At 52.4% G+C, this 57,671-nt stretch carries 51 protein-coding genes (2 of these 51 running past the window's edge); 30 read left to right on the top strand and 21 right to left on the bottom strand.

Annotated elements, in window-relative coordinates; genetic code table 11:
* Positions 1-955: the 3' portion of a hypothetical protein gene (locus tag COO92_RS18655; protein ID WP_240626516.1), read on the top strand. The gene continues 203 nt to the left of window position 1, outside the view; the window shows 955 of its 1,158 coding nt (coding positions 204-1,158); its start codon lies off the left edge, out of view; its stop codon occupies positions 953-955.
* A 118-nt stretch (positions 956-1,073) separates the two neighbouring features.
* Positions 1,074-1,664, top strand: a complete 591-nt coding sequence (locus COO92_RS18650; RefSeq protein WP_101304529.1) for a 2-hydroxychromene-2-carboxylate isomerase — start codon at positions 1,074-1,076, stop codon at positions 1,662-1,664.
* A gap of 106 nt (positions 1,665-1,770) precedes the next feature.
* Here the strand turns inward: COO92_RS18650 and COO92_RS18645 are convergent, their stop codons facing one another.
* Positions 1,771-2,004, bottom strand: coding sequence for a hypothetical protein (locus COO92_RS18645; RefSeq protein WP_022730303.1), 234 nt, complete (start codon positions 2,002-2,004; stop codon positions 1,771-1,773).
* 585 nt (positions 2,005-2,589) lie between these two features.
* Here COO92_RS18645 and COO92_RS18635 point away from each other — a divergent pair.
* Positions 2,590-3,648 carry a Glu/Leu/Phe/Val dehydrogenase dimerization domain-containing protein gene (locus tag COO92_RS18635; RefSeq protein ID WP_101304491.1) on the top strand — a complete coding sequence of 353 codons (1,059 nt, stop codon included), beginning with the start codon at positions 2,590-2,592 and terminating at the stop codon, positions 3,646-3,648.
* Positions 3,649-3,756: 108 nt separating this feature from the next.
* Here COO92_RS18635 and COO92_RS18630 read toward each other — a convergent pair whose 3' ends face one another.
* From COO92_RS18630 to putA, 3 genes are all read right to left on the bottom strand, one after another.
* Positions 3,757-3,990 carry a (2Fe-2S)-binding protein gene (locus COO92_RS18630; RefSeq protein WP_081649435.1) on the bottom strand — a complete coding sequence of 78 codons (234 nt, stop codon included), beginning with the start codon at positions 3,988-3,990 and terminating at the stop codon, positions 3,757-3,759.
* Between the two features lie 155 nt (positions 3,991-4,145).
* Positions 4,146-4,775, bottom strand: coding sequence for a BON domain-containing protein (locus COO92_RS18625; protein WP_101304490.1), 630 nt, complete (start codon positions 4,773-4,775; stop codon positions 4,146-4,148).
* 300 nt (positions 4,776-5,075) lie between these two features.
* Positions 5,076-8,879, bottom strand: coding sequence for a bifunctional proline dehydrogenase/L-glutamate gamma-semialdehyde dehydrogenase PutA (gene putA, locus COO92_RS18620; protein WP_101304489.1), 3,804 nt, complete (start codon positions 8,877-8,879; stop codon positions 5,076-5,078).
* A gap of 204 nt (positions 8,880-9,083) precedes the next feature.
* Here putA and COO92_RS18615 point away from each other — a divergent pair, with 204 nt between their 5' ends.
* The 7 genes from COO92_RS18615 to COO92_RS18585 all read left to right on the top strand — a co-directional run bounded on the left by COO92_RS18615 (position 9,084) and on the right by COO92_RS18585 (position 16,456).
* Positions 9,084-9,557: an Lrp/AsnC ligand binding domain-containing protein gene (locus COO92_RS18615; protein WP_022730298.1), complete on the top strand. Its 474-nt coding sequence runs from the start codon at positions 9,084-9,086 to the stop codon at positions 9,555-9,557.
* A gap of 127 nt (positions 9,558-9,684) precedes the next feature.
* Positions 9,685-10,296, top strand: coding sequence for a 2-hydroxychromene-2-carboxylate isomerase (locus tag COO92_RS18610; RefSeq protein WP_101304488.1), 612 nt, complete (start codon positions 9,685-9,687; stop codon positions 10,294-10,296).
* 285 nt (positions 10,297-10,581) lie between these two features.
* A complete protein-coding gene (locus tag COO92_RS18605; RefSeq protein ID WP_101304487.1) occupies positions 10,582-12,192 on the top strand; it encodes a carboxyl transferase domain-containing protein in 1,611 nt (536 codons plus the stop codon).
* A gap of 7 nt (positions 12,193-12,199) precedes the next feature.
* Entirely contained in the window at positions 12,200-13,012 is an 813-nt protein-coding gene (locus tag COO92_RS18600) for an enoyl-CoA hydratase/isomerase family protein (protein ID WP_101304486.1), read from the top strand.
* Position 13,013: 1 nt separating this feature from the next.
* Positions 13,014-15,017, top strand: a complete 2,004-nt coding sequence (locus COO92_RS18595; RefSeq protein ID WP_101304485.1) for an acetyl/propionyl/methylcrotonyl-CoA carboxylase subunit alpha — start codon at positions 13,014-13,016, stop codon at positions 15,015-15,017.
* On the top strand, positions 15,017-15,946 hold the full coding sequence (locus COO92_RS18590) for a hydroxymethylglutaryl-CoA lyase (RefSeq protein ID WP_101304484.1): 930 nt from the start codon (positions 15,017-15,019) through the stop codon (positions 15,944-15,946). The genes COO92_RS18595 and COO92_RS18590 overlap by 1 nt, the downstream gene beginning before the upstream one ends.
* 3 nt (positions 15,947-15,949) lie before the next feature.
* Complete coding sequence (locus COO92_RS18585; protein ID WP_101304483.1) at positions 15,950-16,456, top strand: GNAT family N-acetyltransferase; 507 nt, start codon at positions 15,950-15,952, stop codon at positions 16,454-16,456.
* A gap of 11 nt (positions 16,457-16,467) precedes the next feature.
* Here COO92_RS18585 and COO92_RS18580 read toward each other — a convergent pair whose 3' ends face one another.
* The 7 genes from COO92_RS18580 to COO92_RS18550 all read right to left on the bottom strand — a co-directional run bounded on the left by COO92_RS18580 (position 16,468) and on the right by COO92_RS18550 (position 26,403).
* Positions 16,468-18,138 carry a methyl-accepting chemotaxis protein gene (locus tag COO92_RS18580; protein WP_101304482.1) on the bottom strand — a complete coding sequence of 557 codons (1,671 nt, stop codon included), beginning with the start codon at positions 18,136-18,138 and terminating at the stop codon, positions 16,468-16,470.
* Between the two features lie 108 nt (positions 18,139-18,246).
* A complete protein-coding gene (locus COO92_RS18575; protein WP_101304481.1) occupies positions 18,247-19,620 on the bottom strand; it encodes an MATE family efflux transporter in 1,374 nt (457 codons plus the stop codon).
* Between the two features lie 74 nt (positions 19,621-19,694).
* On the bottom strand, positions 19,695-21,047 hold the full coding sequence (locus COO92_RS18570; protein WP_101304480.1) for a hypothetical protein: 1,353 nt from the start codon (positions 21,045-21,047) through the stop codon (positions 19,695-19,697).
* Between the two features lie 407 nt (positions 21,048-21,454).
* Positions 21,455-23,584: a methyl-accepting chemotaxis protein gene (locus COO92_RS18565; protein WP_101304479.1), complete on the bottom strand. Its 2,130-nt coding sequence runs from the start codon at positions 23,582-23,584 to the stop codon at positions 21,455-21,457.
* A 347-nt stretch (positions 23,585-23,931) separates the two neighbouring features.
* The gene (locus tag COO92_RS18560; protein WP_101304478.1) at positions 23,932-24,456 is read right to left on the bottom strand and encodes a DUF934 domain-containing protein; all 525 of its coding nucleotides are present in this window, start codon (positions 24,454-24,456) and stop codon (positions 23,932-23,934) included.
* Positions 24,443-26,098: a nitrite/sulfite reductase gene (locus COO92_RS18555; protein WP_101304477.1), complete on the bottom strand. Its 1,656-nt coding sequence runs from the start codon at positions 26,096-26,098 to the stop codon at positions 24,443-24,445. Before COO92_RS18555 ends, COO92_RS18560 begins: the two co-directional genes overlap by 14 nt.
* Before the next feature lie 11 nt (positions 26,099-26,109).
* Positions 26,110-26,403 (bottom strand): DUF2849 domain-containing protein, encoded by a 294-nt coding sequence (locus COO92_RS18550; protein ID WP_101304476.1) that lies wholly within the window; start codon positions 26,401-26,403, stop codon positions 26,110-26,112.
* A 219-nt stretch (positions 26,404-26,622) separates the two neighbouring features.
* Between COO92_RS18550 and COO92_RS18545 the strand changes: the two genes are divergently transcribed.
* Positions 26,623-27,039, top strand: coding sequence for a DUF1489 family protein (locus COO92_RS18545; RefSeq protein WP_101304475.1), 417 nt, complete (start codon positions 26,623-26,625; stop codon positions 27,037-27,039).
* Positions 27,040-27,059: 20 nt separating this feature from the next.
* Here COO92_RS18545 and gcvA read toward each other — a convergent pair whose 3' ends face one another.
* The gene (gene gcvA, locus COO92_RS18540; protein WP_101304474.1) at positions 27,060-28,001 is read right to left on the bottom strand and encodes a transcriptional regulator GcvA; all 942 of its coding nucleotides are present in this window, start codon (positions 27,999-28,001) and stop codon (positions 27,060-27,062) included.
* A 139-nt stretch (positions 28,002-28,140) separates the two neighbouring features.
* Between gcvA and COO92_RS22200 the strand changes: the two genes are divergently transcribed.
* The 3 genes from COO92_RS22200 (at position 28,141) to COO92_RS18525 (ending at position 30,468) form a co-directional block, all read left to right on the top strand.
* Entirely contained in the window at positions 28,141-28,398 is a 258-nt protein-coding gene (locus COO92_RS22200) for a DUF1127 domain-containing protein (protein ID WP_206186435.1), read from the top strand.
* Positions 28,399-28,543: 145 nt separating this feature from the next.
* A complete protein-coding gene (gene ppk2 / locus COO92_RS18530; protein ID WP_240626515.1) occupies positions 28,544-29,464 on the top strand; it encodes a polyphosphate kinase 2 in 921 nt (306 codons plus the stop codon).
* A gap of 104 nt (positions 29,465-29,568) precedes the next feature.
* Positions 29,569-30,468: an NAD(P)-dependent oxidoreductase gene (locus COO92_RS18525; protein WP_276307573.1), complete on the top strand. Its 900-nt coding sequence runs from the start codon at positions 29,569-29,571 to the stop codon at positions 30,466-30,468.
* Between the two features lie 79 nt (positions 30,469-30,547).
* Here the strand turns inward: COO92_RS18525 and COO92_RS18520 are convergent, their stop codons facing one another.
* Positions 30,548-31,948, bottom strand: coding sequence for a S41 family peptidase (locus COO92_RS18520; protein ID WP_240626514.1), 1,401 nt, complete (start codon positions 31,946-31,948; stop codon positions 30,548-30,550).
* 443 nt (positions 31,949-32,391) lie between these two features.
* On the opposite strand from COO92_RS18520, the gene COO92_RS18515 reads away from it, so the two are divergent.
* From COO92_RS18515 to rsmA, 7 genes are all read left to right on the top strand, one after another.
* Positions 32,392-34,173 (top strand): acyl-CoA dehydrogenase, encoded by a 1,782-nt coding sequence (locus COO92_RS18515; protein ID WP_101304471.1) that lies wholly within the window; start codon positions 32,392-32,394, stop codon positions 34,171-34,173.
* Positions 34,174-34,370: 197 nt separating this feature from the next.
* The gene (gene lptF / locus COO92_RS18510) at positions 34,371-35,489 is read left to right on the top strand and encodes an LPS export ABC transporter permease LptF (protein ID WP_338063622.1); all 1,119 of its coding nucleotides are present in this window, start codon (positions 34,371-34,373) and stop codon (positions 35,487-35,489) included.
* Positions 35,486-36,589, top strand: coding sequence for an LPS export ABC transporter permease LptG (gene lptG, locus COO92_RS18505; RefSeq protein ID WP_022730278.1), 1,104 nt, complete (start codon positions 35,486-35,488; stop codon positions 36,587-36,589). The genes lptF and lptG overlap by 4 nt, the downstream gene beginning before the upstream one ends.
* A gap of 22 nt (positions 36,590-36,611) precedes the next feature.
* Positions 36,612-38,771: an LPS-assembly protein LptD gene (locus tag COO92_RS18500; protein WP_240626512.1), complete on the top strand. Its 2,160-nt coding sequence runs from the start codon at positions 36,612-36,614 to the stop codon at positions 38,769-38,771.
* A 6-nt stretch (positions 38,772-38,777) separates the two neighbouring features.
* On the top strand, positions 38,778-40,058 hold the full coding sequence (locus COO92_RS18495; protein WP_101304468.1) for a peptidylprolyl isomerase: 1,281 nt from the start codon (positions 38,778-38,780) through the stop codon (positions 40,056-40,058).
* A gap of 23 nt (positions 40,059-40,081) precedes the next feature.
* Positions 40,082-41,098 (top strand): 4-hydroxythreonine-4-phosphate dehydrogenase PdxA, encoded by a 1,017-nt coding sequence (gene pdxA, locus COO92_RS18490; protein ID WP_101304467.1) that lies wholly within the window; start codon positions 40,082-40,084, stop codon positions 41,096-41,098.
* Between the two features lie 6 nt (positions 41,099-41,104).
* A complete protein-coding gene (rsmA, locus tag COO92_RS18485; protein WP_101304466.1) occupies positions 41,105-41,974 on the top strand; it encodes a 16S rRNA (adenine(1518)-N(6)/adenine(1519)-N(6))-dimethyltransferase RsmA in 870 nt (289 codons plus the stop codon).
* Between the two features lie 24 nt (positions 41,975-41,998).
* Here the strand turns inward: rsmA and gmk are convergent, their stop codons facing one another.
* Positions 41,999-42,631, bottom strand: coding sequence for a guanylate kinase (gmk, locus tag COO92_RS18480; RefSeq protein ID WP_022730273.1), 633 nt, complete (start codon positions 42,629-42,631; stop codon positions 41,999-42,001).
* A 23-nt stretch (positions 42,632-42,654) separates the two neighbouring features.
* Entirely contained in the window at positions 42,655-43,539 is an 885-nt protein-coding gene (locus COO92_RS18475) for a YicC/YloC family endoribonuclease (RefSeq protein WP_101304465.1), read from the bottom strand.
* 207 nt (positions 43,540-43,746) lie between these two features.
* Between COO92_RS18475 and COO92_RS18465 the strand changes: the two genes are divergently transcribed.
* Complete coding sequence (locus COO92_RS18465) at positions 43,747-44,535, top strand: SDR family NAD(P)-dependent oxidoreductase (RefSeq protein WP_101304463.1); 789 nt, start codon at positions 43,747-43,749, stop codon at positions 44,533-44,535.
* A 120-nt stretch (positions 44,536-44,655) separates the two neighbouring features.
* Here COO92_RS18465 and mltG read toward each other — a convergent pair whose 3' ends face one another.
* The 6 genes from mltG to COO92_RS18435 all read right to left on the bottom strand — a co-directional run bounded on the left by mltG (position 44,656) and on the right by COO92_RS18435 (position 51,158).
* Positions 44,656-45,630 (bottom strand): endolytic transglycosylase MltG, encoded by a 975-nt coding sequence (gene mltG, locus COO92_RS18460; protein ID WP_101304462.1) that lies wholly within the window; start codon positions 45,628-45,630, stop codon positions 44,656-44,658.
* Between the two features lie 33 nt (positions 45,631-45,663).
* The gene (gene fabF / locus COO92_RS18455; RefSeq protein WP_101304461.1) at positions 45,664-46,923 is read right to left on the bottom strand and encodes a beta-ketoacyl-ACP synthase II; all 1,260 of its coding nucleotides are present in this window, start codon (positions 46,921-46,923) and stop codon (positions 45,664-45,666) included.
* An 87-nt stretch (positions 46,924-47,010) separates the two neighbouring features.
* Positions 47,011-47,247: an acyl carrier protein gene (locus tag COO92_RS18450; protein ID WP_022730267.1), complete on the bottom strand. Its 237-nt coding sequence runs from the start codon at positions 47,245-47,247 to the stop codon at positions 47,011-47,013.
* Positions 47,248-47,416: 169 nt separating this feature from the next.
* On the bottom strand, positions 47,417-48,157 hold the full coding sequence (gene fabG / locus COO92_RS18445; protein ID WP_101304460.1) for a 3-oxoacyl-[acyl-carrier-protein] reductase: 741 nt from the start codon (positions 48,155-48,157) through the stop codon (positions 47,417-47,419).
* Between the two features lie 43 nt (positions 48,158-48,200).
* Complete coding sequence (gene fabD, locus COO92_RS18440; RefSeq protein WP_101304459.1) at positions 48,201-49,142, bottom strand: ACP S-malonyltransferase; 942 nt, start codon at positions 49,140-49,142, stop codon at positions 48,201-48,203.
* 267 nt (positions 49,143-49,409) lie between these two features.
* The gene (locus COO92_RS18435; protein WP_206186434.1) at positions 49,410-51,158 is read right to left on the bottom strand and encodes a chloride channel protein; all 1,749 of its coding nucleotides are present in this window, start codon (positions 51,156-51,158) and stop codon (positions 49,410-49,412) included.
* Between the two features lie 491 nt (positions 51,159-51,649).
* Between COO92_RS18435 and rpsF the strand changes: the two genes are divergently transcribed.
* From rpsF to COO92_RS18395, 8 genes are all read left to right on the top strand, one after another.
* Positions 51,650-52,027, top strand: coding sequence for a 30S ribosomal protein S6 (gene rpsF / locus COO92_RS18430; protein ID WP_022730262.1), 378 nt, complete (start codon positions 51,650-51,652; stop codon positions 52,025-52,027).
* 22 nt (positions 52,028-52,049) lie between these two features.
* Entirely contained in the window at positions 52,050-52,283 is a 234-nt protein-coding gene (rpsR, locus tag COO92_RS18425) for a 30S ribosomal protein S18 (protein WP_007090355.1), read from the top strand.
* Positions 52,284-52,330: 47 nt separating this feature from the next.
* Positions 52,331-53,269, top strand: coding sequence for a DUF2232 domain-containing protein (locus tag COO92_RS18420; RefSeq protein WP_101304457.1), 939 nt, complete (start codon positions 52,331-52,333; stop codon positions 53,267-53,269).
* A complete protein-coding gene (rplI, locus tag COO92_RS18415) occupies positions 53,269-53,880 on the top strand; it encodes a 50S ribosomal protein L9 (protein ID WP_101304456.1) in 612 nt (203 codons plus the stop codon). Before COO92_RS18420 ends, rplI begins: the two co-directional genes overlap by 1 nt.
* A gap of 196 nt (positions 53,881-54,076) precedes the next feature.
* Positions 54,077-55,615, top strand: coding sequence for a replicative DNA helicase (locus COO92_RS18410; RefSeq protein ID WP_101304455.1), 1,539 nt, complete (start codon positions 54,077-54,079; stop codon positions 55,613-55,615).
* Between the two features lie 42 nt (positions 55,616-55,657).
* Entirely contained in the window at positions 55,658-56,779 is a 1,122-nt protein-coding gene (alr, locus tag COO92_RS18405) for an alanine racemase (protein ID WP_101304454.1), read from the top strand.
* 59 nt (positions 56,780-56,838) lie between these two features.
* Positions 56,839-57,612, top strand: a complete 774-nt coding sequence (locus COO92_RS18400; RefSeq protein ID WP_022730257.1) for an MlaE family ABC transporter permease — start codon at positions 56,839-56,841, stop codon at positions 57,610-57,612.
* A gap of 16 nt (positions 57,613-57,628) precedes the next feature.
* A protein-coding gene (locus COO92_RS18395) for an ABC transporter ATP-binding protein (RefSeq protein ID WP_101304453.1) crosses the window boundary here: on the top strand, positions 57,629-57,671 show its beginning. 734 nt of this gene lie beyond the right edge of the window; only the first 43 of its 777 coding nucleotides appear in the window; the start codon lies at positions 57,629-57,631; its stop codon lies beyond the right edge, outside the window.

The following is a 57,671-nucleotide window of genomic DNA, read 5'->3' as shown; positions in this document are numbered from 1 at the left end:
AGGCGCGCAGAACAACAAGCCGAAAATTGATTTCACGGAAAGCATGCGCGATTACGTGGTCGATATCAGTCGCTGGGCCAAGGGATATCGCAGTGACTTTTCGATCATCGCGATGAACGCACTTGAACTGACCGAGTTTCTTGAAACAACGCTATTTGCCACGCGCGGCACCGCTGAACCAGCAAGAGATTATCTGCGCGCGCTTGATGGCATCCTTATCGAAGCCCCGTTTTACGGCTATGACAAATATGGCGAGCCGACCAATACCGAGGAAACCAAATATATTCTTGGTTATCTCGAACGCTTGAAGCTTGAAGGCCTGCAATACCTGTTGGTTGATTACACCAATAAGGTCGACGACATGCAAAAGGCACGTCAACAAGTAAGCGGCCTTGATGCCCTGTATTACGCGGCTCCACCGCCGGGCATGCAACTGTCATCTCTGGCATCGGTACCGCGCACACCAATCGGGTCCAATCCACACATTATCGACAATATCAGGTCGGCCAAAAATTTTGCCATGGTGCTCGACAGTTCACCTTATGGCACCAAGACGGCCTATCTTGATGCCTTGACCGCAACCAATTACGACACGTTGATCATTGATCCGTTCCACCGCGGCACCATCCCGCTTACCTATGAAGATATGAAACGTCTGCGGTATAAAAGAGTTGGAACACCGCGCACCATTATGGCCTATATCAATGTCGCGACAGCCGAGACATATCGTTATTACTGGCAAAGCAACTGGCGCGCCGGATCGCCTGATTTCATCAGCGAAGGCAACATGATGGCCCGCTGGGGACAGGAACATCACGTGCATTACTGGACACCTGAATGGCAACGCCTGATTTTTGGGACCGAAGGCAGCTATCTTGGCGGGATCATGAAACTTGGCTTTGATGGCGTGGTGCTTGGTGGGCTTGGTGAATATGCCTGGTGGCAGGATTACTGATCACAATCACCTGAACTGTCCTTGAAAAGCGCGACGGCATTTGACGCGCCCGGTTGCGTTGGGCACTGTTGCATACAGTTAAGAACACATGCTGCAAGCACAGCAAAAGGAGGCCAACTTGCCCGATCCTATCATTCATTATTTCTTTGTTCAGTCCCCATGGTCGTTTTTCGGGTTCCGCCGGGCAGTTGAAATTGCCCAAAAACACGGCGTAGAAATCATTCACAAGCCATGCCGGGCCGCGGATGTCTGGGAACATGGCGGAGGCGTGCCATTGGCGAAGCGCCCCAAAGCTCGGCAGGAATACCGGATGGCAGAACTTAAACGCTGGTCAGCACATCTGGGCATTCCAATTAACCCGCAACCGAAATTCTTTCCCGTTGATGAGACACTGGCCGCACGGACCATCATTGCCGTGCAGGATGACGGTAAAGATGCGTCCGCATTGATTGAGACGTTGATGGGAGATGTCTGGCTGCACGAACGCGATATCGCAGAACCGCAAACCGTGCGCGACGCCCTGATCAAATGTGACCTGTCGGCCGAGTATCTGGAAAATGCCGATTTGCCCGCCATTGCCGGAATTTATGACGCCAACTGTCAAGCCGCACGAGATCACAATATATTTGGTGTCCCAAGCTATGTGGTCGGCTCCGATCTGTTTTGGGGCCAGGACCGGCTTGACTTTGTGGACCGCGCCCTATCTTAGGCTGGCTATCCGCCTGCTCGACCACTCCTTAAAAAAACAAACCGGGCGGGAAAAACATCCCGCCCGGTTTGTATATGGCCTTTACCGGCCAGAATTCATCTTCCCCTCAGGCAAGGCGTTTGACGTGATCGACAACAAACCCATCTGATGACGGATAGGTGTTTTCGATCATGGCAAGAGCCTTACCCTCGTTGCTTGCGGCAACTTCGTGGATTTGCACGTCGGCCCAGCGATCATCAAAGATTTCGTGGGAACGGTTCTCTTTGACGCATTCGCGAACGGCCTGATTGTGCAGTTCAACCTCGAATACGGTCTGGCGATGGTCTGTGAACGCAGACATTTCCGCCGATCTCCTTACTTTTTTGTCCGGCGGCGCCGCCCAGACGCCGTCGTGTCCTGAACTGGGAATCTCAACCACAAGATACCCAACCATCACTCTACGTTTCGCACCTTAACGAGCCGTAAATTATCCGGTTGTTTTGTATTTCAACACAAATCGCTCCGGTTTCAAGCCCCAATTTGTCATAGCCCTATCACCTCAAACGCCGACAACTGCGGGTTTCAGAACTTATCCTGCCAAATGCGCCATTTTGGAAAATAAATCGCTGAAATATGGGATTGATACCCGCTGAGGTGCCGTTCCAGCCGGATGAAAAATCGATAAAAAAGAATCATTTTATCGAGGGCTTTTACATAAAACGCCCTTTGCTTGCGATTGTGCAGCGCACACGTCGCGCAACAATATTTCAAAGGCAATCTGCAGGGATCATAAAGTTCCGTCCTCGCTCCCCCTACCCAACCGAAACGATCTTTTTTCAATCTTGCCTGAATTTAAAATTGATCAAATGGCCAATGCATCAAACATACAAGGATAAGCAAGCCCGTCTTGCACCAGAACAAACATGCTGCCAGGAGGCTGCCGAGGATGAACGTTTTTTCCGATACCGCATTTGACGGCCACGAACAGGTTGTTTTTGCCAGTGACACCGCCAGCGGATTGAAAACCATCATCGCCGTTCACAATACCAATCTTGGGCCATCGCTTGGTGGATGCCGAATGTGGCCCTATGCCACTGAACAGGAAGCCATCCACGATGCGCTGCGCCTGTCGCGCGGCATGACGTATAAGTCGGCCCTTGCAAACTTGCCCCTTGGCGGTGGCAAGTCCGTCATCATCGGTGATCCACGCAGCCAGAAAACACCTGAACTGTTCCGTGCCATGGGCCGTGCCGTCGAACAGGTCGGCGGTCGTTATATTGTTGCCGAAGATGTTGGCACCAGCCCGGCAGATATGGAACAGATCGCCAGTCAGACAAAACATGTCGGCGGGATCAGCGATGGCAAAGACCCGGCTCGTACCGGAGACCCGTCACCCTTTACCGCCTATGGTGTATTCATCGGACTGAAAGAAGCCGCGCGGTTTAAAAACGGGCACGATGACCTGACCGGCATGCGCGTTGCTGTTCAGGGGCTTGGCCACGTCGGCTATCATTTGTGTCAGATGCTTTATGATGCCGGTGCAAAACTTGTGGTCGCCGATCTTAATCAGGCCAGTGTGACCAAGGCGGTTGATGCATTTGGCGCCACTGCGGTTTCAGTTGAGAACATCCTGTCTGTGGATACCGATATCCTTGCTCCTTGTGCATTGGGGGGCGTGATCAATGATCGAACCCTTGAAAAACTTCGCGTCGGGATCATTGCCGGGGCCGCCAACAACCAGCTTGAACACGCACGTCATGGTGACATGCTGCGCGAAGCAGGCATTCTGTATGCCCCTGATTACGTTATTAATGCTGGCGGTGTTGTTGAGGTCCATTATTGCCGCGAAGGCAAACCGGTGAGCGACACCAATAAACACATCAAAGGCATCGGTGCGACCGTGCGCGAGATCTTTGACCGCGCCAGTCAGCAAAACCTATCAACCAGTTTCGTTGCTGACCGACTGGCCGAAGAACGGTTTGGTCTGCGCCAACACGCAGCATGATCGACCCTATCATGCAGACATGAACCCAAAACGACAAAAGGCGAGGCCCATAACGGCTTCGCCTTTTTTTTCATTCAGATGCAGATTTGGAAAACGGCCTTTGCAGCGTTATTCCGCTGCAATCGGCTCGTAGTTTGCTGTAACTGCTGCAGCATCATCGCAATCGCAATTGCCGCAGGTGTTTGAGCTAATCAGTTCTGCACGCATATGGCAGGCGCATTTACCGCATTGTGGCGCACAGCCATGAAAACGGAACACCTCAGCCGGACGCGTCGCACCACCTTCTTCGGCAGCCCGTCTAACGTCTTTTTCTCTAAGCGCATTACAAACGCAAACATACATGGTGCAAATGCAATCAGTTATTAGTTACAGAGCCAAATCTGTACGGTAAATGCGAATAGTTTTCAAACACTTTTAATACACCTCAGACAAAAAAATTCCCCACAAACCGCCAGATTTGCAGGGAACTTCAAAAAAGTCGTTTAATCAGAAGGAGATCAGGCAAGCGTGATATGGCTGACTACGCGTTTAACACCTTTGATGCGACGCACGATCGAAAGCACTTTTTGCAGTTCCGGATCGGTCTGCGCCTCGCCCATGATGTAAACAACATTATTTACCGACTGCCAGCGGTAGTTCACCGAACTGACGCCTTTTTCAGCCAATAACAAGGCTTTGATCTGGCCTTCAATCCAGACATCGGACACGGTTTGGGTCGCCGAATCGGTTGGAACGGCATTTTTGCCATACTCGTCTTCAGCCGCGCGATAGGCCTCAATGGATTCGGCATCGGCAATCTCAAGGTGATCATGAACGGTTTTGATGCGGTTATCCTGTTTGATCAGGGACATAACGTCATAATATTTGCCTTTTGAGTCGACCATCCCGGTGACCATGACCTCCTGCTTCCAGATGTCGACATTCACATCCATCAGGTAGGTGTGATCGACTTTGGAAAACTCGCCAAGGATACCGGATTTAATCTGGGTATCGAGCCACTGGTCATTGCCTGTGCGGTCTTCGAGCGGCATCTGTAATGGCCCACAGGCAGCAATGGGAGCTGCCAACAGCACACATACCGAAACCGTTTTAACAACACTGCGCCAGCCTCGGGAAACCTGGATCATTTCGGTACTCCTTTTACGCCCATTGGGCATGTTCAATTATTATTCGGACCGTCGAACGTTCATGCGGCTATTCTAATCCTTACCAGATGAACGCCGCATGGCGTGTTCTGTTCCGGGCTGTATCTATTGCAGTGAATTTTGACGAAAAAAAGCCCTAAACAGTTTTAAACCGGGCCACATTAGCGAAAAATTGATGAGCAACAAAAAATGGACCGGGAATTTCTTCCCGATCCATTATATCGATACATCAATCAGGCAGGCGTATTACCAGAATGTCTGGCACCTGCCAAATGAACCTGATCACCCCTCGTCCATCGACATCAGGGACGCGTTGCCCCCAGCAGCCGTGGTGTTGATCGTGATGGTTTTTTCCGTTGCGAAACGGTGCATAAACGCCTGATCTGGCAGTGCGCCGTCATCTTCCGCACCGCTATCAGAAATCAACGACAGGATCGCACCATCGCGCTTTGCCAAAAGTTGTTTGAACGATGTCACACGATCAAGCGATGCGACACACGAAACACCGGCAATATCACCATCATACATGGCACCAAGGCCGGTATTGGCGCTGACCGCAGTCAGAAGCTTTTTCGGCATGCCCGCAGCAAATGCAAGGCCCGGAAGGTCGGCGAACCATTTCTGATCACCTGCCAGAATAACGGCATTGCCCGCAGCAAGTGCTGCCCCCAAATGGCGGATCACGTGGGCTGGGTCAGCATCCTTGTCTGCCTGAACCAGATAAACACCGCGACCAAGGCAATACAGGTCGTTGGTTTCACCGGTTGGACCGGGCATCCGTTTGGGCGCAACAAATCCGTTTTCCGAAAGGGCGGCAAAATCAGCAATGTGGTCGGCACCTGAAACCAATTCTTCTTTTGAAGAGTCACTTAGTTTTGATGCCAGTTTTTCAAGGATGCGAACTCGTTCATTACCATCGAAAAACTGCCATTCTTCTTGTGCTGACAGCATGTCGGCGTATTGGGCTTTGGACAGTACATCTTTGACGATGATCGGTGAACGGTCATCGTGGATGTCCTCGTTCTGTGTGCTGCTTGCCGTGGCAACTGGCTTGGCAAACCGTTCAACATAGTGCGGGCCGCCCGCCTTGGGACCGGTACCTGATTTGCCCTGCCCGCCAAACGGCTGAACACCGACAACTGCACCGATCTGATTTCTGTTCACATAGCAGTTACCAACCCGCAGCTTGTGCGAAATTTCACGCACCGTGCTGTCGATACGTGAATGAATGCCAAGGGTCAGCCCATAACCAGACGCGTTGATCTGATCAAGAACCTTACCAAGATCACACGCCTTAAAGCGGACAACGTGAACAACCGGACCAAAGACTTCGCGTTCAAGCACATCAATCGACGGGATTTCAAAGCAATGCGGGGCAAAGAATGTACCGTCCTTGCATTCAGGCAACACATCACAGGCATGAAGCAATTTGGCTTCTTTCTTCATGCGCGCAGCATGTTTTTCAAGAGTTTTGCACGATTTCTCGTCAATCACCGGCCCGACATCGATATCAAGGAATTTCGGATCGCCGACCCGAAGTTCTTTCATCGCGCCGACCAGCATATGACAAAGTTTGTCGGCAATGTCTTCCTGCACGAATAAAACGCGCAGAGCCGAACACCGTTGACCAGCGGACTGGAAACCTGAAATCACCGCATCCTGAACCACCTGTTCTGGCAATGCGGTCGAGTCAACGATCATCGCGTTCTGACCACCGGTTTCGGCAATCAGCGGCAATGGAACACCCGGACGTTTTGCCAACGCCTGATTGATCAATTGTGCGGTCTCGGTCGAACCAGTAAAGGCCACACCGGCAATACGCCGATCATTGATCAGCTGATTGCCGATCACACGCCCCGGTCCCGGCACCAGTTGGAAGGCAGAACCCGGAACACCGGCCTCAAGGATCAGTTCGGCGGCACGCGCTGCAACAAGCGACGTCTGCTCGGCCGGTTTGGCAATAACCGCATTCCCCGCGGCAAGGGCTGCGGTCACCTGGCCTAAGAAGATCGCAAGCGGGAAGTTCCATGGGCTAATGCAAACAAATACCCCACGGCCTTCAAGTGGACCACCGTCGCGGAAGGTTTCTTCGGCGCGGTTGGCATAGTAACGACAGAAATCAACGGCCTCACGAACTTCGGCAACACCGTCCGAATAAAGCTTGCCCGCTTCGCGCTGACAAATGGCAATGAACTCGTCCATATGATCTTCAAGCAGATCACCAAGACGCCGCAATGCTACGGCCCGATCCGCACCAGACGTTGCATTCCACGCGTCATAGCCCTTAACGGCGGCAACAATAGCCGCCTCAACGTCGGCCTCGGTCGCCTGAACAAGGTCACCAACCTTTTCGCCAAGTTTGGCCGGGTTCATGACATCAATTGGTGTTCCCGAAACAAGCATGCCATCAATCAGTGGGGCTGCGTTCCAGGTTTTGCCCTGCATCGCGGCGAGTTTTTCATTCAGAGGCAGAAGCTTGTTGGTATCGGTTAGATCAATACCGCGTGAATTCACACGCCCTGCCCCATAAAGATCAACCGGTGCCGGAATCTTCGGATGGGCTTTCCGCGGAAGGGCCGCCATCTTTTCAACCGGATCAGCGATCATTTCCTCGATTGGCAGTTGTTCGTCCTGAATACGGTTCACAAAGCTTGTATTGGCACCGTTTTCCAAAAGACGCCGCACCAGATAAGCCAGAAGGTCTTCGTGGCTGCCAACCGGGGCATAGATGCGGCAAGGTACATTTTCACCCGCCTTATCAACGATTTGCTCATAAAGGGCTTCGCCCATGCCGTGCAGACGCTGGAATTCGAACGTGCGATCATTGCCCGCCATTTCAAGGATGGAGGCAACCGTATGCGCATTGTGGCTGGCGAACTGGCAATAAAATGCATCGCGGCGCGACAGCATCAATTTCGCACAAGCCAGATAGGAAACGTCGGTTGATGCTTTCCGCGTAAAGCACGGATAACCGTCAAAGCCGTTTTCCTGACTGAATTTAACTTCGGTGTCCCAATAGGCCCCTTTGACGAGACGCACCATCATCTTGCGGCCGACCTTGGTCGACAGATCGGCAAGCCATTCAAGCACATGATAAGCGCGTTTCTGATAGGCCTGAACCGCAAGTCCATATCCTTCCCATCCGCTTAGGTCGGGATCGGCAAACACATCGCCGATGACGTCAAGCGACAGGTCAAGGCGATTGGCCTCTTCGGCATCGACAGTGAAACCGATGTCATATTTCTTGGCCAGAAAGGCAAGTTGCTTAAGACGCGGGGTCAGCTCGGTGACAACCCGTTCGTAATTGGCAAAATCATAGCGCGGATGAATGGCCGACAACTTGACCGAGATGCCCGGACTGTTGATCGGGCCGCGACCCTTGGCAACACGGCCAATATCGTGAATGGCATCTTCGTATGCCTTGTAATAGCGATCCGCGTCTTCCATCGTGCGGGCAGCCTCGCCCAGCATGTCATAGGAATAGCGATAGCCTTTTTCTTCGTTCGCCTTGGCGCGAACGGATGCTTCGTCAATTGTGCGACCCATGACGAACTGGCGGCCCATAATGCGCATGGCATGGTTGAATGCCTTCCGGATAACTGGTTCACCGGACCGTCCGATCATACGTTTGAGCAACCGGCCCGGATCGGCTTTTTCCGCCTTCCCGAATTTGATGACCTTCCCAGTCAGCATCAAGCCCCAGGTCGAGGCATTAACAAAGAAACTGTCAGAATGGCCAAGGTGGCTCTGCCAGTTGGCATCAAACAGTTTGTCCTGAATAAGTTTGTCAGCAGTGACCGCATCGGGAACACGCAACAGGGCCTCGGCAAGGCACATCAAAATGACGCCTTCCTTGCTCGACAGCTCATACTCGTGAAGCAGCGCATCAATCCCGCTTTTGCCGTTATCGGCTTTGCGGACACGTGCGACCAATTGATAGGCGCGATCCTGAACGCGGGCGGTTTGCTCGGGCGACAACCGGGCGGCCTCTATCAGGCGTGCGACGGCTTCTTCCTCGTCGGCGCGATAGGCGTTGCGAATTTCAGTACGAATATCGTTTGGTTGGGGCAATTCTGTGCGAAACATTTTGTCTTTTTTCTCCCTGCGGTTCACTTGCAGCCTGTCAGAAGATAAATGCAGCGATTTCGTCTTCAGACCCTGATGGCACCTCTATAACGACTGAGAATAATATTCTATCTGAAAAATGTGCTGCCATTTTTGCAAAAAATACGATATATCATCCATCAGTTTCCTTATTGAATAGCCACAAACACTGGTTAGAAAGCCAAAATGCAGAAGAATCAAAAAAATCTCGACAAAATCGACACACAGATCCTTCGTGAGCTGCAAAATGATGGGCGAATGTCGAATGTCGAACTGTCGCGCCGCGTTAACCTGAGCCCGACACCATGCCTTGAACGTGTCCGGCGTCTTGAGCAGCAAGGCTTTATTACCGGCTATATGGCGACCATTGATCCGCGCAAGTTGAACCAGTCACTGGTCGTATTTGTCGAAATCACGCTTGATCGCACGACCCCGGATGTCTTTGACGTCTTTGCAGCTGCGATCCGTAAACTGCCCGAAATAGAAGAATGCCATATGGTTGCTGGCGGCTTTGACTATCTCGCCAAACTTCGGGTTGAAGACATGTATGCTTATCGTGAATTCCTCGAACGTCTGTCTTCGGTTCAGGGAGTCAGCCAGACTCATACATATGTCGTGATGGAAGAAGTAAAAGTCCGCCCCGGTATCGTAATCCCCTAAGCATCTGTTTTTTAATTGCTTTGCACAGGCTCAATGGCGCACAATCAGGTTCGGTCCAAATGGGCACAAGACCTGTAGGGCCCGGCTTTTGCCAAATGACAATTAAGAACAATCAGGTGCAGGAAACATGTCGGAAGTCCGGTTTTACTTCGATTTCTCATCACCGTATGGCTACCTCGCTGCCGAGCGTATGGAAGAATTCGAATCGCGTGTCGGGGTAAAAGTCATCTGGCGCCCTTTTATGATTGGTGCCGCCTTTAAACAAACCGGACAAAGCCCGCTTCTTGAGCAACCCATTCGTGGCGACTATTTCCGCCATGACATGGAACGCTGCGCACGGGCACAAAATACGCCGTTCTGTATTCCCCAAAACTTCCCATACTCGGCCCTGATGCCAACACGCGCCTTCTACTGGCTTGAATCGCGATCTCCCGCATTGGCGCGTAAATTTGCCAAGGATATCTATCGCGGCTATTTCGCCGATGGACTGGATATGTCTAACCCGGAAAACGTTCTGGCCGCCGCCACACGCCACTCGATCAATCCGGGCGAAATGCGTGCTGCTGTCGAAGAACAGCGCTGGAAAAGTCACACCCGCGACATCACTGACGAAGCAATCGAAATGGGCGCGTTCGGATCACCGTTCTTTTTCTATGAAGGCGAACCGTTCTTTGGCAATGACCGGATAGATCCGCTTGAGCAGTGGATTAAACTACACAAATCCCGAAACGACAGCTAATCTTCCCATGCTTTCTTAATAAGCCTGATTTGGCGGATCAATCGGGCCTAACCACACGACGCTCAGGGCATTGACAACGGTCGACAAAAGCCAAAATCGTCCCTTGTCGCAACAGTCATAAACAGCTGAAAACCTAGACTTCAAGCCAAAATCATTGTATATAGACAATTCCGGTACTAAAATACCTATTTAATATTGACGCTTACGTAAACTTCCCCCATAACAACACCCAGAACGTCATTCAACTCGGGCGCAAAACCCGCAACAAAATGGTGTAATTGGACAATGACGGTACTGAAATCTGCGGTAAATTCTCGTTCGGAAGAATTCCGCACCAATGCCGAACATATGGAACAACTGGTTGAAGACCTGCGCAATCAAATATCGCAGATCAAACTGGGCGGTGGTGAACGGGCACGCGACCGGCATACGGGACGCGGCAAGCTGCTACCGCGTGAACGCATTCGCCAGTTGCTTGATGTCGGCTCTCCGTTTCTGGAACTATCGCAACTGGCCGCACACGGCATGTATGGCGACGAAGATGTGCCTGCCGCGGGCATCATTACCGGCATTGGGCGTGTATCGGGCGTTGAATGCGTGATTGTCGCCAACGATGCGACGGTCAAGGGTGGATCGTACTATCCCATGACCGTAAAGAAGCATCTTCGCGCGCAGGAAATTGCGCTGGAAAACAATCTGCCGTGTATTTATCTGGTCGATAGTGGTGGGGCCAACCTGCCCCGTCAGGATGATGTTTTCCCCGATCGCGACCATTTCGGGCGGATTTTCTTTAATCAGGCCACCATGTCATCCAAGGCCATCCCGCAAATCGCGGTTGTCATGGGCTCCTGCACCGCGGGCGGTGCTTATGTCCCGGCAATGTCAGATGAAAGCATCATTGTCCGCAAACAGGGCACGATCTTTTTGGGCGGACCGCCTTTGGTGAAGGCTGCCACAGGCGAAGTTGTCTCGGCCGAGGATTTGGGTGGTGCGGATGTGCATTGTAAGACATCTGGCGTTACGGATCATTACGCACAGGATGACAGCCACGCATTGTCGATTGCGCGCGATATTGTCAAAAACCTGAACTGGCATAAGAACCCCGGTCCGACATTGACCGAACCGCGCGCACCGGCCTATGACCCGCGCGAAATTTACGGCGTTGTCCCAACCGATACCAAGAAACCCTATGACGTACGCGAAATCATTGCCCGCATCGTTGATGGGTCCGAGTTTGACGAGTTCAAGGCGCAATACGGCACCACGCTGGTTACCGGATTTGCCCGCATTTTCGGATACCCGGTCGGGATCATTGCCAATAACGGCATTCTGTTTTCTGAAAGCGCGCTCAAAGGTGCGCACTTCATCGAACTCTGTGCACAACGCGGCATTCCATTGGTGTTCTTGCAAAACATCACCGGTTTTATGATTGGCCGCAAGTATGAAGCCGGCGGCATTGCCAAGGATGGGGCCAAACTTGTCACGGCCGTTGCCACCGCCAATGTTCCAAAATTCACCGTTCTGATTGGCGGCTCATTTGGCGCAGGCAACTATGGCATGTGTGGCCGCGCCTATAGCCCGCGTTTCTTGTGGATGTGGCCCAATGCCCGCATTTCGGTCATGGGCGGCGAACAGGCAGCAAATGTTTTGACCCAAATTCGCAGCGATGCAGCGGAAAAACGCGGCGAAACATGGCCCGAGTCCGAACAGGAAGCCTTCAAAGGCCCAATCCGTGATCAATACGAAGCACAGGGGCACCCCTATTATGCTTCGGCCCGCCTTTGGGATGATGGCGTGATTGATCCGGCAGACACCCGCATGGTTCTTGGCCTTGGCCTGTCCGCAGCACTCAACAAACCGGTCGAAGACACCCGGTTTGGCGTGTTTAGAATGTGAGGCCAGCATGACCAATGTAAACACCAACAACATTGATGATGCCGCCATCTGTGAAATTGCCGATACCGGCGTTGCGCGCATCACCCTGAACCGCCCGGACATCCACAATGCTTTTGACGACGCACTGATTGCCGAGCTGACCGCCAAGATCGAAACACTTGATGCAGATCCGGCTGTCCGTGTCGTGATCCTGACTGGGGCAGGCAAAAGCTTTTCAGCCGGGGCGGACCTTAACTGGATGAAGCGCATGGCGACATACAGCCACGCGGAGAACCTTGACGATTCACGCGCATTGGCAAAGCTGATGAAGGTTTTGAACTTCACCTCAAAACCCACCATCGCACTGGTCAACGGGGCTGCCTTTGGCGGCGGGGTTGGCTTGGCCGCATGCTGCGATATCGTGATTGCGTCGGATCGTGCGAGTTTCTGCCTGTCCGAAGTCAAACTCGGTTTGATCCCGGCGGTGATTTCGCCCTATGTGGTGGAAGCCATCGGCGTTAATCAGGCGCGACGCTATTTCCTCAGCGCCGAACGGTTTGATGCCAGTACAGCCAAACACATCGGACTGGTGCACGAAGTGGTGCCGGGCGATGACCTGACGGTGCGCGGCGATGAGATGACGCAGATCCTGCTGGCGAATGGGCCACAGGCGATGCATGCCGCCAAGAACCTGATTTACGCCGTCGCCAACACACCGATTTCTGACGCCGTGATTGATGACACCGCCCATCGCATTGCCGATCAGCGCGCAAGTGCCGAAGGCCGCGAAGGTGTCGGTGCCTTTCTGGAAAAACGTCCCGCGAACTGGAGCAAGAAATAACATGCCGCGCAAAATTCTGATCGCCAATCGCGGTGAGATCGCCTGTCGTGTGATCAAAACCGCCCGTCGCATGGGCATCCAGACCGTTGCCGTTTATTCCGATGCAGATGCCAATGCATTGCACGTTAAGTCTGCGGATGAGGCGTATCATATCGGTGCCCCTGCCCCCAAAGACAGCTACCTTCGCACCGACCGGTTGCTTGACGTGATCGCGCAATCAGGCGCCGATGCCGTCCATCCGGGTTACGGGTTCCTGTCGGAAAATGCCGGATTTGCTGACGCGCTTGAAAAATCTGGCTGTGTCTTTGTCGGCCCACCGGCAAGTGCCATCCGTGCGATGGGATCAAAATCCGAAGCCAAGAAAATCATGGGCAAGGCTGGCGTGCCGCTTGTGCCGGGGTATCACGGGGCGGATCAAGACCCTGATTTCCTTGCGGCCGAGGCCGAAAAGATCGGCTATCCGGTTTTGATCAAGGCCTCGGCTGGCGGCGGCGGCAAAGGCATGCGGGCAGTTGAAACGGCGTCTGAGTTCAAAGACGCCCTGATCAGCTGTAAGCGCGAAGCGCAAAGCAGCTTTGGCGATGATCATTGCCTGATTGAAAAGCTGATTGTTACCCCGCGCCACGTTGAAATTCAGGTCTTTGCCGACAACCACGGCAATGCGGTATATCTGTTTGAACGCGACTGTTCGCTGCAACGCCGCCATCAAAAGGTGATTGAAGAAGCCCCTGCCCCCAATATGAGCGAAGAATTACGCGCACAAATGGGCAAGGCCGCCGTCGATGCCGCCAAGGCAATTGGCTATCAGGGGGCAGGCACGGTTGAATTCCTTCTGGACGCATCGGGTGCGTTTTACTTCATGGAAATGAACACCCGCCTTCAGGTCGAACATCCCGTGACCGAGAAAATCACTGGCGAAGACCTTGTGGAATGGCAATTACGCGTTGCCGATGGCGAGCATCTTCCAAAATCGCAAGACGAACTGACCATCAACGGGCATGCGTTCGAAGTCCGTATCTATGCCGAAGACCCACAGAACGATTTCCTGCCCGCCACCGGCAAACTGGTTCATATGCGCATGCCACATGAATCCGACCATGTCCGTGTTGATACCGGTGTCTATGAAGGCGGCGAAGTCTCAATCCATTATGACCCGATGATCGCCAAGCTGATCACATGGGATGTGGACCGCACATCAGCACTCCGCCGTATGGCATCGGCCTTAAATGATGTGCAGATCGTCGGGGTGACCACCAATACCGGGTTCCTTGGCAACATCGCCCGACATCCGGCGTTCGAGGCTGGTGAAGTCGAAACCGGCTTCATCCCGATGTATCACGACGACCTGATCCCGGCCCCAACGACACCGGATAACGAGGCACTGGTCTTTGCCGCCCTTGATGTGTTACGCACCCGTGATGCCGAGGCGGCCCGTTTTGCGGCCCAAAGTAACGATCCCTATTCCCCGTGGCACAGCACGGCGGGTTTCCGGCTGAATGATGACAATCATCATGATTTGATATTGCGCCATGATGGTGATGATATTGCGGTCAAAGTCCACTACCGTGATCATGGCTATGTCATGGATATGCCCGATGGTAGCGCTATCATCGCCAGCGCCGAACATGATCAGGACGGAGCCATTCATGCCAGCCTGAACAATGTGCGCAAACGCGCCACCGTGCTGCGTGATGGCAATCGTCTGACGATTTTCCGCGATGGTCGCACCGACCGGCTGGAAATATTCGACCCACTGGCCGCCGCTGGTGCAGCCGAAGGGACAGGTGGTGGCTTAACCGCCCCGATGCCCGGCAAGATTATTGCCGTCATGGCAAAGGCCGGACAAGCTGTGACGGCGGGCGACAAGCTTGTGGTCATGGAAGCCATGAAAATGGAACACACCATTTCAGCCCCGGTTACCGGCACGGTCAAAGAGGTCTTCTTTGACGTCGGCGATCAAGTCGAGGACGGTGCGGAACTGATCGCGATTGAGGAGGCCGAATAATGGCCCTTCTTTCCAGTTTACCCACCAACGTCAAAATCGTTGAAGTCGGCCCGCGCGATGGCCTTCAGAACGAAAAGACGATGGTGGCAACCAACACCAAGGTCGAACTGATAAACCGTTTGAATGATGCGGGACTGTCGGTGATCGAGGCCACCGCCTTTGTCAGCCCGAAATGGGTTCCGCAAATGGCCGATGCGTCCGAGGTCATGGCAAAGATCACCCGTAAATCCGGCGTGACCTATCCCGTTTTGGCCCCAAACACCAAGGGGCTCGAGGCCGCCATTGCCGCAGGTGCGACCGAGGTGGCCGTTTTTGGTGCGGCATCGGAAAGCTTCTCGCAAAAGAATATCAATTGTTCGATTGCCGAAAGTCTGGATCGTTTCCGTCCGGTGGTTATTGCCGCCCGCGATGCAGGTCTTTCTGTGCGAGGTTATGTCTCCTGTGTGCTGGGCTGCCCGTATGAAGGCGACATTCCACCAGGAAAAGTCGCCGAGGTTGCCAAGGCGCTTTATGACATGGGATGTTATGAAATCAGTCTGGGTGACACCATTGGCACAGGCACCCCAGCCAAGGCGCAGGCAATGATTTCTGCGGTTACCGAACATATCCCAATTGAAAAAATCGCAGCCCATTTCCACGATACCTATGGTCAGGCACTTGCCAACCTTCTTGGAGTTCTGGAAATGGGGGTGGCAACGGTTGACAGTTCGGTCGCCGGACTAGGCGGCTGTCCCTATGCCAAAGGTGCTAGTGGCAATGTCGCGACCGAAGACGTTGTTTATATGCTCAACGGGCTTGGCATCAAAACCGGTATTGATCTTGAAAAGCTTGCCGCGACAGGCAGCTGGATTTGTGATCAAATCGGACGATCAAGCGCATCAAAGGCCAATCTGGCGATTGGGGCAAAGCGCAGCACGAACGAGGGATAGCGCATGAAGGGTCCGTCACCATACAGCTTCCGACGGGCCATCCCCAACGACCTTTCCATGATCCGCCGCTGGCTTTATTTGCCCGAAGTCATCCGCTGGTGGGGCAATCCTGTCGAGCAGATCGAAATTATCACCGAAGACATTGAACTGGCCGAAATGGCAACGCTGATTGTGTCGTATCGCAATCGGCCATTTGCGTTTGTTCAGCATTACGACGCCTATCAATGGCCACAGGACCATTTCGAAAATCTTCCGGCGGGCACCCGCTGTATGGATAGCTTTATCGGCGTTTCGGCCATGATGGGATGCGGTCACGGGCGCATGTTCTTGAGCCTGCTGTCGAACATGCTGATCGAACGCGGTGCCCCGTTAATCGCAATTGATCCAGACCCAACCAACGAGGCGGCAATTCGCTGCTATGAGGCGATTGGTTTTGTCGGGCACCGCGAATACGACACAAGCGAAGGTCCCTGCCTTTTGATGACATTTGGTCCCAAAAGGCAGGGATAGGATACTTTGCGTCAGGCTGCCCGCACGTCATTTAGGAACTGGGCAACCTTTTCACGCAGGACTTCTGCCTGCTGCGAAAGCTCACCAGACGCAGCAAGAACATCCTCTGCTGCGGCTCCGGTTGATCCGGCTGCTTCGTTCACACCGGTAATGTTAGAAGAAACTTCGGTTGTCCCCGCCGACGCCTCCTGCACGTTACGGGTGATCTCTTGTGTTGCCGCACCTTGTTGTTCGACCGCACTGGCAATGGTTGCCGCAATCTCGTTGATTTCGGCGATTGTGGTTGAAATTAGACCAATGGCATCAACCGCGCCTTCGGTTTCATGTTGAATACCGGTGATCTGGGCTGTGATATCTTCGGTCGCGCGTGATGTTGCGGTCGCAAGGTTTTTGACCTCGGCGGCAACAACGGCAAACCCCTTGCCAGCATCCCCCGCACGTGCGGCTTCAATCGTTGCATTCAGGGCCAGAAGATTGGTCTGTTCGGCAATGTCGCGGATCAGACCAACAACGTCGCCAATTTTCTGCGCCGCAGCGGCCAGCCCCCGCACCTGTTCATTGGTGCGTTCCGCATCCGACACCGCACGGCTTGCCACAGTTGAAGACTGACTGACCTGATGGGTGATTTCAGCAATAGAGGCACTGAGTTCCTCAGCCGCACTTGCAACCGTTTGTACATTATTTGACGCCTGTTCGGCAGCAGCGGCCACAATGCTGGACTGGCGGCTGGTTTCCTCGGCCGTGCTGGTCATGCCGGTTGCGGTTGCCTGCATCTCGGTCGATGCCGATGCCACCGCTTCAAGCACAGCGGAAACTTCGCTGTCGAAGCCCGATGTCAGCTCACTGATTCTCGCAGCCCGCCGTTCACGTGACTTGGCGGCCTCGACCTCTTGGGCGGCAAGTTCTTCGGCCTTGATCATGTTTTCCTTGAAGATCAAAACAGCCTTGGCCATATCGCCAATTTCATCGCGGTGATCCTGACCGGGAATGTCAATGTTCTTATTCCCGCCAGCAAGCGTATTCATTGTATCCGTGATCGCACGGATCGGACGGGAAATACCCGTCCCAATGGTCCAGGCCGCAGCAATACCGAGCACAATAGCAATCCCTGCGACAATCTCGGTAGCCATGACAGACTGACTGGCTGCCTTCGTCGCCCGTGGTCCAATTTCGTCCTGTTCTGCCTTAATCTCAAGTTTGAGTTCTTCAAGATCGTGGGCGATGATCGGGCCCAGCCGATCAAGTGTACCCGTCACCAATGTTGCGCGCGCCGGATCATTAGCCGGAAGTGAGACAACCTGATCAAATGCATCAAAGTAGGTTTTCAGTTCTTTATCCGACTTTTGCGCATTTTCCAGACGTTCGGGTTCACGTAGCATGCCAACCAACTCGTCATTCAACGTGATTGCTGTGGCCAGACGGGTTTTGACACTCTCGGCGGAGGTCGGGTTTGCATTCAGAAGATAGTCTTTTACCGAAACGCGTGCTTCCAGAAGGTTGGCCTGAACCCGGGCCGCCTGATTGGATTGCAACGCGATCTGACGGTAACGCATAAAGTCATCGCCGACACTGCTGATCGCCAAGACCGACATCAACGACATGATCGCCAGCAAGACAAGCACAACACCAAAACCGCCAAAGACCTTTGTCGCGATCTTTAAACGCTTAAACACTGAAAACATTGAATTACCCCACCTTAGAAAAGCGTACTCCTCTAATATGGGAATGGAACTGGCCCTAAGTCGCCACGGGTGTGAACAAATTCACAACCAATAATCGCAAAAATAACATTACATGACCGTATTAGGACTTGACGCCCGGTCAGTGCTCCCACGATTATTGCTTCTGCGGCAGGCAAGTCGGTAACTTACGATGCCTGTGCCAAGACCAAACAACGTGACGCCCGCGATCTGACCATACAAAACGCCCGCCGCGCCAAAATACAAGCTGCCCAGCCAAACCAGCGGGATCACCCCCAGTAATTCCTTGGTCAAATCAGCAACCATGGCAAGATTGGGCCGCCCGGTGACGTTAAAGAACGTATGCGATGAATATTGCAGGCCCAGAAACATATAAAGCGGCGCGATCATGGTACAGAACACAGCAAGCAATGCCGATGTTTCCGGCGTCGCATGAAAAAGTGCTGCCAACTGGTCTGACAAAAGATACAAGATCGTGGAAACGATCAGTCCATAGATAATGATCAGCCCCCAAACCGTGTGCCAAAGGGCGCGAATGCGCGCAGATTTTCCGGCCGCAAAGTTCTGCCCAATGATCGGGCCAATCGCCTGTGGCAGCGCCATATAGCCAACGAAGGCGAACGGGGCGATACGTTCAATAATCGCCATGGCCGCTACGGCATCCGGTCCAAACTGCGCCATGGAGGCCATGATGAAGCCGCTTGCAATGGGCGGGCCCATTTTGGCAAGACCGACCGGCACTGTGACCTTGGCAATTTCGCCAATATCCTCTCGAAAAAACGCCCGATCAAACCGGCCCAGCATTGGATGCACGCGATACACCCCGTAAAAAGCGATCACCATGATGGTGATGCGCGACAAGACAGTCGCCCATGCCGCCCCCTCAACACCCCAGCCAAACCCGAAAATAAAAATTGGATCAAGCACGGCGTTCACAGTCGCCCCGGCGATCTTGGCCCACATTGAGAGATTCTTTGCGCCAATGGCACGCAAAAGTGCGCCTGATGACATGCTAAGAACAAGGACAGGCAGGCACAGCATGACGATCTGTAGATAGCTTGTGCCAAGTTCATGGGCGCGCCCGGTCGCCCCCAAAAGCGACAACATATAGGGAGCCGACAACCAAAGCACGACTGTCATCAGAGCCGAAAGAACACCGCCGAAAACCAGAATATGGGTTGCAAATATCTTTGCACGGGCACGATCCCCGCGTCCCTCAGCGCGGGATACAAGGGCCGTCATCGCTGTTGAGATACCAAGCGAAACCGCCAAGGTAAAAAAGATCAACGGCCAGGCAAAACCAAGCCCTGCGATAACATCAACGTCACCAAGAAAACTTAGAAACAGCAGATCAAGCGCATCAACCAACACCAGTGCCACCAGCGCAAACATGCTGGTATGTGCCATACTGAAAATATGGCGCAACATCGAACCACTGACGAAATATTGCGGTTGCAAGGCCATCTTATGCCGTCTCGTCCAGTTCAAATGACATGAGAGGAAGAAACGCCCGATAAAACAGTTGCCCAAGGCATCTGTCAGTCATTTTTAAATGAGCCGGCCAATGTATCCGCACTCGCAGGAAACCGGGGCCAACGCGGCATATCGCGGCGGTCCAATGTCATCCCCGTTTTGGTTGCGGGCACGACGGATGGCTTGGCCACCAGATGCAAGTCCGTACCGGCCTTCCATTTCGCGGCAATAATGCTGGGGTTGTCGGCGCAAAATTCATTAAGCCGTGCAATCACCTGATGCTGAGTTTTTACAGCTTTCGGGAATGTTTTTTCGGTCCAGAACCGCTTGCGCGGGCGGAAATATCCAACTTCATCAAGAAACGACACACCAAAATAGTGACACGATTCAAGCGAGTTATAAAACTGCCCATCAAAGACGAAGCTACCATCCCGTCGCATGGAATGTTTGAGACACCAGCTGAGCATCTTGTCGAGCTGGCCTGATGAAAAGTCCTGCTCGGACGGTGTCATATGCGGCCATCCGTGGCGAAACAGCTTTGCCACATCATAATTGTTATGGTTGTTAAACTGTCCCCGACTAAGCCAGCCCAGAGGATATTCCGCATCCCGACGGTCAAGGGTTGTACGGATGATATGGGGCCATTGCCGCACATTCCCCTTGCGATAGGACACAATGTGAAACGTATAGCTCAAATCATCAAACCGGTGGATATCACCGTCGGATGAATACCACGGGCCCCAATAGCCGGTTTCAGGGTTCTGAATGTCATCCAGAAAATCGGTAAATGCCGCGATGTAGGCATCATCAAGCGCAATGCCCTGAACGTTTTCACGGGCAAAATTGCGTAATCGTGGCTTAAAACACAGTTGGGCCAAACAGCACAGAACACTGCCCAGCTCATCGCGCTGATTGCGACCGGTCGCTGCAACGTCCGAGATCAAAAGGCTTTCAAGATAAGCCTGCATTTTAGGAATGGTTGAGACCGGCTCAAGAAAATGAAGCGGATATCGCGGCGCGCGCTTTTCAGAAGCAAGCTCGTGGAGGCGCACAATGGTTGCATCAAATTTGTGATGGAATTCGGTATATTGCCAGCCCCACGACCCATCGATTTCCGATTGTCGTGCGACATAGCTTTGATCGGTTTCGTCAAAACTGCTTTCAAGCTTTTCAACAAGATCGTCCAAGCGTGGCCAATATGCCGTATAGCGCGCCAGCCATTTGGCATAGATGTAAAGCTGCTGGGACGCCAGCATGGTTCGGCTGTATTCGCTAAACCGGCGCAGAATTGCTGCCATAACACCAAGATGGTCGTTATATCGCTGTACCTTGTCGTGATAGGCGCGGTCATACCGGGTGAATTCCCGTTCAATGACGCATCCATCTACAGTATTTGCCAAATGCAGAACTGACGACATATGTACCCCTGATGTGTTGCCGAGGGTGAAAGCCACTTTTCGTGTCGGTGACACCGATCTGCACGAACCACAGACGGCATTGGTTTAAATTCTCCGACAACCATGAAAACTTTATGGTTGTCTTATACTCAAGTAAAAACATCTATTAAGTGTATAGCGCTTCTTCGCACCCTGCGCCACTTATTTGCCCAAAACCAGATAAGACGTGCTGTCTGAAAATGAAAATGAAAAGGCACCTGCGATTTTTCTGAACGAGAATCCGCTCAATCACTATTTCAGGTCACATCGTTGCCGATGGCACGATGCTGCGCTCAGGTGTGCCGTCCTGAAACAAAAACAGCTCTGGAAATATTCCAGAGCTGTTTGGCTAGACGCGATTTAAATGCTGCCTGACTTATTACCTGCCGTCAGGCATCCTTGACGGCAGCAAGGAAGGCATCGACCTTGCTGCTCAATGTCTCAGCCTGAACAGATAAGTCACCAGATGCCGCCAAAACCTCTTCAGCAGCGGCTCCTGTTGAGGCCGCAGCTTCGCTCACCCCGTGGATATTGGATGTTACCTCGCTTGTTCCAGAAGACGCTTCTTGGACATTTCGATTGATTTCAGCAGTTGCCGCGCCCTGTTCCTCAACAGCGCTAGCGATTGTTGCGGCAATTTCGCTGATTTCAGCAATGGTCGTACTAATAGAACCGATAGCAATTACCGCGCCATCAGTTTCCGTCTGAATACCTGTAATCTGGGCGGTAATTTCATCGGTTGCCTTTGATGTAGCATTGGCAAGGTTCTTCACCTCAGCTGCAACTACGGCAAAACCTTTGCCCGCCTCCCCGGCCCGCGCAGCCTCAATCGTTGCGTTCAACGCCAGAAGGTTGGTTTGAGCCGCAATGTCACTGATCAAGCCAACAACCGCGCCAATTTTTTGCGCAGCTTCCGCAAGGCCACGTACCTGCGCATTGGTATTTTCGGCTTCGGCGACCGCTTTATCTGCAACACTTGATGACTGCGCGACCTGATGACTAATTTCCGCGATGGAAGCACTAAGTTCTTCGGAGGCCGCGGCAACTGTTTGCACATTGCTTGACGCTTCTTCTGCCGCAGCAGCCACAACATTTGACTGTTGGCTCGTTTGCTCGGCAGTTGCCGTCATTGACGTTGCGGTTGCCTGCATTTCCGCAGCTGCTGCTGCGACAGTTTTCAGAACAAGCGACACGTCCTCATCAAAATCACGTGTCAGCTTTTCGATCAACCTTCCACGAGCTTCACGTTTTTCTTGCTCTTCAGCTTCTTTAAGTGCGAGTTCCTCAGCTTTAATCATGTTTTCTTTAAAGATAAGAACTGCAGCCGACATTTCACCTATTTCGTCTGAACGGTTCTGACCGGGAATATCAATACTCTTATCGCCACTGGCAAGGGTGCGCATGGAATTGGCAATCATTGAAATTGGGGTCGAAATCCCACGTCCAAGATAAATACCAACCCCGGAAATGATAACCGCCAAAACAAGCAACCCGACAAGAACAGCAATTAGAAGCCCCATCAGCGGAGCAAAAATCTCTGCCTCGTCAACTTCAGAAATCACCCCCCATTTCACGCCCATAAATTCCAATAGCGCAAAGGCAGAAACAACAGGAATCCCGCGATAATCATCAATCTCAATGACACCACTTTCCCCGGCAACCGAACGCCTTGCAGACTCAGTATCGATCTGAGTTTTTAGAATTGTGCTCTCATTGGAAAACCGAGAATCACTGCGCATCAAGCCATCTGCCCCGACCAGGTAACTCTCGCCTGTGTCCCCCATGCCATCACTGGATTGCATGACCTTGTTAATCCGGTCAACGGGCATCTGGAATGCCAAGACACCTTTAACTTTACCGTCTGCATCGACAATCGGCGTACTTATGAAGCTCGCGGCAGCACCGTTGCTCGCGGCATACGCCTTAAAATCAAAGAAAGATACATCTCCTTTGTCCGCAACAATAGATTGACGGTATGCGGATGAAAGATCGGTATCTTTCCATCGACCATCGACCATGTTGGTGGCGAAATCCTCTTCTTTGAAAACGGTATAGACAAGGTTCCCTGCCTGATCGAAAAGAAAAATATCGTAGTATCCACGCTGGGTCAGGAAATCACGAAGCCAAGGGTGGTATTTTCCATGGACACGTGAATAATCGGAACCATCAGTACCTTCATCGAGAAGTAACTTTTCGCCAACTGGGTTCGGATTGTTATCAATGTACACTTTCTGCAAATCCGGACCTACGTTGGGGCCCAAGGTTTGCCAAGCGCCCACAAACTCATCCAAAGCATTCACAATCAACGGGTTTTGCGCTTGAACAACCAAGTCTTGATGAATGCTATCAAGATAACTGAGAATGAAACTTTTTTTCGCAGCAGTCAGAGCAACCAGCTTTTGCTCCGCACTGATTTGAAGTTCTTCTGATGCCTTAAAGTAGGCAAGCAAGCCTGTCGTTAACGACGCAAGCACCGCTAGAAGAACAATCGTCACCGGTATTTTTTTTGCTACTCTCATCGCTCTGTCCAATCAAACGCGGCTGATCGCGCCTTTACACGTTACCCAAAAATATTTTCCCACATTCCATCGAGCATCTTTAAGGTCAGAGCGAGAACGCACAGAATCGAGGCATATACGTTCGAACAGGCTCGCTTAATCGTGTTAAGCATCGAAAGTCACGGGGAAACATCACCAAACATAGACCTTCGATACCATTAACCAATCCTAAAGTATAGTACATTATACCTTAGGATGTAAAAAAACAAAACCCGCCATTTTAATGACGGGTTTTGTCTGAATCTGGCTTGCTGATATTTTGCTGGTCGCAATGGAAGTTGCGCATCATGCATTTTCAGTCGGAAATCTTAAAAAGTCTTTCCAGTAGCATTCGCACGTCGCTCACGAAGTGAACCAGCGGTCATACGTCCATCTCCGGTTGGCTGGTAATAAACCGACATTTCCTTGAGCGCGGCACGGACCTTTGTCAGGGCCGTTTCATCGTCAACATTAAGGTCATAGGAATCAAAGCCGCAACGGTGCATATAAAGCACCTGATCGCGCAAAACGTCCCCAATGGCACGTAATTCGCCCTTAAAGCCCATGCGTTCGCGCAAAACGCGACCATAGGAATAACCACGCCCATCGGTATAAGCCGGGAAATTCACCGTAATGATCGAAAGGCGATCAAGGTCATCGGCCAGATCTTCGGGGGCGTCACCGGGATTAAGCTGCACCCCCAGACCACCATTGCGACCGATCAGATCATCACGTTGATCCTTAAACCTTGCCAACGGCACAATCAGGTTTTCATCGCTTGCTGGAAGGTCGCCCTCGGCATCAACCGTAATCCATTCCTGTTCGATCACGCTGTCATTCTTAACGATCGCCATAAAGCACCTCCTTGAACGGGTCCGTGCCAACACGACGGTACGTGTCGATGAAGCGTTCGCCTGCATCGCGGATATCAATATATTTGGTGACCAGACTTTCGATGGCATCAACCACTTCGGCCTCGGAGAAACCGGCACCAACAATTTTACCAATTGATGCGTTCTCGCTGGCGTCGCCACCAAGGGTAATCTGATAAAACTCTTTGCCACGTTTATCGAGGCCAAGAATACCAATATGTCCAACATGATGATGCCCACAGGCATTGATGCAGCCGGAAATCTTGATTTTCAGTTCGCCAATATCATGCTGACGATCCAGATCACCGAAACGCTCCGAAATGCGCTGTGACAGCGGGATCGAGCGCGCAGTTGCCAGCGCACAGTAATCAAGCCCCGGGCAGGCAATAATATCGGTCACATAGCCAAGGTTTGCCGTCCCGAGATTGGCCTTGTCCAGCTCCGTCCAGAGTGCGAACAGATCAGCCTTTTTGACATGTGGCAGAACAAGGTTCTGTTCGTGGGTCACACGCACATCCGAGAAGCTGTATTTTTCCGACAAATCGGCAACCAGTTCCATCTGAACATCGGTTGCATCCCCTGGAATACCGCCAATCGGCTTGAGCGACACACTGGCAATCGCATAACCGGGTTGTTTGTGTTCGATAACGTTCGAACGCACCCAGTTTGAAAAACCACGATTTTCAGCCTTATGACGCTCAAAGTCGGCATCATCGTCAGACAGCGTCTCAAAGGCAGGTGGCGCGAACTGTTCGATGTACTGCGCAATTTCGTCGTCGCCGATACGAAGCGAACCGTCCTTGATCTGCGCCCATTCTTCTTCGACAAGGCGCTGAATTTCTTCGACACCTTCTTCATGAACAAGGATCTTAATGCGGGCCTTGTATTTGTTGTCGCGACGGCCAAAGCGGTTATACACACGCAGGATGGCTTCGAGATAGGAGAACAAATCGTTCTTGCCGATGAAGTCACGCACAGTCTTGCCAACGAAAGGTGTGCGACCAAGCCCCCCACCCACAATGACTTCAAACCCGGTTTCACCGGCATCATTCTGATGCATGCGAAGGCCGATATCATGGACCTTGACCGCCGCACGATCATTGGGCGAACCGGTCACGGCAATTTTGAATTTGCGCGGCAGATAGGTGAATTCAGGATGGAATGTCGACCACTGACGGATCAGTTCGCAATAAGGGCGCGGATCTTCGATTTCATCGGCCGCAGCACCGGCATACTGATCGGTCGTTGTATTCCGAATGCAGTTGCCCGATGTCTGGATGGCGTGCATCTCGACATTGGCAAGATCAAGCAGGGCATCTGGAATTTCGTCAAGCTTTGGCCAGTTATACTGAATATTCTGGCGCGTGGTGAAATGGCCATAGCCCTTGTCATATTTACGCGCAATGCCACCAAGTTCACGCAACTGATCAGCGCGCAGCGTACCGTATGGGACGGCAACACGTAGCATGTAGGCGTGCAGTTGCAGATACACACCGTTCATCAGACGCAGCGGACGGAACTGTTCTTCGGTAATATCACCGGCCAGACGTCGCTTTACCTGTTCACGGAATTGTTCGGTACGTTCCTGAACAAGTTGGCGGTCGAAATCGTCGTAACGATACATGGGGTCTCTCCTTATACCGCCTGATAACCAAGGTCTTGGCGCACACTTGGACCTTTGGTGCGCAGAACTTCACGGTATTTTGTCGGAACCAGTCCACCGTCGCCCTGTTCAACATCGATCAGATACGGCCCGACAATAACGACGTCGAGTTCAGGTGCGCTTGCCTCTTTAAGAAGAACAGCAGCAGCCTCTTTTCCATCGGCAACGCGGGAATCGTGGATGTTTTCACTCCAACCGCCATCAGCAGTCAGAAACACCACCAGCCCGTCATCCAGACGGTTTGCCGTGACAACTTGCAGGGACATTCGGTTCTCTCAGCTTGTAAATCTCTCGGGTTTGGTCCTGCGGGCGGACCTTTTCTGCATCAGAATTTGGCTGATTAACCCCTATTGGTCAAGTTTTTTTGTTAAATATACTTAACAACACAATTTATTGTGTTTAATTAATCCACTCTTGACCGACGAACGTACTGGTTCTAGGTCAGGGCACTGACTGTTTCGCAGCAATAAAAAGCCGTCTTGGAAATGCCCCTTCACATCATCAAACTCAGCGTTGGAACCGAAACGCCAGAAGGTCTGCGCGAATGGCAGACCTATTTTCAGGCGACTTACGGACGGGTCTATCACACCACCCGCATGACACCGAAACGCAAGGCCGAGATTCTGGGCGGCGGATCAATCTATTGGGTTTTCAAAGGCGCAATACGCTGTCGGCAGGAGGTTCTTGACCTTGAAGAGTTTGTGAATGAAGAAGGCACGAAATATTGCCGGATCGTCCTTGACCCCGAACTGATCGAAACACGCCCCTATCCACATCGCGCGTTTCAGGGATGGCGTTATCTGAAAGAGGATAAATGCCCGCCTGACGACAAACAGGGCGGCGGCACCGAAACCCTGCCCGATGACATGGCCGATGAATTGCGCGATCTTGGATTGATCTGACATTTCCACGAAAACGTGGCTCATGCCACCGGGCCAGTTCCGTCCTCGTCAATGTCCTTTAAGGTCGCAGCAACTTCGTTCTTAAGCCAACTGACAAAGGCCAGAACCCTCGGGCGTTTTAGATGATCTTCGGGATAGACAAGGTAATAGGCACCATTTGACGCCACACTTTGTGGAAAAGGTCGGACAAGATTTCCTGCCTTAAGATCAAGGGCAGCCAGACTTGTTCTCGCCATGCCAAGCCCCTGCCCGATCAATGCCGCCTGAATGACCATATCACCGGAATTAAACCGCAACCCGCGGCTGACATCGACGTCTGTGACGTCAACAGCATCAAGCCAGAATTCCCAGTCCGCGGCATGGGGATGATCCATCACCACCGTTGCGTCGTGCAGCAACTGATGCCCTGCAATGTCGGCTGGGGTATTCAATGGCGGATGAGCCGCCAGATATGCCGGACTACACACCGGAAACGATTCATCATGCATCAGCAATTCGCAATGCAGGTTTGGATATTCCCCGTTCCCAAAGCGTACCGCCAGATCAATACTTTCTGTATGCAGGTCAACCAACCGGTCATCGGCATGAATCCGCACGTCAATATCGGGGTAAGCTTCGCGAAAATGCCCCAGACGCGGCACCAGCCATTTAACCGCAAAGCTTTGCAGCACACTGACCGTCACAACGCCTGTGTCCTCCAGCGCCTTTAACCGTTCGATTTCATCGGCGATTTTGGAAAATCCGGCACTGGTGGCACGTGAGAGCCGGGCCCCTTCTTCGGTCAGATGAATTTGTCTTGGCAATCGATGAAACAACCGAAACCCAAGATATTCTTCCAATTGCCTGACCTGCTGACTGATCGCGCCCTGGGTCACGAACAATTCTTCGGCGGCACGGGTAAAACTTAGATGGCGCGCCGCCGCATCAAAGGCGCGCAAAGATTGCAGTGGAGGTAAACGCATGAGACCTTCCTGACAGAATATGAATTAGATTTTCTAATACATAACTGCAGAATTACTCGTTTGTCACGGCGATATTTTAGAAGGAATATGGTAACAACACGAAACAACGCATTAGCAAAACCACATCAAGGAGGTCGCAATGTCTTATAGCCCACATCCGACCCAATGCCTGTCAGCATCCTGTGAAGTGTCGTCATCCACGCAGCGACGTGACACACCACATCAGGCAAGCTGGATGAAACAGATCAACAGCTTTGCCAATTTCTTCGCACTTGTGCTGCAACGGCGCGCACAACGCCGTGCTCTTATGCGCCTGAGCGATGCAGCACTGGCAGATATCGGACTTACCCGCACACAAGCAGAAGAAGAATACCGTAATTCTTTCCATTTGTTGTAAACGCCGACACAAGGCGTTTCCCCCACCATCCATCGCATTGCCCCTGTAGCATCCCGGCAAGAGTTTTGATGCCCCTTGCGCCACCCGCAATCATCGCGCACTCTTGTTACTGGAATTTATCATTAAGCTGCAGGGGCATGGCGCGATGGCATCGGATGACAAATCCAAAAAAATAGACGAGACAAAATTGAACGGCGATGCTCCCGGCAAAGATGCTGAAAGCACCCTCCCATCAAGCATTGCTGCCCAGCTTTCTGGACAGCCGGAAACGGCCGACCTTCCCCCTGACGTCAGCCTTGACCCGCAAGAACGCGCATCAAGAATGCCATCGAAACAGTATTTGCAACTGATCACGCCGCTGCACATTCAACTGTTGCGGCTTCAAAACTGGATCAAAGAGCAAAATGTCAAATCATTGATCATTTTTGAAGGTCGTGATGCTGCGGGTAAAGGCGGCACAATCAAGCGTTTTACCGAACATCTCAACCCGCGTGGTGCGCGGATTGTCGCACTAGCCAAGCCCAACGATAACGAAGCCACCCAGTGGTATTTCCAACGGTATATCGAACATCTGCCAAGTGGCGGCGAAATCGTTCTTTTTGACCGGTCTTGGTATAACCGTGCGATGGTCGAACGGGTTATGGGGTTCTGTGATATGTTTGAAGTTACAGAGTTTCTGCGCTCTGCCCCGGACCTTGAACGCATGCTGATCCGGTCAAACATTCACATGACCAAATTTTACTTCTCGGTCAGCAAGAAAGAACAGGCCAAACGGTTTAAGCAACGCAAAAATGACCCGCTAAAACAATGGAAGCTTAGCCCGGTTGATTTGGCGTCACAGGAACTTTGGGATGCTTACGCAGAAGCCAAACGCGACATGTTCTATCATACCTCAACAACAGATAGCCCGTGGGTGATTGTGAAATCCGACGACAAGAAACGCGCACGGATTAACGCCATCAGATATTACCTGTCGGGTTTTGATTATCCGGGGAAGCGCCCCGAACTTTTGACCTATGACCGCCGGATCATCCACAACGTCGCCGAAGAACTCGACGAAAGGTGATTTCAACCCAAAACGGTGTCTTCGGGCAAAATCCTTCCAGATCGTGAAAACATTGTCCCGGTAACATTTGCGCTCATTGACATTACAAGCCTTGCCACCTTTACTTGCACCATCAAATATTTGGGAGGCAAACAATGGCTAAATGTGCATTTATCGGTTTAGGTGTCATGGGATATCCAATGGCCGGTCACCTGCAGAAAGCAGGCCACGACGTTACCGTCTATAACCGTACCGCAGCGAAAGCCGAAAAATGGGTTTCCGAATATGGTGGCGCATCGGCAGCCACCCCGGCAGAAGCAGCCAAAGGGGCCGAGTTCGTCTTTTCCTGTGTGGGCAATGATGATGACCTGCGCAGTGTCACCACGGGCAGTGACGGCATTCTATCAACCATGGACAGTGGATCGGTCCTGATCGATAACACCACCGCATCTGCAGATGTCGCCCGCGAACTTTATGCTGCGGCCAAGGAAAAAGGCGTATCACTGATTGATGCGCCGGTATCAGGTGGTCAGGCGGGTGCTGAAAACGGTGTTTTAACCGTCATGTGCGGGGGCGATCAGGCTGCATTTGACCGCGCAGCCCCGATCATTGATGCCTTCGCCAAATCATGTAAATTGATGGGCGAAAGCGGTTCGGGTCAATTGACCAAAATGGTCAATCAGATTTGCATTGCGGGGCTTGTTCAGGGACTTTCCGAAGGGATTAATTTCGGCGTCAAAGCCGGTCTTGATATGGAAAAAGTTCTGGATGTTATTTCCAAGGGTGCGGCAGGCAGCTGGCAAATGGAAAATCGCGGCAGCACGATGGTCGAGAACAAGTTTGATTTCGGCTTTGCGGTTGACTGGATGCGCAAGGACCTTGGTATTTGCCTTGAAGAATCCAAACACAATGGCGCCCGCCTGCCGGTAACGTCACTCGTTGATCAGTTCTATGCCCAAGTGCAGGAACGCGGTGGCCAGCGCTGGGATACGTCAAGCTTGATTGATCTGCTTTCACGCGGCTAACCGCCCCAATCAGACGCCAAATAAAAAACGCGGCCCAAGAGCCGCGTTTTTCTTTATCCAAAGAACCTTTTGCGTAAACCTAAAGCCCGGCACGCAAAAGCGGCTCAACCTGATCCCGGTAATTGGCAAGCGGCCCATTGCTGAAATAGCCGACAGCACATTCAAGAACCGAGTCCCTGAATGCTTCAGCTGGCGTTTCATCGTCTTCATTTTCCACATCGAGGTTTTCACGGCCAGCCTGTGCACCAAAACGATCAATTTTGATATCACGTTCACAGGTTTGCGCTTCTATCGAGGCCAATGATTGACGTGGATCACGACGACGGGATGGCAAGGCATGGGCAAGATCAACCTCGCGCTCAAATTCCTCGACATCATTGCGGTGCACTTCGATATCAGGAGTAACGCCATGTCCCTGAACAATGTGGTTTTCCGGGGTGGTATAATATCCAGTGGTGATTTTAAGACCACCGCCCGATGTCAGTGGCATAATACGCTGCATCGAGCCCTTGCCGAATGAACGCTCCCCAATGATTACGCCCCGCCCGTTTTCACGCAACGCAGCCGCCATCAATTCAGCCCCCGAAGCCGATCCACGGTCCAGTAAGATCACCATCGGCACACCGTCAAAGAAATCAGAACGGTCCGCTTCGTAGCGGCGCAATTTACGTTCGCCCCGACCTTCTGTCGCAACAATAAGACCCTTGTTCAGGAACTGATCGGCAATGTCGGCGGCACTATCAAGCAACCCACCGGGATTGCGGCGCAGATCCACAATCATCCCACGCGGGGACGCGATTTTGTCTTTAAGCTGGGAAAGATAATCCTGCGTTTGTTCAAGCGTTGTCGCATCGAACCGTGAAACCCGGATGTACCCGATATCATTGTCAATTGTTCCAGCGGTCACAGACGGCACCTCGATCCGGGCCCGCTTTACCGTGACATCGAAACTGTCCTTCGTGCGCAAAATCGTTAAGGTCACAGGATCCCCGATCCGTCCACGCATGCGACGCACGGCCTCGGATATCGGTTCGCCATTCATTTCATAACCGTCAATATGGGTAATGCGATCATCGGGTTGCAGCCCGGCACGTGCAGCCGGCGTGTCATCAATCGGTGAGACGATCCGAATGCGTTTGTCGTCATCAAGCGAAATCACAATACCAACACCAGCAAAGCTGCCTTCTGTACTTTCCTGTAAACGACGGAACATGTCATCGGTCATATAGGCGCTATGCGGATCGAGTTCATGCAAGCTGTCATCAAGGGCAGCACCGACGATGCCGGTCGGCGACGTATCATCGACTTCCAATCCATCAAGTGCGGCAATGCTATTTTGGACAAAGACCGGCGTATCAATGTTTTCGACATAGGTTTCAGAAAGAACCTGCAGCGATTCGGTATAGAGCTTGTCGGCGCGCGCAAACTGATCTTCGGTCGCATTGACCGTCACGTGATCGCGATATGCGTCAAGAAACACGCGCTCTTCATCGCTGGGCCATGCAGGCCCTGCACAGGCGACCAACCTTGTCCCGGCGAACGAAATCAGCACCGCAAACAAAATTGGTAATATTCCTTTGCGCAGCAACAGCCCACTCCTGTCTTTATCATCTGGTTTACGGATCGAAATCCGATTTCATAATTCCCAAGTCTAGCCTGCCTTTTTCAGATTGGCGAGCCCTCGACTTGCTTTATCGTCTGATTAGAGTCTGAACCTAATATCGGATGCTTTTGCTCTCTTTGCCAGTGGCAACCGTTTACATACCTTTGCGACCAATGTCTGAGACGCATTTTAATGCATCTTTGCGAAACAGACTCGCTCTTGTGACTTCGCCCCGTTATGCTGCTTTCTAACAAACAAAGTTGGCAAAAAGCTGACTGTTCCGAGCGGGCGGCTCACATCTCAGGGAGACGTCTTTTTTCATGACTGACTTTACGCCACCAATTCAGGATTTTCGTTTTCTAATCCACGACGTGATCGGGCTTGATACGGTTGTAAACCTGCCCGCTTTCGCGGAGGTCAGCCCGGATCTTGTCGATGCCATCCTTGAAGAAGCATCCAAACTTGCGTCATCGGTCCTCGCACCGCTGAACCGTATCGGCGATCAGGAAGGTGCGAAACTTCTTGATGACGGCACTGTTCGTACGCCAACCGGATGGAAAGAAGCCTATGCACAGTTTTGTGAAGGTGGCTGGCAAGGTATTTCCGCCACAGAGGCCGAAGGTGGTATGGGGCTGCCTATCTTGCTCGGCGCCGCCGTTGCGGAAATGTGGCATGCTTCAAATATGGCCTTTGCGCTTTGTCCGATGCTGACCGCAGGCGCGATCGAAGCCCTCACAATCCATGGCTCAGATCAGCAACGTGCACTTTATCTATCCCGGATGGTTAGTGGCGAATGGACAGGCACGATGAACTTGACGGAACCGCAAGCCGGGTCCGACCTTTCAAAAGTACGCAGCCTTGCCGTCCCCAAAAACGACGGCACCTATGCCATCACCGGCCAAAAAATCTTTATCACCTATGGCGATCACGAGATGACGGAGAATATCGTCCATCTTGTTTTGGCCAGAACACCTGACGCGCCTGATGGTGTCAAAGGCATATCGCTGTTTATCGTTCCAAAGTTCCTTGTCTCGGAAACCGGCGAAATTGGTCCACGCAACGATGTTTCATGCGTCTCGCTTGAACATAAACTCGGTATCCATGCCAGCCCGACTGCCGTTTTATCCTTTGGCGACCAAGGTGGTGCAACCGGACACCTTGTCGGCGAAAAAGGCAAAGGCCTTGCCTGCATGTTCACCATGATGAACAACGCGCGCTTGGCCGTTGGCCAGCAAGGCGTGGCAATTTCAGAACGCGCGTATCAGCAGGCACTTGATTACAGCCAACAACGCAAGCAGGGCAAGACTCACACAGGTGACGATGCCCCAATCATCATGCATGGCGATGTGCAGCGCATGTTGATGCGTATGCGATCCTCCACCGAAGCAGCACGCGCGCTTTCGCTGTATGCGGCCGCTCAGCTTGACCTTGCCCATCACCAGCCTGATGAGAACCAACGCGCGGCGGCACAAGCCCGTGCAGACCTCCTGATACCGTTGGTCAAGGCATGGTCAACTGACCTTGGTGTCGAGAATGCGTCTCTTGGTGTGCAAGTGCATGGTGGCATGGGCTTTATCGAAGAAACCGGTGCCGCCCAACATTTACGGGATGCGCGCATCGCCCCGATTTATGAAGGCACCAACGGCATTCAGGCAATTGATTTTATTGGAAGAAAGGTTTTGCGTGATCGTGCTAGCGCATTAAACATCCTGATTACTGAGGCAAGAGATACCGTCAAAACAGCGAATTCGGGCGATCAAAACGGCACAGTACAAACTGCTGCGCAGCAAGTGCAAAACGCACTTGAACAACTTTCAGAAAGCACCGACATTGTTCTTGATCGCTGCAGCAGTGATGCGGCTATGGCCCAGGCTTTGGCATCGCCATATTTGCGTCAGGCTGCCCTTTGTGTTTCTGGCTGGTTGATGTTGCGCGCGTTGATGACTGCCAGCAGTTCCCCTGAAGCAACTGATTTCCTGTCAGGCAAGGTCAAATCCTGTCAGTTCTTCTTTTCCCAACTCTTGCCGGAAGCGGCTTTCATGGCAGCTCAAATCGCTAATTGCAGCGAAAGCGAACTCCACGAACCCCAGCCACTATTTTGACAAACTCATTTCCCAGAGTCAGCTGCGCCATCGTTATTGCAAGATGACGATGGCGCGTTGGATTCTACCCTGCCTGTTCATCCCTCTGAACAAACTGTCCGCGTCAATTGCCCGCATTCGGAAATTCCGTACGATTTGAAGGCATTTGTGAACAATTTCCTGTTTCGGTTTCTGATTGCTTGTCTATAATCCGCCCGATGAATCGCTTAACCCGATATATGCTAAAACAGCAGCTAATTTTGATGGTCTTTGTGACACTGGGGCTTCTCTGTGTCATTTGGCTGTCGCAAAGCCTGCGTTTTGTGGAAATGATTGTGAACCGGGGCCTATCCGTCTCGGTATTTTTGCAACTGACGTCTTTGCTACTGCCCAGTTTTCTGGCCATCATTCTGCCGATCTCGTTGTTTTTTGTTGTGGTGTTTACCTACAACAAACTTATTCAGGATCGTGAACTGATTGTGATGCGCTCTGCGGGCCTAAGCCAATGGGCGCTTGTAAAGCCGACCTTGATGCTTGCCGTTATGACTGCTGGTTTTGGCTATTTCCTGACACTGTTTTATTTGCCCTACAGCTATCAACAGTTCAAGGAACTGCAATTCTCGATCCGCAATGATTTTTCCTCGGTCCTGTTGCAGGAAGGCAGTTTCACCGATCTTGATGGATTGACTGTCTATGTCCGTGAAGTCGGTCGTGATAACGAGCTTCTTGGCATCCTTGTCCATGACTCCCGCGATCCAGACAAACAAACAACAATGATGGCAAAGCATGGTGCGCTTGTTCGCACCGATGAAGGGCCCCGCATTGTCCTACTTGATGGTAACCGGCAGGAAGTAAACCCGGACGACGGCACCATGTCGATCCTGTATTTCGACCGCTATGCCGTAGATATTGCCCATAGTACAGAAGATCCGGCCTTGCGCTATCGCGAAGCGCGCGAACGCAATGTCTTCAATCTTCTGACGGGTGTACCGCCAAACATTTCATTAAACGATATTGGCGCATTCCGTGCCGAAGGTCATGACCGTTTGATTTCGCCGCTTTATGCTATCGGGTTTGCCAGTATTGCGTTGGCTGTTCTCGTTTCGAGTAGTTTTTCGCGACGCGGGCAAAGCGGGCGCCTACTGGGCGCCATCGGGGTTATGGTTCTTTGTCAGGCTGTGGCCATTGCCATGAAAAACTTGGCAGCAAAGAACCCGGCACTTATTCCACTGATGTATGCCAACGCTCTGCTGCCAATTATTTTAGGGCTTTACTGGACATTCCGCGGACCACAAATTCGCGCCAGCCGCGCGGCCAGTGAAGAGGCTAAGGCATGAGAATATCTCCAACGCTGACGTGGTATTTTGGCAAACATGTTCTGCTTTCGATTTTGGCTATCCTCGCCCTTCTGATCGGTTTGATCATGATTGGCGACAGCATCGAATTGCTGCGCCGTGCGGGTGGAAAGCCGGATGCAACAGTCAGTATCGTCTTCCAAATGGCCGCAAGTCGCATTCCGTTCATGACGGAAAAGGTTTTGCCGTTTGCGGTTTTATTTGGCTCAATGTTCTCGTTCTGGAAACTTACGGGCAATCAGGAACTTGTCGTCACCCGCGCAGCAGGTGTTTCTGCGTGGCAGTTCCTGCTACCGCCCTTTATGTGCGCACTGATCCTTGGTACGCTGCAGGTTGCAGCACTTAACCCGCTGTCATCGATATTGCTGCAGCGCTACGAGATGCTTGAGGCACGTTACCTTCAGAACAATGTCAGCGTGATGAACTTGTCATCAAGTGGGCTTTGGTTGCGCCAAGGTACTCAGGATGGCCAAGCTGTGATCTATGCCCGCGAAGTGCGCAGTCAGGAAGGTGACAAAATTGATCTGCGTAATGTGACTGTTTTCCGGTTTGAAAATTCCGATGACTTTACAACGCGCCTTGATGCGAAACGTGCGATGCTGGAGCCGGGTACTTGGCATTTTTATGATGTTTGGACGTTTAATCCGGGACAGGCAAGTACGTTTAACAGTGAATTGATGCTCCCCACGAACCTAACCGCACGTAAAATTCAAGATAGTTTTGCATCCCCTGAAACCATGTCGTTCTGGGACTTAAAGCCGTTCATCAATTTGCTGGAACGTGCAGGCTTCAATGCGACCCGCCACCGAATTCATTTCCACAGCCTGCTCTCACGCCCCCTACTTTTATGTGCTATGGTCCTGATTGCGGCGGCATTTTGCCTTAAATTTTCTCGACGGCGGCGTGTGTCTCTTGTTATCGGTGGGGGGGTTGCCACCGGGTTCATTCTTTATTTCTGTACAGATGTCATTTCGGCACTGGGTGTCTCAGGCGGCATTCCACCAATTTTATCGGCATGGGCACCTGCGGGTATTTCTTTGTTGCTAGGGGTTTCAACATTGCTACATCTTGAGGATGGCTAGTTAAATGGCCATGACAGGGGGAATGATCAAAAAACTCGCCGCCAGCACCATCCTGGGGTGCGGAATGTTTTTTGTTGGGTTCGGCATCAGCACTGCCAACGCGCAGGCAACATCTTCCCAAGCAGGCGAAGAAGAACCGGCACTTTTGTTTAGTGCCGATGAAGTAGATTATAACCGCGAGCTTCAAACTGTGACCGCACGCGGCAACGTCGAAATATCGCGCGAAGGCCGTATTCTTCTTGCTGACACCGTCAGCTATGATCAATCCCAAGACGTCATGACCGCATCGGGAAACGTCAGCATCACAGAACCAAACGGCGAAGTGACGTTTGCAAGTTATGTTGAACTGAGCGGCGATTTTAAAAACGGCATCGTCAAAGACATTTACATTCTACTGGATGAAAATACGCGCATTGCGGGCACCGGCGCACGGCGTAGTGGCGGAAACTTTACTGAGATAGCCAAAGCCGTCTATTCACCGTGCAAGGTATGCGAAGACGACAGTGACAGCCCTCCTCTTTGGCGCATTCGCGCCGCGCGCGTGATCCACGACGCCGAAGCAAAGACAGTTGAATACAAAGACGCCAGATTAGAAGTTGGCGGCATTCCGATCCTATACACTCCGTATTTGCAGCATCCGGACCCGACAGTAAAACGCCAATCAGGTCTCCTTGCGCCATCCTTTGGCAGCACGAGCTATGTTGGCTCTTTCTTTGCGCAGCCTTACTACGTCGCCATAGACAAAAGCAAAGACGCAACTTTAACGCCGATCTATACCACCGATGAAGGCCCTGTTCTGGCGACAGAATACCGTCAACGGTTTGACAGTGGCGAGATGGAATTTGATGGCAGTGTGACCCGCGACAGCGATGACCGTTTTCAAGGCCATATCGACGCCGAGGGCCGGTTTGACATTGATGAGACTTGGCGCTGGGGCTTTGATGCAGAGCAGGCATCTAACAAAACATATCAGTCACGTTACGGATTTGATTCGCCGTCTGTCTTAACTTCCAACCTGTTCACGGAGGGATTCCGGGGTGCCAGTTATAGTCGTATCGACGGATATTATTTCCAGGGACTTAAGGAAGATGATGACCGCGACACAACCCCTATCATCTTGCCCCATATGCAGTTCCACGGCCAGACTGAGCCCGCGAAGTATGGCAGCTACACAACATTGGACCTTGATGGGCTTTCACTGACCCGCGAAGATGGTGCGGATTCGCACCGTGTCTCTGCCAAAGCCGGATGGGCTCTTCCGTATATCGGATCAATGGGCGACGTCACCAAACTCAGCTTATCTGTTCGTAGTGACAATTATATTGTCTCTGACGTCGAACGAGACGGCAAAAGTGACTATAGCGGATATACTGGGCGGCTACTGCCCTTGGCTGCTATTGACTGGAGTATGCCCTTCGTCAGTGATCAGGGCGAATACCACCATATCATCAAACCAATGGCCATGGCCGCATGGTCGCCCAATGGCGGCAATCCCGACGAAATTTCTAACGAAGATTCCCAATCGTTTGAATTTGACGATATTAACCTGATGGCGCATGACCGTTTCGGTGGGCTTGATCGGGCGGAAGATGGTTTCCGTGCAAGTTACGGCTTGGAATGGGGCGTATATGGTCAGTCTGGTGGTTACACTAGTGCTATGTTTGGCCAAAGCTATCGCGCAAATGACAACGATACCTTTGCCCCAGGGTCTGGCCTTGACGAACATCTGTCTGACTACGTGGGCCGCGTAACCGTCTCGCCGAGTAAATACCTTGACCTCACCTATCGCTATCGTCTCGATAACGATGATTTCTCTGCAAGACGTAATCAGGTATCGGCCACTGTTGGCTCGATGGATACACTGCGTCTCAACACGACCTACGTACATTTCACCGACGATGCCGGCAGTGAAGAGTTCAACGAGCGCCAAGAACTCTATTTCAAAGCCGAACGCCAATTTAGTGAATTCTGGTCGGGCATGGCCTATAGCCGTTATGACATTGATCAGGATGACCCACTTGAGTACGGTGTCGGCTTTGTGTACGAGGATGAATGCTTCATCTTTGATGGTCGGGTTCGTCGTACCTTCTATCAGGATCAGGACTTGGGTGAGTCCGACGAATTTTTGTTCCGCCTCGTATTCAAGACCCTGGGCGAATTTGCATCTGCAGCCGGATTGTAAGATAGAATGATTTCAAAATTTTCGACAGTCGCATTCAAGAACGTCCTTTTCATTCTAAGCACAGTCATACTGGTGTCTGCCGGTGGTATTGCGCGCGCCCAATCACCAGTTGGCGTTGCTGCCGTCGTTAATGACGAACCGATTTCGATCATCGATCTTGTCGAACGCATTAAATTGATTGCCGTTTCGTCAAATATCGAAATGACCCCGCAAAAAAGCAATGAAATGGCGCCGCAAATTCTGCAACAGCTAATCAATGAGAAGTTGCAAATGCAGGAGGCGGAACGTCGCGGCATTGAAGTGACGCAAAGCGATATCGACCTTGCAAAATCAACGATCGAGCAAAATGCCGGGTTGGCAAGCGGGATGCTTGATAAATTCCTTGAACAACGTCGGGTCGCAGCAGGCACCATCGAAGATCAAATCAAACCGCAGGTTGCATGGCAAAAACTGCTGGGCACGATGCGCCGTGATGTGCAGATTTCTGATGCTGAAATTGATGAAAACCTTGCCCGCATCGAAAGCAACCAGGGAAAGCCGCGCAACCGGGTACAGGAGATTTTCCTTCCTGTTGACAATCAGCAGGACAGCAGCAAAGTCTATCAAACAGCACAAGAAGTCCTCAAAGCGCTGGACCAAGGTGCGGATTTCGGTGGTCTTGCCAGACAGATTTCAGCCAGCACGAGTGCGCCAGCAGGTGGTGACTTGGGTTGGCTGTATGCCGGTGAAGTGGCAAGCGAACTGCAACAGGCCATCAATCAGCTTGAACCCGGTGACGTAAGCGCACCGATTCAAACCATTCGCGGCTACTACATCATCAAGCTTCTGGATCGCCGTCGCGGTGACGCCGCAGCAATTACCGATACCCGGCTTGATCTTTACCAGTTGTTTGTTCCGGTTGCAGACGACACACCGCAAGACCAATTGAATGCAAAGCTCGCAGTCATGGATAATGCCAAGAAAACTGCTGACAGCTGTCAGGCCTTGGCAAATGTTGCTGTTGATCTTGGTTCTGATCTCAGTGGCGAGATGAAAGGCATTTCACCAAATGACCTTTCCGGTCCGGTAAGCCGCGCTGTCGGTGGCCTAGACAAAGGCCAAATTTCGGATGTGATCCGTGTCGACGGTGGTGCGCTTCTGGTAATGGTTTGCGACAAGATCGAAAAAAGCAACCTTCCCGATCGCAAAAGTGTCGAAAACAGGCTGCTGATGGAACGGCTTGATATCTTGGCACGTCGGAAACTTCGCGAACTTCGCCGTGAAGCCTTTATCGATATTCGGATATAATCTGGTCTCTGGGATATATTTCAATGAGCAAGATCGCGCCGATTGCCTTAACCATCGGCGAGCCCGGTGGCATCGGCCCGGAGCTTGCCCTAAGGGCATGGCAACGCCGAACCGATAATGCCTTGTCGCCGTTTTGCGTGTTGACCCCGATCAGAATCTTAAAACAGGCGATAGATCAAACAGGGATTGATATCCCGCTTGTTCGTCTTTCCGATATTTCAGAAACGGCCACTGCGTTTACAAGCGCACTACCAGTTCTTGATATTGAAGATACAAACGCGTCAATCATTCCCGGCACAGCGTCGCCCGCGACGGCAAATATCGTGATTGACAGCATCACGCGCGCGGTAGAGTTAACCAGATCAGGTGCGGCAAGTGCGGTTGTCACAAGCCCAATTCAAAAAAGTGCCCTTTATGCGGCCGGGTTCAAACATCCCGGTCACACAGAATTTCTTGCCGAACTGGCCGGAGCGGGTACGATCCCGGTGATGATGCTGGCGAACGCAAAACTGCGTGTCGTGCCACTGACAATCCACATTGCACTTGCAGAGGTCCCCAAGCAATTGACTTCCGCTTTGATTGGTACCCTTTGTCACATCACGGCAAAGGCGCTACAACGCGATTTCGGGATTATGCACCCACGCCTTGCGATTGCGGGACTAAACCCGCACGCTGGTGAAGACGGCACCATGGGCATTGAAGAACAAACCATCATGATACCCGCCATCAAAAAACTACGGGACGACGGCCTTGATGTCATTGGTCCGCTGCCCGCGGATACCATGTTCCATGAGGAAGCCCGTGCGCAATACGACGTGGCACTTTGTCCGTATCATGATCAGGCGCTTATTCCGGTCAAGACTCTTGATTTCCATGGTGGTGTAAATGTCACCTTGGGATTGCCATTTATCAGAACATCACCCGATCATGGCACCGCCCTTAACATCGCGGGCAAGGGTATTGCACGTCCTGATAGCTTGATCGCGGCCCTTAAAATGGCGTCTGACATGGCGCACAAACGTATTTCAACAGGAGCCTGACCGAACGTGTCAGAAGACAACACACCATCTGGCAAACTTGCCAATGACGGTCTACCGCCGCTGCGTGAGGTCATTGCGACCCATGATCTGTCGGCGCAAAAGAAATTCGGCCAGAACTTCCTGTTTGATCTTAACCTGACCGGCCGGATTGCCCGGGCTGCGGCTCCGCTTGAAGATGCGACAGTCATTGAAATCGGACCGGGGCCCGGCGGCTTAACACGGGCCTTGCTGTTCAATGGCGCCAAAAACCTCACGGTGATTGAGCGCGATCCACGCTGCCAACCGGTTCTTGAACAGATCAGCAACCATTATCCCGATGCATTGCATGTGATTGACGGCGATGCATTGGATGTAGATGTCACCACGCTTGGCCCTGCCCCGCGTAAGATCGTCGCCAACCTGCCCTATAACGTCGGAACACAGCTTTTGATTAACTGGCTCATGCAGATTGACCAGTTCACCAGCCTGACCTTGATGTTCCAGAAAGAAGTTGCCGAACGCGTCGTCGCCCGCCCCAAGAGTAAAGCTTACGGGCGCCTTTCAGTACTCTGTCAGTATCTGTGTGATTGTGACATTCTGTTTGATGTCCATCGTAGTGCCTTTACCCCACCGCCAAAGGTGACGTCGGCTGTGGTGCAGTTGCGCCCCAAAGAAGATCGTGGAACGAAAATCGACCTGACCAGTCTGGCAAAGATCACACAAGCCGCATTTGGCCAACGCCGTAAAATGCTGCGCGCCAGCTTAAAAACGCTCAACATCAATGTGGGTGAATTGCTGGCAAAGGCCGAAATTACGGAAACATCCCGGGCAGAAGAACTCAGCGTTGCAGATTTCGTGCGCCTAACGCAAATCCATGACGAAATGGCCGCTTCGTAAGGCGGCCATTTTCTGGATTCAGGATCAATCTGTTAGAAGCTTTTTGACAAAGCCCGGTAATCCGGTTTGCCGCGCCCGCTTCACGCGCTCTGCCCCAATGATATGTTCCACATCGGCAAGGCAGCGTTCCAGATCATCATTGATCAGGACGTAGTCGAATTCTTCCCAATGGCTGATTTCAGCACCGGCCTTGGCCATGCGCTTCATAATCACATCATCGGCATCCTGTCCGCGATCGCGAAGACGACGTTCGAGTTCGCCTGACGACGGTGGTAGGACAAACACCGAAACAACGTCATCACCGCCCTTTTCGCGTAATTGACGGGCACCTTGCCAATCAATATCAAAAAGAACGTCGTGCCCCTCTGACAGCGCCTTTTCGACCGGGGCCATCGGCGTGCCATAGTAGTTGCCAAACACTTCGGCCCACTCAAGAAGCTCGTCATCGGCGATCATGTGCTTAAATTCATCGACCGATTTAAAGAAATAATGCGTGCCTTCGTCTTCACCGGGCCGTGATTCACGGGTAGTCGCTGAAACCGACAACGAAATCTTGTGGTCTTTTTCAAGAAGCTGGCGGGTAATAGTTGTTTTCCCCGCCCCGGACGGCGCACAGAAGACCAGCATAAGGCCACGGCGGCTTGCCTGTTCAGTCATATCGCGTTTCCTTCCCGACCCGCTTATTCGACGTTCTGGACCTGCTCACGGAGCTGATCAATGATCACCTTAAGCTCCATTCCGCAATTGGTCAGTTCGATATCATTGGCCTTGGAACACAGCGTGTTGGCTTCCCGATTGAATTCCTGGCACAGAAAATCAAGTTTACGGCCAATGGCTCCACCTTTGGTCAACATATCACGTGCGGCGATAATATGGGCCTTAAGTCGATCAATCTCTTCGCGAATGTCGGCCTTGGTCGCCAGAAGGGCCGCTTCCTGATGGAGGCGTTCCGGGTCAAATTTTCCAGCATCCATCAGTTCGTCGATCTGGCGTTTCAGTCGTTCCTTAATCGCATCTCCGCGCGCCGATGCACAGCTTTCCGCATGGGTAACAGTCGCCTCGATATTATCGACATGTCCACGCAGCATCGCATCAAGTTTGGCACCCTCTTCTGCGCGATGTGCATCCATCTGATCAATCGCATCGCTCAAACTGGCAAGGACCGCACCATCACGGGCATCCCGACTTGCATCATCTTCCTGCGTTTCAACGGTCTCAAGCACGCCGCGCACGTTCATCAAATCCGCAATTGTTCCGGCTGAAAGGCTGCTGGTATTGTCAAATTCTTCGGCAAGGGAAACCAGTTCAGAAAGCAGTTCCCGATTAACCTGATAGGTACTTCCGTCCGACGCGCGTACAACATTGAGGGTAACGCCCATGTTGCCGCGTTTGAAACGCTTTGACACCGCATCGCGTACCTTGGCTTCAAGGCGTTCAAAACCGCCATTCAAACGCACACGGACATCAAGGCCCTTGCCATTGACACTGCGCAGTTCCCAGGTCCAGCCAAAGCCGTCCGCAGCACCATCTGTGCGCGCAAATCCGGTCATGCTTGATACGGTCATATTTTCATCCAGTCTGATTTCATGTTTGCGTGTTTATAACGGTTGCCCCCAACCACGCCAAGGCCGAACACGGCCCCGATTGAGATAACATCAAACAGTTCCCGACAATATGGTATGTCTGAGCAGTATTTCATAATGCTGCCCCAATGCTGCAGCATGTTCCGCCAAAATAACACATCGACACATCCGAACTGCATACGAGCAACCATGTCATTTCAATACCATGCCATCCTGATCACCGGTGCCAGTTCCGGTATCGGTGCAGCCCTTGCCCGTCAATTTGCCCGTACGGGTGTCACCCTGTTCATCAGTGGCCGTGATCAAACACGCCTGCGACTGGTTGAAAATGAATGCCGTGCAGCCGGTGCTAACGTCTTCGCAGACGTCCTTGATGTCACTGCGCGCGAAACCATGGCGGCCTATGTATCGCAATGCGACGAGATCGCGGCACTTAGCCTTGTCATTGCTAATGCAGGCATCTCAGCCGGTACAGGGGGCGACGGCGAAAGCCCCGAACAGGTCCGCGATATCTTTGCGACCAATGTTGCCGGCGTGCTTAACACCATTGATCCGGCGATTGAAAAGATGCGCATCCGTGGACACGGTCAAATCGCTGTCGTTGCCTCACAGGCATCCTGGCGGGGATTACCATCCGCCCCGGCATATTGTGCCAGTAAGGCCGCCATTCGCACCTATGGCGAAGGCTTACGCGGTGCACTGGCCCCATCGGGCATCAAGGTAAACGTCATTTGTCCGGGGTTCGTTAAAAGCCGGATTACCGATGCCAATGATTTTCCGATGCCCTTTTTCATGCAGGCAGACAAAGCCGCACGTAAAATCGTTCGCGGGCTGGAGCGAAACAAAGGCATGATCGCATTCCCGTGGCCGATGAATATTCTGATCGGCATGCTTAAAATGGCCCCGCAATGGGTGCTTGATTTGGCAGCGTCACGCATCCCAAAGAAAACGTCAGGCATTAAGCAAATCGGAAACTAGGTCCCGCCCGGCAGACTTATGTAAAAACCATTCGAAAATGACAAAGGCGGTCTTTTTAAGAGACCGCCTTTTTTAATCGATTTTCAGCATCGAACATCGTTTGACGAAGACTAGATTACCTTACTGGCTGTCACGCAGGCGCCGCCATTTGGCAACATTGCGATTATGCTCGTCAAGGGTGCGGGCAAAGGCATGGCCGCCTGTGCCATCCGCCACGAAATAAATATCTTCTGTTTCCGACGGATGTAAAACCGCATAAATCGCATCACGGCCCGGATTGGTAATCGGCGATGGCGGCAACCCGGCGGTGACATAAGTATTATACGGGCTTTCAAAACGAAGATCGTTACGGGTCAAAGCGCGATCAAGACGTTTTTTCGGACTAACCGCATAGGCCACCGTCGGATCAGATTGAAGCCGCATGTTGCGGTTTAGGCGGTTGACAAAAACCCCCGCCACGCGGCCACGTTCGGCCGCCACTCCTGTTTCGCGTTCCACAATCGACGCCAGAACAATCGCTTCGTTAATGGTATCGAATGGAAGCTCCGAATCCCGGCCCGGCCATAGTTCATCGACCAGCGCATCATGCGCAGCTCGCATCCGATCAATGATGCTTTGCTTCGTATCACCATATGAGAACTGATAGGTTTCGGGCAACAGGGTCCCGTCCTTGGGAATATCGGTGATATCGCCGGTCAGACCATCGACCAGATTGATCCGGTCGATGATTTCTCCTGATCTCAACCCTTCGGGGATGGTGACGAACCGCCGAACGGTTTCACCACTTGCCAAAATCTCCGCGGCCTGACGGGGACTGACCCGGGCGGGAAAATGATATTCGCCCGCACGCAATGAACGATCCAGCCCGGCAACACGCACCCCGGCCAAAAAGATCAAAGATTCTTCGACAATCTGTTCACGTTGGAAAATTTCGGCGATACCGCGCACCCCCGCCCCTTGCGGGATGATGATGTCGCTGCCCTGCACAAGTTTGCTTGGCGATGTGTATTGCACATAAACATACACCGCCGCCCCACCAATGGTGAGAGCGGCGGTGATGCATAAAAAGCCAAGAACAAGCAGAAAACGCTTCAAGGGATAGCTCCCGGTAAGGTTGGATCTGCTGTTTTAGACGCTCTTGAACACCAGCGATGCGTTGGTACCGCCAAAGCCGAACGAGTTCGACAGTGCGACATTTACCTTACGCTGCTTGGCTTCAAGCGGAACCAGATCCATACCTTTGCAGGCTTCAGACGGATTTTGCAGGTTCAGGGTCGGTGCAACCACACCTTCGTAGATCGCAAGGATCGAGAACACAGCTTCAATCGCGCCAGCCGCACCCAGCAGGTGACCGGTTGCCGATTTCGTCGATGACATCGAAAGTTTCGATGAGTGATCACCAAACAGGCGCTTGACCGCACCCAGTTCAATTTCATCACCCAACGGAGTCGAGGTACCATGAGCATTCACATAGTCGACGTCTTCCGGGTTCACACCGGCATTGCGCAACGCATTGCGCATCGAGCGGAAACCACCATTCCCATCCGCAGCCGGAGCCGTGATGTGATAGGCGTCGCCCGACATACCGTAACCGCCGACTTCAGCGTAAATTCGTGCACCACGTGCCTTGGCATGCTCGTACTCTTCAAGCACCACACAACCAGCACCTTCGCCCATGACGAAACCGTCGCGTCCTTCGTCCCACGGACGGGATGCTTCGGTCGGGGTATCGTTGTAACCGGTTGAAAGTGCACGGGCAGCTGCAAAGCCAGCCATACCAAGACGGCAAACAGCAGCTTCTGCACCGCCAGCAACCATCACATCGGCATCACCAAGCATGATCATGCGCGATGCGTCGCCAATGGCGTGTGCACCGGTTGAACATGCTGTAACAACAGCGTGGTTCGGACCTTTAAGACCGTGTTTGATCGATACCTGGCCAGAGACCAGATTGATCAGGCAAGACGGAATGAAGAATGGGCTTACGCGGCGGGTTTTGCCGTTATTAACCAATTCGGTGGCTTCAGAGATCTTTGGAAGACCCCCGATACCTGAACCAATCAGAACACCAGTATTTTCCTGATCCTCGTCGGTTTCAGGTTTCCAACCGGAATCGGCAAGAGCCTGATCGGCCGCAGCAATCCCATAGACGATAAAATCGTCCATTTTCTTCATGTCTTTAACAGAGACATGATCTTCCGCGTTGAAAAGTCCGTCACCCACACCACGTGGCACAAGGCCCGCGATCTTTGCAGGGATATCGGACACATCGAAAGTATCGATGTTCTTGATTCCAGATTGGCCAGCCAGCAGTTTCTGCCACGTGTTCTGTGCGCCGCTTGCAAGCGGTGTAACAGCACCAATACCGGTAACAACTACGCGTCTCATCCCGCACTACGCCTTTATTTTATGAATCCAGCAAAGACGAAAAGGGCGCCTGAGGATGCCCTCTGGCGCCCATGTCTCACAGCAAAATTAGCTGTTAGCTTTTTCGATGAAGTCAATCGCGTCTTTGACGGTCAGAATTTTCTCGGCTGCGTCATCAGGGATTTCACAACCAAATTCTTCTTCAAACGCCATAACCAGCTCGACAGTGTCCAGGCTGTCTGCGCCCAGATCGTCGATGAAGCTGGCGTTTTCAGTGACCTTGTCTTCTTCAACACCGAGGTGCTCGACAACGATCTTCTTCACGCGATCTGCGACATCACTCATAGCTCAAATCCTTCAATAGGTTTTCTGTCAGTTATCGTTTGCGTGGTCCCGGTCTGCTCCCCCTATTGAAGGAACTTCCTGGGACCGGAAACCGACAATACCCATTGCCGGTTTCAAGATTTTTTATAGCGGCCTCTTTTAAACAGAAAAGCAAGCAACCCGCAACGGGTTAAATCATCGCCATTCCGCCATTCACATGCAAGGTCTGTCCTGTGACATATGAAGCTTCGTCACTGGCAAGAAACAGAACCGCTGCTGCGATCTCTTTGCTGTCGCCCATGCGACCGGCAGGAATACCTGCCAAAAGTTTCTCTTTCTGCGCATCACCGAGCTCTTCGGTCATTGCCGTGGTGATGAACCCCGGTGCAACACAGTTAATCGTAATACCGCGCGCAGCAACTTCCTGTGCCATCGATTTTGACCAGCCAATCATGCCTGCCTTGGCCGCAGCGTAGTTTGCCTGTCCCGGATTCCCCGTGACGCCAACAATCGACGTAATGTTGATGACACGACCATGACGGCGCTTCATCATGCCACGCAAAGAATTCCGTGCAAGCTTGAATGCAGATGTCAGGTTCACATCAAGAACCGCCTGCCAGTCTTCGTCTTTCAGACGCATCGCAAGCTGATCGCGGGTAATGCCGGCATTATTGACCAGAATATCAAGCTGACCACCAAGGGCTTCTTCAGCCGCCTTGATCAAACCGTCAACCGATTCTGTATCGGCAAGGTTCGCTGGAACAACAACGGCGTTTTCACCGATCTCGGCGGCAACCGCTTCGAGACGTTCCGCACGGGTCCCCGACAGAGCAACCTTCGCACCGGCCTGCGCCAAAACCTTGGCGATTTCGCCACCAATGCCACCCGTGGCACCAGTTACAAGTGCGGTTTTCCCTGCAAGATCAAACATAAACTTTCTTTCCCTTTTTGGGTTCGTCGTGGTCACGACACTCTTACAAAGTGCCGAGGAATGCTTCGATATCAGCCGGTCCATTTACCGAAGTGCCGGTCAGGTCGCGATCGATACGACGTACCATTCCCGTCAAAACCTTGCCCGCGCCAATCTCGACAAGGTCCGTAATACCCTGTGCCTTCATATAAAGAACAGACTCGCGCCAGCGCACTGTCCCGCAAACCTGCTCCACAAGGAGTTTACGAATGGTTTCCGGATTGTCAGTTTTTTCTGCCGTGACATTCGCAACAACCGGTTTACCGGGCGCATTCATCGCCACTTCGGCAAGGGCCTCGGCCATACGATCAGCAGCTGGCTGCATCAACGAGCAATGGAAAGGAGCAGACACCGGCAAAAGAACGGCGCGCTTGGCACCTTTTTCCTTGGCAATTTCAATCGCGCGTTCAACAGCCGCCTTATGACCAGACACCACAACTTGTCCATTGGCATTGTCATTTGCAGCGGTGCAAACTTCGCCCTGTGCAGCTTCCTCAGCCACGCCAACCGCATCGGCAAAGTCCAGCCCCAAAAGGGCTGCCATTGCACCGACACCAACTGGAACTGCGGCCTGCATGGCTTGACCACGAATTTTCAAAAGACGTGCCGTATCGGCAACCGCAAAAGTCCCCGCCGCTGCAAGTGCTGAATACTCACCAAGCGAATGCCCCGCGACCAGATCGCATTTGTCGGTCAGCGTAAAGCCACCTTCGTTTTCCAGAACGCGGGTAACAGCAAGACTGACGGCCATCAGCGCAGGCTGTGCATTTTCCGTCAGGGTCAGTTCATTCTCCGGCCCCTCAAACATCAGCGCGCTTAGTTTCTGTGAAAGCGCGTCATCAATTTCCTGAAAAACTTCGCGGGCAACCGGGAATGCATCCGCCAGTTCCTTGCCCATACCTACCGCTTGCGACCCCTGACCGGGGAAAACGAGTGCGCGTGTCATTATACTTAATATACCTTTGTCAGCTTATGCGAAGGCTGCGCCGAATATCGGCCCCTCAAAATTGAGGCCCTCTTGATACCGTGCCCGCCCCGACTGTCAAGAACAGATACGGCTTTTTGGCTCGTCACATACACACCTTGACACCAAGGTGGCAGGAAATTTCATGATTTCAAGTCAAAAGGCAGCGAACATGTATGACATGCTCGCTGCCTTTCTCGAAGGACTGTCTATCATGCAGCGCACAAATTCGTGCACTTTATGAACTGACTAGCCGATATAGTGCTGCATGCTTGAAACAACGCTGTCCGCGATATGCGACTTCGTAATCACGCCGCGAATATCGTCCTGACGTGGCACCCCGCGGCACGGCCTGACGACGACAGCAGCGCGTGCCTTACGGCGTTCCATGCGCTTTATCACGTCATACATATTCATATCATCAACCACGACAACGAAGTCTTCCTTGATCACTTCCTTAAGTGCCTTGTGTCCCTGATCGCCTGCAACCGCGTACAGCGCCGTGACGTCAGGAATAACACCTGCAATACGGCCCCCTTCCATCACAACAAGCGGTTTTGCCACAGGCGATGGACCAATCTTATCAATCGCCTCAGAAACACGTAAAGATGCATCGATATAAATCTGATCGGATGTCATGATTTCGCGCACCGGGTGGACCATGAACATATTGCTGTGACGTTCTTTGGGAATATGACGCCCGCGCAACACAAGTTTGGATGTATAGATCGTCTCAGAGATGATCATTCGGCGGAAGCCAAGCGCAATCGCAACCGCAACAACCAGTGGCACAATAATATTATAGTCGCGGGTCATCTCGAAAATCATGATGATCGCGGTCATGGCCGCGCCAGTACCCGCCGCAACAACACCGCCCATACCCACAAGCGCAAATTCAACCGGCGTAATGCCCGCATCCGGGAAGATCATGTTGCCGACAACACCGACAGCAGCCCCAAGGGTCGCACCGACAAACAACGACGGCGAGAAAACACCACCAGATGCCCCAGAACCAATGCTGACAGATGTCGCATAAAGTTTGGCAAAGAACAGGATCACCAGCAACGGCAAGGACGTCATCGTTCCACGCAGGATTTCCTGAATGACCCCATAGCCCACACCGTCGACATAGTAATTGCCGCCCGTCAGCAACAAAACGTACATCAGAATGCCGATCGACAGCATACCAACAGCATGACGGGTATAATCGTTGCCCGGCATCTTTTTAAACAAGGTGCTGGTTACCAGCATGGAACGGATCAACGCCCACGCCGCGACCCCACACAACACACCAAGAACAACATAAACAATCAGCGCCTGAAGATCGACGGCCGAGACCTGTGGCACGGCGGCCAATGGCACCTCGAACGCGGGTGCCAAACCAAACGAAATGCGCCCGATATAGGTCGCCGCCCCGGTGGCAATCACGACCGGCAGGAATGTGCGCGTTGAAACTTCTGGCATCATCAGTTCGATGGCAAACAGCACCGCACCAAGTGGCGTATTAAATGTTGCCGCAATTCCGGCCCCGGCCCCGGCGGCAAGCAATGTGATGCGTTGCCCGGTTTGTAAGTTGAACATTTGCGCAATGCTTGAGCCCAGCGACGAGCCGATCTGAATGATCGGGCCTTCACGCCCGACCGAAGCCCCGGTCCCAATGGAAAGCGAAGATGCAACCGACTTGACCAACGCCACCATCGGGCGAATACGGCCCTGTTCGAAATAAATGGCGTTCATCACCTCGGGCACCCCATGGCCTTTGGCTTCTGGCGCGAACGTATTAACAAGAAAAACAACGAACAAACCACCGATGACCGGCACCAGAATGACCAAAGGGCCCCAGGTGCTGGGCGCTGTCAGCAGGTTTGCATCATAATTAATGGAAAAGACGCCGTAAAAGGCGACGTTATGAATAAGCGCGACAAGCGCACGGAAAACAACCGCGCCATAACCTGTGACCACGCCGACCACAAGTGCCAGCATACAAAGACTTAGCATAGATGCCCTGCGTGAGGACGCAGCATCAATTGAGGGTTCTACCATTACAAAACCACGGGTAATAAAAGACAATGCTTTGGTTCGGCATTAACACACAAAACACCCGCCCCGTTTTGGTATAATGGCCCCCATGATTTCAACGGGGACAACCAACAGGAAGCGGGAATTACCGGACCAGCGAATGCTAACAGGCCTACTCTCTTGAACTTTTTGTTTCAAGTGTGAACCACTTCACGCATAACCGACCTTAGGAAAGTGCAACTCTTACAAAGACGTGCATAGAAGGCACAAACATATGCAAACGCACGCGTTGCGTCCAAATTGCGATCCTGACGCCTACTTGTGGAAAAGGTGTATTTGGCGTTGCACTAATGGGCGAAAAGTGTATATTCCGCCGTCTCACGGCTCCTTGCCGGGATTGCCCGGCTATGCCTGCATGACATGAGGTCATGTTGGGAAGAGATAAGCCACAAGGAGTGATTAGGAGTATTATGAGCAAGTACGAAAGCGTGTTCATCGCACGTCAGGACTTCTCGACCGCACAGGTCGAAAGCCTGAACGAAAAGCTGGTCCAGACCGTTGAAGGTCTCGGCGGCAAGATTGCTAAAACCGAATATTGGGGTCTGCGTTCCCTGACATACCGTGTCAAGAAGAACCGCAAAGGCCACTATACTCTCTTCCAGATTGAAGCCGACCACGCAACGATCGCGGAATATGAGCGTCAGATGCGCCTGAACGAAGACGTTCTGCGTCAGATGACTGTCAAAGTTGACGAGTTCGAAGAAGAACAGTCAGCAATTCTGCGTAACCGCGACGAGCGCGGCGGTCGAGGCGGTAATCGTCGCGGCGGTCCCCGTCAGCACGGCTAACAGATAGCGAGGAGAATATATTATGGCTGGACGTCGTCTGTTTTTCCGTCGTCGCAAAACCTGCCCGTTCTCGGGTGCGGATGCGCCGAAGATTGACTACAAAGATGTCAAACTGCTGCAGCGTTTCGTTTCCGAACGCGGCAAAATCGTTCCGAGCCGTATCACTGCGGTTTCGGCCAAGAAGCAGCGCGAACTGGCAAAAGCCATTAAACGTGCACGCTTCCTGGCGCTGCTGCCTTATTCCGATCAGGTTTAAGTCAGTCGGCAAGAGACCCGTTTATGGTCTCGGGTCGGGAGTAAATAATGCAACGTGACACCCTTATAGCTATTGGCTCGGGACTTGGCAGTGCCGTCCTGTTTCTTCTGGTTCTCTCGGGTAATCCGGTTGCGCTATTACTTTCATATTTCGGGCATCTGCCGCTTTTCCTTACGGGATTGTGGCAAGGGCCCAAACGCCTGCTGGTTGCGGCATTTGCCGCATGTAGTGCCCTTGTTCTTTTGGGGGGATTACTGCCTTTCACGGTCTTTATGGTCGTGTTTGCCGGACCAGCGATGTTGTTGACCCGCATGGCGCTGGTCGTTCGGAAGGATCAAAACGGCAATCTTGCCTTTATTCCTTCCGGAGTTGTCGTAAGTGCCATGGCCGTCATGGTCGCGACGGTGATGATTATCATTACCGGAACACTGACGGCGGAAGGTTTGGACATTCAGGAATTCGTTTCACAATTCCTGAGCCAGATATACTCGGAAATGGGCGTCCCTATGACGTCTGATGTTCAGGGTCTGATTGGTATGTTCAAGATTTACTTCCCGGCGATTGCTGCGGTGAGCTGGCTTCTTATGCTGTTTGCCAATGCAACAATCGCACAGGCAATTTTGGTACGTGCAGGCAAAAACCTGCGTCCGACACCAAAAATGGCAACCTTTGCCCTGCCTGGATGGTCGCTGTTTGCGTTTGCCGTGGCTGGTTTTACGGTCGGCTTTGCCGATGGTTCTCTGGCCTATGTGGCGCGAAACGTCGCGGTGGTACTGGCAGTGCCGTTCCTGTTTCAGGGATTGGCGCTGGTACACGGGCAGGCAGCCCGATGGCCGCAAAAACGTATGATTCTGACGGTGTTCTACATCGTCGCGGTTCTGTCTAGTTGGTCGTTTGTTGCGATCACCGGACTTGGAATTGTTGAGCATTTAATCAGGCTGCGGGGGAAAGAACCGATGACCCGTAGCAATGAGGAGGATCGGTGATGGAAGTTATTCTGCTCCAGCGGGTAGAAAAACTCGGTCAGATGGGTGACGTAGTCACTGTCAAGCCGGGCCACGCCCGCAACCGCTTGCTGCCGCAGGGCATGGCCCTTCGTGCAACCAAAGCAAACCTTTCCGTGTTTGAAGCACAGAAAGTACAGCTCGAAGCTGACAACCTTGACCGCCGCAAAGAAGCCGAAGCGGTTGCCGAGAACATGGGTGAACTTGCTGTTACCCTCGTTCGTCAGGCATCCGATGTTGGCCAGCTTTACGGTTCGGTAACTGCACGTGATATCTCGACCGCAGTAACCGACGCAGGTTTCACTGTTGCCCGTACCCAGGTTGTTCTTGATCAGCCGATCAAAAACCTTGGTCTGCACCAGGTCAAAATCAATCTGCACCCGGAAGTCGCTGTCGAAGTAACCGCCAACGTTGCACGTTCCGAAGAAGATGCCGCTGAACAGCTCCGTAAAGGTGCTGCTGTTCTTGGCACGATCGAGGAAATGGAAGCGGAAGAAGAAGAAGCTCTCGAAGCTGCTGAAGAACTCTTCGAAGAAGAAGTTCCTGAAGGAGCTTCTGCAGATGCTCCTAACGAAGAAGACACCAAAGCTTAATCGCTGGTCTTTTTCGACGCATTTTGGGAAACGGCATATCCACCCGGATATGCCGTTTTCTTTTTGCCCCATTTGGAAAATCACCCGAATTCAATAATTTATTTGAATCGCGACCTCTGCGCTTATGGAATACCCGCTATGATGTATACCGATTAACTCTTTGCCGCCAACCAGATGACTGATACCTTTTCCGCCCATGACAGATCCCAACTTAGACGCCCTATTTGCTCCTCTTGATGTAGACCACGGTGACGGCGCCGATATGGTGCTCGAACGCATGGCTCCGCATAACTTCGAGGCAGAAGCAGCCTTGCTCGGCGCGGTGCTCAATAACAACGCCGCCTATGAGCGTGTGTCTGATATCTTGCGCCCGGAACATTTCGCCGATGGTCGCCACGGCAGTATTTTTGAAGCCTGCGGCAAGCTGATCGAACGCGGACAACTGGCCAACCCGGTCACGCTGAAAGCCTTTTTCAAGCAGGACGAGCATCTGGCCGAAATCGGCGGTGCGCAATATCTTGCTGAACTGTCAAACAATCTTGTCTCGGTAATCAACGCCGGTGACTACGGCAAGCTGGTCTATGACCTCTATCTGCGCCGCGAGCTGATCGAGCTTGGCGAAGATGTGGTCAATGACGCCTATCAGTACGAACTTGATACCGACGCCACTAACCAGATCGAAAAAGCCGAACAAAAACTGTTCTCGCTTGCCACCGCGGGATCAGCTGAATCGGGCTTTGTCGCCTTTGGCCCCGCATTGGCCAAGGCCTATGAGAATATCGATCACGCCTATAAGAATGCCGGGCGCGTCGTTGGTGTCACCACGGGTTTGCGCGACATTGACCGCAAACTTGGGGGTTTGCATCCATCTGATTTGCTCATTCTTGCTGGGCGTCCGTCGATGGGTAAAACAGCCCTTGCGATGAACATTGCCTTTAATGCCGCCATCGCATCCAATCAAAACCGCGCACAGGGCGAAGACACCCGCGACGAAATCCGCACGGGTGCAGTTGCCGTCTTCTCGCTTGAGATGGCCGCCGAACAGCTTGCCGCACGTTTGCTGTCGCAAGCCGCCGAGGTTTCTGGCGATAACATGCGCCGCGGTGACCTTAACGAGCAGGATTTTGAACGCCTGTTGTTGGCAACCCAGGAACTCAACACGGTTCCGCTGTATATCGATGATACTCCGGCCCTTCCGGTATCGACGTTGCGCACACGCTGTCGCCGCCTGAAGCGTCAGCACGGCCTTGCGATGATCGTCGTCGATTACCTGCAACTTCTGGCACCACCGACCAACTTCCGCGGCGATGGCCGTGTACAGGAAGTTTCGGAAATCACCCGTATGCTCAAGGCAATTGCCAAGGAGCTTGAAGTCCCCGTTCTGGCCCTGTCACAGCTATCCCGTGCGGTCGAACAGCGCGACGATAAACGTCCGCAGCTTTCTGACCTTCGTGAATCCGGCTCGATCGAGCAGGACGCCGACGTTGTGATGTTCATTTACCGTGAACAATATTATCTCGAACGTTCCGAACCGGTCCAACGCCCGGAAGAAGCCACCGATAAATTCGGTGAACGCTATTCACATTGGCAGGACCGTTTGAACCACGTCTACAACACCGCAGAGGTTATCGTCGCCAAGCAACGTCACGGCCCGGTGGGCAATGTGCGTTTGTTCTTTGACGGGAACTACACCAAATTTGGCGACCTTGATCACACTGAAGAAGAACATGAATAGGGATCGTTTCCATCCCTAAACGGACTCCACGGGGTAATTCGAATGACTGTTTTTCCCGCCGTCGGCCGTGCTGCCGAGTGCGCGGAACTGCAAATCAATATGAAAGCAGTTGCCGACAACTATAAGACTTTGACCAAGCGCTTTACCGGGCGCACCTGTGGTGCTGTGGTAAAGGCAGATGCCTATGGCCTTGGTGCGGACATGATTGTGCCGGTCCTCAAAAAGCAGGGCTGCCGACTGTTCTTTGTCGCCCAGGCCAACGAAGCCGCCGAGCTTTTCCCGCTTCTGCGGGGCGGCGGACGTATTGCTGTTCTCAATGGCGTCTTACCCGGTGACGAGGAATTCTTTATCGAGAATGATGTCATTCCGGTTTTAAACGACCTTGAACAGATCGAACGCTGGTCAAACCTGTGCCGCGAACACGAACGCCCTGCACCGGCCTTTATCCATCTTGATACCGGCATGAGCCGCCTTGGCCTGTCGCCTCAGGACGTAAGTGATCTGGTTGATCGGCACTCATCGCTGCTCTATGGCTTTGAGAAGGCGGGTTATATGACCCACCCGGTCGCAGCAGACGAACATGAAAACCCGATCACCAAGCGACAGTTTGATCTGTTCATGAAGTGGTATCGCCGCCTTCCACCTGCCCCGCGTGGTTTTTGCAATTCATCGGCCATTTTCCGTAATGACGACTACCATCTGGAATTCTGCCGTCCGGGCGTTGCACTTTGGGGCGGGAATCCAACCCCCGAAGCAGAAAACCCGATGCGGTCGGTTGTGACCCTCAATGCCAAGATTTTGCAAATCCGCGAAATTCCAGCCGAACAAACTGTCGGATATGGCGCGTCGTGGAAAGCCACGCGCAAGTCGCGCATCGCCACCATTGCCGTTGGCTATGCCGATGGCTGGCTTCGGTCGCTGTCCAATGCCGGAAAACTTAAGATTAAGGGGCATGAAGTCCCCTATGTCGGGCGGGTATCGATGGATGCCATAACGGTTGATATTACCGATCTTCCGGGTAAGCCCCTTAAGAGTGGCGACATGGTATCGTTGCTTGATGAGAACATGACGGTTGACGACGTTGCATCTGCTGCTGGTACAATAGGTTATGAAATTCTAACTTCTCTTGGACATCGCTATCGTCGGGTCTATACAGAAAGCTGAATGATAAAAAACGGTCAGCTATAATGGGTTGGCCAATAACAGGGGTAATCAAGGTTCCGATGCCGATCTTTGCGCCGGTTGGCCGTATGTTTCTTTCGTTTTTGGCTCTTGTCGGGCGTGTCACGGTTTTTGCCGGGCGTACCATTGGCCATATGATTGCCCCGCCGATCTATTTCCGGCTTATTTTCAAACAGATGCGTGAAATCGGCTATTTCTCCTTGCCGGTTGTCGCGATGACAACGCTGTTTGCCGGGATGGTTTTAGCCCTGCAGTCCTATTCAGGGTTTTCACGGTTCTCTGCCGAAAGTGCGGTTGCGACGGTTGTGGTCATTTCCATGACCCGCGAACTTGGCCCTGTTTTGGCCGGACTGATGGTTGCCGGGCGCGTTGGGGCGGCGATTGCCGCTGAAATCGGCACCATGCGTGTGACCGAACAGATCGACGCGCTGGTCACCCTTTCGACCAATCCGTTTAAATATCTGGTGGTGCCGCGCGTGATTGCCGGATTGATCACCCTGCCAATTCTGGTCCTGATCGGTGATATCATCGGCGTTCTGGGCGGATATCTGGTCGGTGTGAACAAGCTTGGCTTTAACGAAGCATCCTATATCCGCAGCACCTTCCAGTATCTTGAACAGCTTGATGTTGTCTCAGGTCTGGTCAAGGCGGCTGTGTTTGGCTTTATCATTACCCTGATGGGCTGTTACCACGGTTATAACTCACGTGGTGGCGCACAGGGCGTTGGTCAGGCCACCACCAATGCGGTCGTATCAAGTTCAATCCTGATCCTGATTTCGAACTATGTCGTCACCGAACTGTTCTTCACCCGCTAAGGACAGCAAACAGATCATGAGCACCCCCGCCAAAATATCCCTGCGCAATGTTCACAAGG

Origin of the sequence: Thalassospira lohafexi (assembly GCF_002844275.1) — a bacterium.
Classification (GTDB): Bacteria; Pseudomonadota; Alphaproteobacteria; order Rhodospirillales; family Thalassospiraceae; genus Thalassospira; species Thalassospira lohafexi.
This window is presented reverse-complemented; position numbering and strand designations above follow the sequence as displayed.

Coding starts and splice junctions, on each gene's coding strand:
- COO92_RS18645 (WP_022730303.1), bottom strand. CDS start 2,004: ATGTCTGCGTTCACAGACCATCGCCAGACCGTATTCGAGGTTGAACTG.
- COO92_RS18635 (WP_101304491.1), top strand. CDS start 2,590: ATGAACGTTTTTTCCGATACCGCATTTGACGGCCACGAACAGGTTGTT.
- COO92_RS18630 (WP_081649435.1), bottom strand. CDS start 3,990: ATGTATGTTTGCGTTTGTAATGCGCTTAGAGAAAAAGACGTTAGACGG.
- COO92_RS18625 (WP_101304490.1), bottom strand. CDS start 4,775: ATGATCCAGGTTTCCCGAGGCTGGCGCAGTGTTGTTAAAACGGTTTCG.
- putA (WP_101304489.1), bottom strand. CDS start 8,879: ATGTTTCGCACAGAATTGCCCCAACCAAACGATATTCGTACTGAAATT.
- COO92_RS18615 (WP_022730298.1), top strand. CDS start 9,084: ATGCAGAAGAATCAAAAAAATCTCGACAAAATCGACACACAGATCCTT.
- COO92_RS18610 (WP_101304488.1), top strand. CDS start 9,685: ATGTCGGAAGTCCGGTTTTACTTCGATTTCTCATCACCGTATGGCTAC.
- COO92_RS18605 (WP_101304487.1), top strand. CDS start 10,582: ATGACGGTACTGAAATCTGCGGTAAATTCTCGTTCGGAAGAATTCCGC.
- COO92_RS18600 (WP_101304486.1), top strand. CDS start 12,200: ATGACCAATGTAAACACCAACAACATTGATGATGCCGCCATCTGTGAA.
- COO92_RS18595 (WP_101304485.1), top strand. CDS start 13,014: ATGCCGCGCAAAATTCTGATCGCCAATCGCGGTGAGATCGCCTGTCGT.
- COO92_RS18590 (WP_101304484.1), top strand. CDS start 15,017: ATGGCCCTTCTTTCCAGTTTACCCACCAACGTCAAAATCGTTGAAGTC.
- COO92_RS18585 (WP_101304483.1), top strand. CDS start 15,950: ATGAAGGGTCCGTCACCATACAGCTTCCGACGGGCCATCCCCAACGAC.
- COO92_RS18580 (WP_101304482.1), bottom strand. CDS start 18,138: ATGTTTTCAGTGTTTAAGCGTTTAAAGATCGCGACAAAGGTCTTTGGC.
- COO92_RS18575 (WP_101304481.1), bottom strand. CDS start 19,620: ATGGCCTTGCAACCGCAATATTTCGTCAGTGGTTCGATGTTGCGCCAT.
- COO92_RS18570 (WP_101304480.1), bottom strand. CDS start 21,047: ATGTCGTCAGTTCTGCATTTGGCAAATACTGTAGATGGATGCGTCATT.
- COO92_RS18565 (WP_101304479.1), bottom strand. CDS start 23,584: ATGAGAGTAGCAAAAAAAATACCGGTGACGATTGTTCTTCTAGCGGTG.
- COO92_RS18560 (WP_101304478.1), bottom strand. CDS start 24,456: ATGGCGATCGTTAAGAATGACAGCGTGATCGAACAGGAATGGATTACG.
- COO92_RS18555 (WP_101304477.1), bottom strand. CDS start 26,098: ATGTATCGTTACGACGATTTCGACCGCCAACTTGTTCAGGAACGTACC.
- COO92_RS18550 (WP_101304476.1), bottom strand. CDS start 26,403: ATGTCCCTGCAAGTTGTCACGGCAAACCGTCTGGATGACGGGCTGGTG.
- COO92_RS18545 (WP_101304475.1), top strand. CDS start 26,623: ATGCCCCTTCACATCATCAAACTCAGCGTTGGAACCGAAACGCCAGAA.
- gcvA (WP_101304474.1), bottom strand. CDS start 28,001: ATGCGTTTACCTCCACTGCAATCTTTGCGCGCCTTTGATGCGGCGGCG.
- COO92_RS22200 (WP_206186435.1), top strand. CDS start 28,141: ATGTCTTATAGCCCACATCCGACCCAATGCCTGTCAGCATCCTGTGAA.
- ppk2 (WP_240626515.1), top strand. CDS start 28,544: ATGGCATCGGATGACAAATCCAAAAAAATAGACGAGACAAAATTGAAC.
- COO92_RS18515 (WP_101304471.1), top strand. CDS start 32,392: ATGACTGACTTTACGCCACCAATTCAGGATTTTCGTTTTCTAATCCAC.
- lptF (WP_338063622.1), top strand. CDS start 34,371: ATGAATCGCTTAACCCGATATATGCTAAAACAGCAGCTAATTTTGATG.
- lptG (WP_022730278.1), top strand. CDS start 35,486: ATGAGAATATCTCCAACGCTGACGTGGTATTTTGGCAAACATGTTCTG.
- COO92_RS18500 (WP_240626512.1), top strand. CDS start 36,612: ATGATCAAAAAACTCGCCGCCAGCACCATCCTGGGGTGCGGAATGTTT.
- COO92_RS18495 (WP_101304468.1), top strand. CDS start 38,778: ATGATTTCAAAATTTTCGACAGTCGCATTCAAGAACGTCCTTTTCATT.
- pdxA (WP_101304467.1), top strand. CDS start 40,082: ATGAGCAAGATCGCGCCGATTGCCTTAACCATCGGCGAGCCCGGTGGC.
- gmk (WP_022730273.1), bottom strand. CDS start 42,631: ATGACTGAACAGGCAAGCCGCCGTGGCCTTATGCTGGTCTTCTGTGCG.
- COO92_RS18475 (WP_101304465.1), bottom strand. CDS start 43,539: ATGACCGTATCAAGCATGACCGGATTTGCGCGCACAGATGGTGCTGCG.
- COO92_RS18465 (WP_101304463.1), top strand. CDS start 43,747: ATGTCATTTCAATACCATGCCATCCTGATCACCGGTGCCAGTTCCGGT.
- fabF (WP_101304461.1), bottom strand. CDS start 46,923: ATGAGACGCGTAGTTGTTACCGGTATTGGTGCTGTTACACCGCTTGCA.
- COO92_RS18450 (WP_022730267.1), bottom strand. CDS start 47,247: ATGAGTGATGTCGCAGATCGCGTGAAGAAGATCGTTGTCGAGCACCTC.
- fabG (WP_101304460.1), bottom strand. CDS start 48,157: ATGTTTGATCTTGCAGGGAAAACCGCACTTGTAACTGGTGCCACGGGT.
- fabD (WP_101304459.1), bottom strand. CDS start 49,142: ATGACACGCGCACTCGTTTTCCCCGGTCAGGGGTCGCAAGCGGTAGGT.
- COO92_RS18435 (WP_206186434.1), bottom strand. CDS start 51,158: ATGCTAAGTCTTTGTATGCTGGCACTTGTGGTCGGCGTGGTCACAGGT.
- rpsF (WP_022730262.1), top strand. CDS start 51,650: ATGAGCAAGTACGAAAGCGTGTTCATCGCACGTCAGGACTTCTCGACC.
- rpsR (WP_007090355.1), top strand. CDS start 52,050: ATGGCTGGACGTCGTCTGTTTTTCCGTCGTCGCAAAACCTGCCCGTTC.
- COO92_RS18420 (WP_101304457.1), top strand. CDS start 52,331: ATGCAACGTGACACCCTTATAGCTATTGGCTCGGGACTTGGCAGTGCC.
- rplI (WP_101304456.1), top strand. CDS start 53,269: ATGGAAGTTATTCTGCTCCAGCGGGTAGAAAAACTCGGTCAGATGGGT.
- COO92_RS18410 (WP_101304455.1), top strand. CDS start 54,077: ATGACAGATCCCAACTTAGACGCCCTATTTGCTCCTCTTGATGTAGAC.
- alr (WP_101304454.1), top strand. CDS start 55,658: ATGACTGTTTTTCCCGCCGTCGGCCGTGCTGCCGAGTGCGCGGAACTG.
- COO92_RS18400 (WP_022730257.1), top strand. CDS start 56,839: ATGCCGATCTTTGCGCCGGTTGGCCGTATGTTTCTTTCGTTTTTGGCT.